This is a genomic window from Sulfoacidibacillus thermotolerans (genome assembly GCF_003144315.1).
Taxonomy (GTDB): Bacteria; Bacillota; Bacilli; order Alicyclobacillales; family SLC66; genus Sulfoacidibacillus; species Sulfoacidibacillus thermotolerans.
The window spans coordinates 1-57,671 of sequence record NZ_MPDK01000003.1; the positions used below are offsets into that span (position 1 = coordinate 1).

Genomic DNA, 57,671 nt, shown 5'->3' on the forward strand with positions numbered 1-57,671 from the left:
TGTGTTATCGGTTGGGTTTGTTTTTGTTGAGTGTGGGCGTATCACTCGGGTCTCATCCCTGCTAGTCGTGGGCAGCGGTAGAGTTGTATAAGAGACAGCTCCAAATGTGTCCTGGACTCTATGATCATCATTGTGGCATGGGGCGTCCAGGTGGATTTGTAGAACGTTTGTATGGAGGCACGTATATCGGCCATGTGATCGAACATGTGACACTCGAACTATTGACACGAGTCGGTTATAGGGCGAACTTTGGGAAGACGAGAAATGCAGGTCGACCCGGACTGTATGATGTGGTGATTGAATTTGAGACTGAGGAACCTGCGCGCTATTTGCTTGAAGAGGCGGTAAAGCTTGTTGATGCGTGTTGTAAAGGCCTTGATTTTCCGCTGCAGTCGGTTCTAGAAGAAGCGCAGCGACTGCGCGGCATCTACGACTTAGGACCGAGTACAGCAGCGATTGTGGAGGCAGCACAGCGGCGTAACATCCCAGTACGGCGCATTGCAGGAAGTTTGGTTCGTCTTGGAACGGGACGCTATCGGAAGTACGTTCAAGCGACGATGACGCATTCGACGTCAGGAATTGCAGTAGACATTGCGAGTGACAAAGCGTTGACAAAGCAGTTGTTACAGCAAGCGGGAATCCGCGTACCACGTGGTAGGGTAGTAAAGACGTTGGAAGAAGCACGGCACGCTTTTTCACAACTAAACACCACGGTTGTTGTCAAGCCATTTGACGGATGTCAAGGGCGTGGTGTGTCAACGCATATTGATACACTAGAACTGCTGGAAGATGCATTTGCATTTGCTGCATATGATTCTGCGCCCGTAATTATAGAGGAGTACGCGCCAGGTCGACAGTATCGTTTGCTTGTTGTGGGAGAACAATTCGTAGCGGCGGCAGAGCGAATTCCAGCGCATGTGATGGGTGATGGAGAGCATACGATTCGAGAACTCATTGACTTAGTCAATGCACAACCAGAGCGTGGGGATGATCATGAGAAGCCTTTGACGAAAATTGCGGTGGATGAAGTCGTTCAACGTTTTTTGCACTTGCAAAAGCGCACACTTGATGAAATTCCGGCACGTGGAGAAATGGTGTTATTACGTGATAGTGCGAACCTTAGCACAGGTGGAATTGCGGTGGATTGCACGGATCAAGTTCACCCTGTTTTCGCACAGATGGCGATCCGTGCTGCGCGAACGATTGGTTTAGACGTATGTGGAGTAGATCTGATTGTCCCGGATATTCAAAATCCGCGCGATGCGGATCATGCAGTCATTATCGAGGTGAATGCAGCTCCTGGCATTCGCATGCATCACTATCCAAGTCAGGGTGCTGCGCGTGATGTGGGGGCAGCAATTTTAGAATCAATGTACCCAAAAGGTACGACTGCTCGTGTGCCAATCATCAGTATTACAGGGACAAATGGCAAAACGACTACAACGCGAATGATTCGCCACATTTTACGCTATGCTGGTTATCATGTCGGAATGACATCTACAGAAGGTGTATATATCGGAGATGAACGAGTGCTATCAGGTGACACAACAGGTCCGCAAAGTGCCGAACTTGTTCTTTCAGATCCTACTGTAGATGTAGCAGTACTTGAAACCGCCCGCGGTGGCATCATACGTGGGGGTCTTGCTTATGACGTAGCAGATGTTGGCATTGTGACCAATGTGGCCATGGATCACATTGGTCAAGATGGGTTGCAAACGCTTGAAGATATTTTGCATGTGAAAGCATTAGTTGCTGAATGTGTGAAAAAGAGTGATGGAGCGGTAGTACTATCAGCGGATGATCCAGAATTAGTAAAATTAGCGCAACGACTCAAAAGCAAGGTGATATTTGTCAGTACAGCGAGTTCCAACCCGATGATCACTCGTCATTTGGCTTGTGGTGGACAGGCGTATTATGTTCGCGAGGGGTGGATGATTGAAGCTGCTGGTGCATTGGAATGGAAAATTGCGCGCATTCAAGATTTTCCAATTACGTTACAGGGGACGGCTTTATTCCATGTCGCCAATGCATTGTGTGCAATTGCCGCGGCGCGCCATCTGAACATTTCAAGAAAGCAGTGTGCACTTGCTCTCACGCAGTTTCGCTCAGATCTTCACAATCCTGGCCGCATCAACATTTTTCGCATGCCTTCGGGGAGATACGTCATTTCTGATTATGGGCACAATCCCGATGGAGTGCGCGTAATAGGGGAAATGACGAGTCGTTTAATGGGCAAAAAAGTTCCTGCTGTCATTGGATTTCCAGGAGACCGTGACGATGCGGTTTTAGCGGAAGCAGCGCGTATGGCAGTAAAATATTTTGGGCCCTTAGTGGTGAAAGAGGATTTAGATACCCGCGGACGTGAGCGCGGAGAAGTGGCGGCACTTCTAGTTTCTGAGATTCGCAAAGTTGCGCCAGAAATGCCTGTGCATGTAGAGTATGACGAACGCGAAGCGTTGCGAAAGATTCTTCAGCTCTATCCCGATGAACCACTTATACTCATGTTTCATGAGCACCTGCAAGGGATTCGAGACGTATTGTTAGAACAGGGTGGGCAGGAGGTCTATGCGCTTCCGGATTTAAAACCAGTTGCGGCAATCTCTGCGATGTAGTAGGTTAAACAGTGGTTTTGACTTGTATACAACGCCCTGCGGCCCACGCGGGGCATTTCATGTTATAGTATCTTAGGGGCGATTGTACGATGATATTTGAGAAGGCCCGCGCGAAAATCAATCTGACACTTGATGTTTTATATAAGCGTCCAGATGGGTATCACGAAGTTGAGATGGTCATGCAAACTGTGGATTTTTGTGACTATCTCTCACTTACTCCCCGGCAAGATCAGCAAATTGTGATTCGCTCCAGTGCGCCATATATACCGACGGATGAACGTAATTTAGCCTATAAGGCAGCTGAAGCGTTGAGAAATCACGTGGGGATTCGGCGTGGAGTCGAAATTGACATCGATAAGCGCATTCCCGTTGCGGCTGGATTAGCTGGGGGATCTGCTGACGCGGCCGCTGTGTTGCGTGGGTTGAATCACTTGTGGCAATTGCGATTAAATTTTGAGGAACTGAGTCGGATTGGTGAAGAAGTGGGCTCAGATGTACCTTTTTGCATTTATGGGGGGACAGCTGTCGTGCGCGGTCGCGGTGAGCGTGTTGAGCCAGTAGCGCTTCGTCCCGCTTTTTGGGTTGTTCTCGCGAAACCGCCAGTTGCAGTATCTACAGCGGAAATTTATCATGCTTTGGATGTTCAAGCGATTGCTCACCATCCACGCGCAAAAGAGATGATGGATGCGTTGCGAAGTGAAGACGTTGTAGCTGTTGCAAAGGCGGCGGGAAATGTGTTAGAGCCAGTCTGTTCAGCGCTTTATCCTGAAACGGCAAAAGTGAAAGAACAACTGATTCGGCTGGGTTCACAAGTCACACTGATGTCTGGTAGCGGTCCAACGGTGTTTGGTTTGTTTGAGCGCGAACAACGTGCGCGGCGCGCTTATAACACCATGCGCGCCACATTGAAAGAAGTATACTTGTGCCAAACTTGTTAATTGAGATGAATTGTATCGAATGGTTGCGAGTGCTTTTGCCGGAGTGCTATAGTCGATTCGATATGTAGAAAGATGGCTTTATGAGAATGAACAGGGGGAGAGCGGAGATGCGCAGAAGTGAAAGGATTGTGCGACTGACACGTACGCTCATGAATCACCCCGGAGAACCACTTTCTCTGACCGAAATGGCAGATCAGCTAGAGGCAGCAAAGTCCTCTCTAAGTGAAGACTTAGCGATCATTCGTGATGTCATGGAAGAAGATGGGGAAGGAACCTTGCGGACGCAAATGGGAGCGTCAGGCGGAGTTCTTTTTGAAGTGGATGTCGCATGGACAAAAGCGAGAGAATTTCTGGAGCGAGCGATTTTACGGTTGAGTCAAGGCGATCGCATTTTGCCTGGTGGATATCTGTATATGAGTGATGTGTTAGCAGAGCCAGATGTCTTGCGTATGGCAGGGAAGATGTTTGCGAAGATTTTTGCTCCTATGGCACCAGACCTTGTATTGACCGTTGAGACGAAAGGAATTCCACTGACGGTGATGACGGCGCAATATCTTCATCGGCCATTTGTTGTCGCGCGCAGGGACCACCGTGTGACAGAAGGGTCTTCTGTGAGCGTTAATTACGTGTCTGGTTCAGATCGTCGGATTCAGACGATGTCTTTATCGAAGCGATCGATTAAGCAGGGAGCTCGCGTGCTCATTATCGATGATTTTATGAAAGCTGGAGGAACTGTGAAGGCAATGACGGGTTTGATGAGCGAATTTGATGCGGTGGTTGTGGGAACTGGAGTGTTTATGGAAACCGCAGAGCCGGAAGAAAAGCTCGTGTCAAACTATATTTCGCTTTTAACCTTGACTGAGGTTGATGAAAGTAGACATCGCGTCGTGATTCAACCGGGGAGTTATTTACTTGGAAATCCTGAACGACTTGTACCTACAGTCGACGAAAAACCGCGAGATCAAACAGAGTTCAAATAATTTAAAAGGGGAAAGGTAACATGCAAAAGTTACAGGTGGTTCATTCTGATCAAGCACCGGCAGCGATTGGACCTTATGCGCAGGCCATCAAGGTAGGCAATATGATCTACACTTCGGGGCAGATTCCTCTGACTGCAACTGGGGAACTTGTGCAAGGGGACGCTGCAGTTCAAACTCGCCAAGTGTTTGCAAATTTGCGTGCTGTCCTTGCAGCAGCAGGCTCTTCTTTAGATCGCGTCGTAAAAACGACGGTATTTGTGAGCGACTTAAACGATTTTGGAGTTGTAAATGAGGTTTATGCAGAGGCATTCGGAACCCATCGGCCGGCTCGTTCAACGGTTCAAGTGGCACGTTTGCCGCGGGATGCTAAGGTGGAAATCGAGTTAATTGCCTTGGGCGAAGAATAGAAAAGTGAATGTCGTTGATAAATTCTAAACTTTTCGGTTGGTTAAGCAGGAATTAGACAAACCATGTGGAATAACTCTGTCAGATACAACGTGTGACGAAGCATCAGAGGGCGATATGTGCGTGCGCTGATCGGATGATTCACGAGAATTCTGCGGGGTGATAAGGATGCAGATTACAGACGTAAGAGTACGTAGGGTTTCTGCGGAAGGAAGAATGAAGGCCATCGCTTCTATCACCTTTGACGATGAGTTTGTCATTCACGACATCCGCGTCATCGATGGAAACGCGGGCATGTTTGTCGCAATGCCTAGCAAAAGGACGCCTGATGGAGATTTTCGGGATATTGCTCATCCGATCTCATCAGCTGTACGCCAACGAATTCAGGATGCTGTTTTAGATCAGTATTTTCGTTTAGAAGAACCGCATTCTGTAGCTGCTTCAGGCGATTGAGCAGTTGTTCCTAGAGGACGAAAAAAGCCGTTACTTCTGTTTAAAGAAGTGACGGTTTTTTTGCCGTCTGTACTTACTCGCACAATCTGGCGATTGAAAGCTTCTGTTGATTTCATGTATAGTGGATACGCATGAAGCGACGGGAGAGAGATTGATGACGGGAGGTTCACGTCATGAAAAAAATTGGGGTAGTATTGGCGGCTGGACTCGGAAAGCGAATGAATTCAAAACGTCATAAAGTGGTTCACTCTGTATGTGGAAAACCTATGATTGCGCATATTGTTGAACAGATGGAGGCGGTCGGATTTGACCGCTTATTCGTTGTCGTAGGGCGACTAGAAGAACAGGTTCGTGAAGTATTGCAAGATCGAGTGACCTATGTACAACAACGAGAACAGTTGGGGACAGGCCATGCGGTGCAACAGGTTGCTCCGTATCTTGATCCAGACAGCATCACTGTGGTGTTATACGGTGACTGCCCACTCTTGCGACATGAAGAAATTGAACGTCTAATCGGTGAAGCAGAAACGTCACATGCTACAACCGTGTTGACGGCAAAAGTGGAAGATCCATACGCATATGGACGGATTATTCGCGATGAACAAGGCGATGTGGTCCGCATTGTTGAAGAGAAAGACGCGACAGATGATGAAAAAAAAGTGCAGGAAGTAAATAGCGGGATTTATGCCTTTCAAACGCCTGACTTACTCATGGCACTTCGTGAATTGACTGCGAACAATGCACAAGGTGAGTATTTGTTGACGGATTGTATTCAACATATTCGTGCCCATCAGGGAACTGTGCGTCCGGTTGTCGTTTCTGATCCAGACGATATCGCTAATGTCAACGATCGCGTGCAGCTAGCTGCAGTTGAAGCGCGTATGCGACGAAGGCTGCTTTTGCGCCATATGCAAAATGGAGTGACCATCATAGACCCAGCGACAACGTATATAGGGGCTGATGTGTACATTGGCCGAGATACGACACTATTGCCAGGATGTATAGTGGAAGGAAACACCTATATAGGAGAAGACTGCATGATTGGACCTAATGTACGACTGGTCGACGCGAAGATAGCCGATGCCGTACACATTACGTCTTCGGTTATTCTGCAAAGTGAAGTGCAAGAGTCGGCTTCGATTGGTCCTTTTGCTTATATTCGACCAGGTAGTCAGATTGGTCCAGGTGTTAAAGTGGGAGATTTTGTGGAGATAAAAAACTCGATTCTAGGGTCTGGGACAAAAGTAAGTCATTTGGCCTATGTTGGTGACAGTGAAATTGGCGAGCGTGTGAATGTGGGTTGTGGAGTTGTCACGGTCAATTACGATGGTTATCAGAAACACAAGACGATGATTGGCAATGACAGTTTCATTGGTTCCAATGTCAATTTGATTGCACCGCTCATGCTTGGTGAAGGAGTTTATGTAGCGACCGGGTCAACGATTACAGATGATCTTGCGCAAGATGATTTTGCGATTGCACGCGAGCGTCAGACGACGAAAAAAGGATATGCCAGAGGTTTGCGCATGAAGTTACAACAAAAGAGTGCAGATTAAGCAATGACAATTGGATGGTGACAAGAGTGACAAATGGAGATTCAAAGTTAAAGCTGATCACAGGGAATGCAAACCCCGAATTAGCGAAAGAAATTGCCGCAGAAATAGGCATTGACCTTGGACATTGTCAAATCACACGCTTTCGCGATGGGGAGGTGCAGGTAAAACTTGGAGAAAGTGTTCGCGGATATCAGGTATACGTCGTCCAACCGACTTCAGCGCCAGTGAATGAACACTTGATGGAATTGTTGATTACGGTTGATGCACTAAAGCGAGCTTCCGCCCAGAGTATCAACGTAGTCATCCCTTATTATGGGTATGCCAGACAAGATCGTAAAGCCCGCGCGAGGGATCCAATCACAGCGAAACTCATTGCCGATTTAATTCAAACAGCCGGTGTTTCACGTGTGATTTGTATGGACTTACACGCTGGACAAATCCAAGGATTTTTTAATGTTCCACTCGATCATTTGTTTGGCATGCCAATTTTAGCAGATTACTTTCTTGAGAAAAATTTGCAAGATATTGTCGTCGTTTCTCCTGATTTGGGTGGAGTGACACGTGCGCGTCAGTTTGCTGAGCGCTTGGGGGCGAATATTGCGATTATTGATAAGCGGCGCCCTGAGCCAAATGTTGCAGAAGTAATGAATATTATCGGCGATATTCGCGGGCGTACGGCGATTTTGATCGATGACATGATTGATACTGCAGGGACGATTACGCTCGGTGCAGAAGCGCTGCTTTCACATGGTGCCAAAGAAGTATACGCATGTTGTACACACGCTGTGCTTTCAGATCCTGCAATTGAGCGACTTGCAGCTTCGCCGATTAAAGAGGTAGTTGTGACAAATACGATTGCACTTAAAGAAGAGAAAAAAATTGATAAACTGGTCGTGCTTTCTGTCGCTAAGATCATCGCGGAGGCAATTTTGCGCGTCCATGAAATGCGCTCGATTAGCGAACTTTTCGATTGAGGTGGAGCCAGTTGTCTAAATTGATTGTCGGCCTAGGCAACCCTGGGAAGGAATATGAAAAAACGAGGCATAATGTGGGGTTTATGGTGATTGATTCGCTTGCGCAATCACTAGGGATCGTGTCTGCAAAAGAAAAGTGGCGTTCACTGGTTGCTGAGAGTATGGTAGAAGGAGAACGCGTCTACTTAATGCGTCCACAAACATATATGAATGTAAGTGGTGAAGCGATCAGAGCGGCTGTGGATTATCTAAAGCTCGATCGTCTCAGTGAACAGTTGCTAGTCATTTACGATGATATGGATCTGCCAATAGGAAAAGTTCGTTTGCGCGAAAAGGGCAGTGCCGGTGGGCATAATGGTGTCAAATCAATCATTTGGCATCTTGGTACGGAGGAATTTCCGCGAATTCGCGTTGGGATCGGTCATCCTCCAGCGGATGTCGCGGTAGTCGATTACGTGTTATCTCGTTTTTCCAAAGTTGAACATGCGCAAATCGCTTTAGCAGTTGAATACAGCGCGAAGGCGGCGCTTGCGTTTTGCAATACGCCTTTTCCGATCGTAATGAACGCGTTTAATTAATGTGCGAACACCCCATAATACGGAGAGACGATGTAAATTGTGGGGTGTTCGCAGTGAAAATGGTTTATTATTGTAAATACTGCAATTCGGTTCTCGGGCAAATTGAAGCCAATCCCTCGGAGTTAGATCATCTGGGCTTTTGGATTTTGACGCCTGAAGAGCGAGCCGATATCATAAGTGTGAATGAAGTTTTGCACACGGCGTATGTCAAGACCGTGTGTGAGTACTGTGAAACGGCGCTGCGCGACAACCCTCAGTTGTTCTTGGCGCATACCCCGCTACAGTAAAGGTGGCTCAGTGAATTTGAATGGTTGGCGACGTTGGAAGTCCTCGATTGGACATAGAAAGTTGCGACAGAGTGTAAACCGATGCGTTGGATGACAGGCCTTTTGCTTGATGCAAAGGCCTTTTTGGCGATACAGAGAGAGGTTTGTAGATCCGGGGTGAGGTAATTTGCGGGAAATTGTACGATATTTCTCTACTATTGATGATATGGTTCAACTGCGAGAGCGGTTGAAGAAATCAGGCGCGCAACAAATTGTTGCGGGCCTTGCAGGGTCGGCGCGTCATTTGCTGTATGCGTCACTGGCAATGGCAGAAGATCCAATGGTCATTGTCACGCATTCTATGCAAACCGCCGAGGCGATCGTTACGGAATTGAGTGAGTGGCTAGGTGACTGGCCGATTTATCTATTTCCAGAGCGGGAATTGTCACACAGTGACCTGATTGCCTATAGTCCTGAACTTGCGGCGTTGCGAATGGAGGCACTTGTCGCTTTGCATCAAGGGCAGGCGAAGGTGGTTGTCACGACGATTCGCGGGCTGCGACAGTCGACCTTGCCTAAAGTAGCGCTTGCAAAACATGCACTTTCACTTGCGCGGGGGCAAGAATTTCCGCTGCAAGAAGTGGTTCGGAATTTAGGTACACTTGGTTATGAGCGGGCAGAGCTAGTAGATGCGCGAGGTCAATTCAGTGTTCGTGGGGGCATTGTCGATGTGTACCCGCTCTTTGGCTCAGCCTTGCGTTTTGAGTGGTTTGATGAGGAGATTGACTCGATTCGTTTATTTGATGTGGAGACGCAGCGTTCGAGCGATCAGATTGCACAGACTACAATATGGCCGGCGCGCGAGATGATCGCAGACCATGAACAAATGGTACTCGTGGCAGATCGAGTGGAAGAGGAATTACATCGTCATTTATCTAAACTTCAGTCTCCTGACGTCGCGGAAAACTTACGCCGTCATGTGGGGAATGACATTTTGCGCTTGCGTGAAGGGATTCACTTTCCGGGCCTTGTGCGCTATGTCAACCGTTTTTACCAGGATCATTATGTTTTTCAGGATTATATCGCGCACAATGCTCTGCTGGTTTATGATGAACCATCGCGGTTGCGCGAGACAATGGAGCGAGTGGCGCGCGAAGAAGCAGAATGGACGACCGCTGCACTTGAGCACGGAGAGATTTTGCCAGGGATGGTCGACGCTGTCCACGTAGAATCGATCTTTCATACAAATGCGCAGCGTCAGCTATTTGTCAATCTCTTTCCACGCCAAGTGGCAGGAGTCTCAGGAGCGCAGATCGCTAATTTTACAATGCGGACGATGCAACCTTTTCATGGTCAGCTTCCAATGTTAAAGACTGAACTGAATCGTTTTCAAAAAACACATCAGCATATTGTTTTTCTCGCTGCCAATGAGGAGCGCGCGGATCGTTTACTGCGTGTATTAGAAGATTTTTCAATTGAAGTAGAGCGTCGCAGTCAATTTGACCCAATGGCGGAACGACCTATGCTTATTCTTGGAAGCTTATCGAGCGGCTTTGAATTACCGATGGCTCACCTGGTTGTGATCACTGAAAATGAGGTGTTTGTGAATCGCAAGAGAGCGCGTAAAATCCGTTCGGATGCTTCTGAAGCGGCGCGCATTAAGAGCTATCAAGATTTACATGTTGGTGATTATGTTGTTCATGTGAGTCACGGAATTGGAAAGTACATGGGGATCGAAACACTCGAAATCGGTGGGGTGCATCGCGATTATCTTCATTTGCGCTATGCAGGCAACGATAAGTTATATGTGCCGGTAGATCAGATCCACTTGATTCAAAAATATTTAGGCAGTGAAGAGAAAGAGCCTCGTGTCCATCACCTAGGCGGATCTGATTGGGTGCGTACCAAAAATAAAGTACAAAAGTCAGTACGCGATATCGCGGAAGATTTGATTAAGTTATATGCAAAGAGAGAATCGACGCCAGGACATGCGTTTAAGCCAGATACGGAATGGCAACGTGACTTTGAGTCGATGTTCGCCTATGAGGAGACGCCAGATCAGTTGCGCGCAATTCAAGAAATTAAGCGTGATATGGAGCGATCGCGACCTATGGATCGCTTGTTGTGTGGGGATGTCGGATACGGAAAGACTGAGGTGGCAATTCGCGCTGCGTCGAAAGCGGTGTTTGATGGGAAACAGGTGGCTGTACTTGTGCCAACGACGATTTTGGCACAACAACATTTTGAAACGTTTCGCGAGCGATTTGCAGGGTTTCCAGTTACGATTGAGGTGCTAAGTCGCTTTCGCTCAAAAGCAGAGAGCGCTAAAATAGTCGAAGGACTTGCCAATGGGACGATTGATATTGTGATTGGCACTCATCGACTATTGCAAAAAAACATTAAGTTTAAAGATCTCGGATTGTTAGTGGTTGATGAAGAACAGCGTTTTGGCGTTACACATAAAGAAAAACTCAAACAATTGCGCGCGAATGTCGACTGCTTAACTTTGACTGCAACACCTATTCCGCGCACACTTCATATGTCGATGGTGGGCGTACGGGATCTGTCTGTCATCGAAACGCCACCTGAGAATCGTTTCCCCGTTCAGACGTATGTGGTAGAGTATAGTGATGGACTCCTGCGCGAGGCGATTGAACGAGAACTCGGGCGGGGAGGTCAGGTCTATGTTCTTTATAATCAAGTGAACAACATCCAAGCGATTGCTGATCGCGTGGTTCGCTTAGTACCTGAAGCACGAGTTGCGATTGGGCATGGACAAATGCCGGAAGATGAACTCGAGCGGGTCATGCTCGATTTTCTGCAAGGTGAAACGGATGTTCTCGTTTCTACGACGATCATTGAGACAGGGCTTGATATTCCCAATGTCAATACGTTGATTGTATTTCACGCGGATCGCATGGGGTTGTCGCAGTTATATCAGTTGCGAGGACGGGTAGGGCGATCCAATCGCATTGCGTATGCGTATTTCACCTATCAACCTGATAAAGCGCTGTCCGAGGTTGCAGAAAAGCGACTTCAGGCAATTAAGGAATTCACTGAGCTTGGGAGTGGATTTAAAATTGCCATGCGCGATCTTGCCATCCGCGGGGCGGGGAATATACTTGGCGCAGAGCAGCATGGTCATATTGGGTCTGTTGGCTTTGATATGTATACGGAAATGTTGGCGCAGGCTGTCCGCGAATTGCGTGGAGAGAAGGTCGAAGAAAAGGTTGATCCTACAGTAGAAATTACAGTGGATGCATTTTTGCCTGATACTTACGTACCTGAACCGGCTCAGAAAGTGGAATTGTATAAAAAATTTGTTGCCTGTCGTACACCTGAGGAAGTCGATGATCTGCGGGAAGAAATTGAAGATCGCTATGGGTCCTTACCGCTTCAAGTAGAGAATCTGGTTGCAGTCGCTCGAATTCGTGCGTATGCAATTCGCTATGAACTCGTTTCAATCGTGAAAAAAGGAACCGATGTCCATATTTCTTTGTCTGCCAATGCTCCTCGTGGTTTGACTGGAGCAGCGGTATATGAGCTCATTCAACTGTATCCAAAGCGCATGGGGATGCAATCAAATGATGGTCTCTACATTTTAGTCGTTGAAGGGCGTGGCATTAGCGATCAGGATTTACTGCAGATGATTTTGCGCATTTTAGAACAAATTGGGAAGTTGTTGAATAAACAGGAGGAATTACAAAATGTACAGTAAGAAAAACTCACGCGTTAAACGCGTGTTGCTTGCCTTTACTTCTGCAGCATTTGTCGTAACACTGGCTGGGTGCGGGACACAAACATCTGGAGCAGCGCCTAGCGGTTCGACTGTTGTTGCCACATACAATGGGGGGACGGTTACGGCTTCCCAATTGGACAAGCAAGTGAAAATTGAGGAATTGACAAATCCGAAATTAAGTATTACAAATGCGATCAAAACGCAAATTGTACAACAGTACGTGCTCTATTTTCGGTTGCTTGCACAAAAAGAAAAGCAAGCTGGCGTGAGCGTGCCACAAAGTCAAGTTGCACAGCAGTTATTAGCTGCCAAACAGTATTGGATTCAGTCGCAATACGGTGGATCGGCATCGGCATTTGATTCAAAAATGCAGCAATTGAATTTGACGGATGCAGATCTGGCGGAATTTATTAAGGCTGGACTCCTATTGGACAAGTATGCTGGAACACTTGTGAAAACAGTTCCGCTTTCTGAGCAACAGCAATACTACAATCAAAATCTCGAACAATTCACGACGGTGACCGTTCGTCACATTCTGGTAAAATCATTGCCGCTCGCACAAAAGATTGCGACGGAATTGCGAAATGGTGGCAGTTGGGATAAATTGGCTAAGGAATACTCGATCGATCCAGGATCGAAAAATGATGGGGGGCTCTACCAAAATCAGAGTCCGGCAAACTGGGTACCCTCCTTTGCTAAGCATGCAATGACGCAGCCGATCGGTGTGATTGGTGACCCGTTTAAATCGCGGTTTGGCTATCATGTGATGGAAGTGATCTCGCGAAAGACGGAACCGTTTAGTCAAGTGCAAGCTTCGATTTTACAGCAGTTAACCACTCAACAAGAGCAAAAATTACTGCCACCGCTTTTAACCGAGTTACAAAGCAAAGCAAATATCAAGGTCAACTTATAAATAACTCGCTGTATGTACTTGAAATGGGACTCTGCCCAAGGAAGTTGCAGAGTCCCATTTTCCATTAAATAACGGCGATTTGTTTGGTAAATATCCACCGAATCGGACAAGATAAGGTCAGGCGTCAGAAGTAACCGTCTTAACAGAAAGTGAGGCGTGTCAATGTGAAGGCCACGGGTATTGTGAGGAGGATTGACGACTTAGGAAGAGTTGTCATCCCAAAAGAAATTCGCAGGACGTTGCGGATTCGTGAGGGAGATCCATTAGAAATCTTTGTGGATCGAGATGGGGAAGTGATTTTAAAGAAATATTCACCCATCGGCGAATTGGGCGAATTTGCTAAAGAATATGCGGAATCGCTCAATGAAACGCTTGGACATATCACCATTATTACCGATCGCGATACAATTATCGCGACAGCAGGTCCCTCGAAGAAAGAGTATCTAGAAAAACCTGTGGGTCCTGATCTGGAAAAAGTCATGGAGGATCGCAAGACGAGCGTGTCTACCACTTCTGGTGATATTCAAATTGTAAGGGATAAGTGGGAGCATGTCGGTTCTCGAGTTATTGTCCCCATTATTTATAATGGCGATCCTATTGGCAGCATTGCATTGGTTGCCCGCGATGAAAACACAAAAATGGGCGAACTGGAACTCAAATTGGCCGAGACGGCAGCAGGATTCCTTTCAAAGCAAATGGATCAATAATCGGGTACATTAGGACTCATAGATAAGGGGCGCAATTTCTGTGCCCCTTGTTTGTTACTTTAAAACTCGTATAAGTCTCGTCCTGTCCCCGTATAATCGTCATATATCGGCACTTGGACAGGGGCGGATTTTTTGTGTCTTCAAGTAAAACGTTCTTGCGTGGAGCACTTGTATTAGGTATTGCTGCGATGATCTCTAAACTACTTGGATCCGTGTATACGGTGCTTTTGCAAAATGTAATTGGAGATCGCGGAATGGGTCTCTATCAAATGGCGTACCCCATTTATGCCACTTTGCTGATCGTGTCCACAGCAGGATTCCCAGTGGCGGTTTCAAAATACGTAAGTGAGTTTACTGCTCTTGGTGACTTGTCTTCTGCAAAAAAGATTTATCGCGTATCTTTTTCTGTGTTGGCGGTAGTCGGATTTTTATGTGCGGCTGGACTTTATGCGTCTGCGGGATTTTTCGCGCGGATATCAGGCGATCCTAAGGCTGTTTATGCGATTCAAGCAATCGCGCCCGCGCTCTTTATCGTTCCTGCGATGAGTACTATGCGTGGCTATTTTCAAGGATGGCAGATGATGAATCCGACCGCTGTCTCTCAAGTGGTAGAACAGTTGGTGCGTGTAGCGACTATCCTCATCGGAGCGTATGTTGTCTTGCACTATGGCTTTGGCGATGCTGTGGCCGCCGCTGCCGCCGCTTTTGGGGCTGCGAGTGGTGGGGTGGCTGGTTTTTTTGTGATGGTGTACTATTTTTGGCGGTATCGAAATTTAGGGGAAGGAAAAAATGCATCAGTCTCTTTTCCCTCCTCACAGACACATACGCGGTTAGGAACTTTACAGATATTGCGTCGGCTTCTCTATTATGCGATTCCTGTGAGTTTAGGAGCTTTAGTCATTCCCCTAACGAGTAATGTAGATGCGTTAACAGTGACGAATTTACTCAAGGAACATGGCGTGTCTCAGGTGGCGGCGACTCGTGATTTTGGTTTACTAGCAGGTCGCGCTTTCAAACTCATGATGTTGCCAGCTGCTCTGGCTAGCTCAATTGGGACGGCGCTGATGCCATCGGTTTCACAGGCGAACGCCTTACAGCAAGCCAATGACACTTCGACGCGTATTCTACTTGGCATGCGTGTGGCGATTCTCTTTTCCTTACCCGCTGCCGCTGGTTTGTTCATTCTCGGAAAGCCGATCGATATTGCTCTATTTCGCGATGCAGCTGGGTATCATACCATTCAAATTCTTGGTGCTGCGACTTTTTTTAGTAGTATACAAATTGCTATGGCAGCAAGTTTACAAGGTCTTGGTGCCGTGTATATTCCCTTGCGGAGCTTATTGATTGGCACGCTCTTAAAAATTGCATTAAACTTTGTTTTAGTTCCGCGGTTTGGCATAGACGGAGCAGCGATGGCAACTACGGTGAGTTATACTGTAGCTGCTGGCATGAACTTTATGAGTTTGCGCAGACGCATCGGCCACTCGCTTGCTCTGCGTAAAATTCTTTGGAAACCAGCAGTGGCTACGTTTGTGATGGGGGCGTTTACATACGCTTCTTATCGGCAGTGGCAGCAACTTGCTCTTCACTTGCCGCCGCGCATTGATGCTTTCTTTGCAATGGCAATTGGTGTAGGCGTAGGGATAGGCGTATATGGAATGATGCTTGTGGTAGTAGGCTCTGTAACCGCTGCGGAATTGAGCGCTATGCCAAAAATCGGGATTCCACTTGTCCGTATTTTTCGCCGTTTTCGATTGCTGACTGAAGAGTAAATCGTGGAATGAGGAACATGGGGGATTTTCATGGGAGTAATCGAGATTGTGGGGCTAGGGCCGGGTTCAGTAGCAGGTCTCCCCTATGGTACATTGCAGCGGATGCAGTCAGGCCATCCCGTCTATTTGCGTACAGCGCGTCATCCAGTGGTCTCATTTTTGGATCAGCAGGGAGTTGTCTATGAAGCGCTGGATCGATTTTATGAGCAGTCAGAAACATTTGCCAAGGTCTATGAGTCGATGGCAGAGTATCTCTTTGCTCAGGCAACGGAAAAAAGTCATCTGATTTACGCAGTGCCTGGTCATCCTGCGATTGCAGAACGCACAGTGGGTCTTTTGGCGAAGTCGGCAGAGTCGTTAGGACATACCCTTCTTTACGGATCAGGGCATAGTTTTCTGGACGATGTGTTGTTGCGCCTTGGCATAGATCCGATCGAAGGCCTTCTCTTTATCGATGCGAGTGATGTTACTCCTTCGCGTCTAAATCCGCGAATGCACACGGTCATTGTACAGATGTACAACCAAGAAAAGGCTGCAGATGTCAAAATCGGTTTATCTGAAGTATACACGGATGAATATCTTGTTACGGTTGTTCGTGCTGTAGGGCTAGAAGATGAGCGAGTGCTCCAAATTCCGCTCTATGAGCTCGATCGTGTTTCGTTTATTGATCATTTGACAACGGTCTATGTTCCGCCTGTCACGGAGCAACCAGAACGATTAGGGGAATGGTCAGTACTTCTAGAAATTGTAGAAAAACTTCGTTCACCAGAAGGTTGTCCTTGGGATATAGAACAAACACACGCGTCATTAGTCCCCTATGTCTTGGAAGAAGCGTATGAAGTGGTCGATGCAATTCATAGAGAAGATATGGAGGACTTGGTAGGGGAATTAGGAGACTTGTTGTTACAAGTCACTCTCCATAGTCAAATCGGTAGTGAAGAAGGGTATTTTAATGCGCGCGATGTTGTGCGTACGCTCTCAGAAAAGCTGATTCGGCGCCACCCTCACGTCTTTGGTGAGAGTACTGCTGCTGATGTGAAAGCGGTCATGGCAAATTGGGAACGAATAAAGCAAGAAGAGAAGGCGCGAGCAGGTGAGGGTGAAAAAGAAGAAGACCTGTCTATTTTAGCGCGTGTTAAGCGAACACAACCTCCTTTACGAGAGAGTGTCAAGCTGCAACAAAAAGCTGCTGAAGTTGGTTTTGATTGGCCTGATGTTCAGGGGGCGCTAGATAAAGTTCACGAAGAACTCAATGAGTTACGGCAAACAGAGTCTCCTGCAGAGCAGGAAAATGAGTTAGGGGATCTACTTTTTTCCGTCGTAAATGTTGCTAGACACTTAGGGATCGATCCGGAAAAAGCATTGCAATCTGCCAATGCAAAATTTCGCGACAGATTTTATGGCGTTGAACAGCAATTGCAAGCAAGAAAATGGTCATTTTCTGACGCAACCCTTGATATTCTCGAGGAATTTTGGCAAAATGCGAAAGAAAAGGTGTCGCTGCGGCAGGAGTTCCCTCATCCCTTCACGAATAGTGACCATTGAAAATAACGCCTTTGAAAGGGGCATGTGGTTTCATGAACAAGGTTGACCTCATCAATAAGGTCGTTGACAAAACGCAATTGCGGAAAAAAGATGTGGAAATTGCAATTAACGCCATGTTGGAGTCTATCTCGGAGGCGTTAGCAGAAGGGGACAAAGTACAATTGATTGGCTTTGGCACTTTTGAGACGCGCAAACGAGCTGCTCGCAGTGGTCGCAATCCGCAAACGGGTGAAGTGATTTCCATTCCAGAGTCCCTTGTACCTGCCTTTAAACCAGGGAATAAACTCAAAGACGTGACAAAGTAAATGCGAGTGGATAAGTTTCTTAAGGTCTCGCGGCTCATTAAACGCAGGACCTTAGCTAAAGAAATATGTGATAGTGGACGTGTAGAAGTCAATGGTCGAGTAGCGAAGGCAGGAACAGAGGTGAATGTGGGCGATACGCTCGTCATCCGTTTTGGGCAACGCATCTTGACCGTTCGCATCGATCAGATTGTTGAACAAATCCGTAAAGAAAATGTTCTTGAATTGTATACCGTTTTGCAAGATGAAAAGCGCCGATCTTCACGGGAAGATTCTGACGAAGAGGACGAGGACGATCTAGATGACTAGATCGTCCTTGTTCTATTTAGCGCACAAAAGCCATATGGTGTTGTATCAAGTGGTACAGGCTTTAACCTTTACGGGAGGTGGCAGCACCTTGCCAGACGAACGACAACGAAGAGAATTGGATAAGCATCAGATTTTGGTCATTAATCGCCAATACGCAGAAGTCACAGGGGTTCTCAATATCGAATCGTTTGATGTGCGGGAATTTGTCTTGCAAACAACGAGTGGTATGCTGGCGATTCGCGGTGACAACTTGCACATTAAAGCGCTTAGTCTTGAGAATGGATTAGTGTCCATTGAAGGAGCCATCTTCGATTTTGTTTATTTTGATGAAGGGTTTAGTGCTGCGCACAAGGCTAAGGGTTTTTTAGGCAAAATCTTTAAATAACCGGGGATGAGTATGGAACTTCAAGCTCAGTACGCCACTGCAATACTCATGAGCGCCGCAGGAGCGGCGCTTGGCGCAGTCTACGACATCTACCGCACTTGTATCAAAGAATGGCGCTTTCTGCGTATTTACTCAGCGCTCCTCGACTTTTTATTTTGGGTATTTGCGCTGATTTTTGTATTTACCCTACTGCTTGGCGCAAATGATGGGGATGTGCGGCTTGTGGTTTTTGTTTTACTAACTCTTGGATGGCTGATTTATTATAAAATTGCACATCCTCTTGTAGTGGCTAGTACACGTCTTGTCGTTCGCGTGGTCTATTCTATCGTGCGATTTATTTACCGCGTATTTGTCGCCGTTGTGGTGATGCCCTTTGTCTATCTTTTTAAAATCCTGATTACGCTGCTTCGCTTTTTCGATCAAGGGCTGCGTATTCTTGAAGTGATCATTGTTTGGCCGCTGGGGAAACTAGGGATGGTACTGAGGCTTAGTTTCCGTGGATTGAAAAAAATTGTGCGGCCATGGTGGAGAAAAGGGAAGGATAAGGCAAGGTCATTGGCGAATAAATATAAAAAACTCATCAGTAAATGGCTGCATGGAGCCACGTCGACTGATGAGGATGATGAAGACGAGACATAGGAGTAGTTGGTATGGAACAAGGCGTTTCAACGAAAGTTGTGCACATGGAGAAGCAGCGTGTAAGACATAAGTTTCCCTTTAAACTGCGCCATGTGATTGTTCTTGCCTTTGTGGTCTGGGGAGCTTATACTTACTTCTTCGTACAACGTCCGCTCTTGCTTCAGGAGGCGGCGATGAAAGCAAAAGTGACACAGCAAGTATACAGCGCCGATCAAGAATCTAAGCGGCTTACTGCGCAAATTCAGGCGTTGCATTCTTATCAGTACATCGCTCAGCTTGCAGAACGCAAGTATAACTTGATTCAACATGGCGACATTCTCTTTTCAACCACTCCGCCTCCGACGAATTGAGTTCTCCTTGACACATTTTTCAACGCTCCGCTATAATCTGTAATATAGATGTGATGTAAAGAGGGGGCTCTTTCGCTTTTATGTCGATTGAACTGGGCAGCAAATTGGAAGGTAAGGTGACAGGGATTACTCATTTTGGCGCCTTTGTATTATTGCCGGGTGGGGAAACTGGTCTCGTTCACATCTCAGAAATTGCGGATTCGTATGTGCGCGACATCAATGAACATTTGAAAGTCAACGATCCCGTGACGGTGAAAGTGATCAATGTTGACAATGGAAAGATCGGACTTTCTATTCGTCAAGCGATTGATAATCCTGCACCACAGCGGTCACATCGACCGCGTAACAATGAGCGCATGGGCGGTAGGCAGACTTTTGAAGATAAGATGTTGCGATTTATGAAAGACAGTGAAGACCGATTGCAAGCGCTTAAACGCAGCGAGTCAAAGCGTGGAGGTAGAGGCGGTCGGAGAAGTTAGTGCCCTAGAAGTGCTGAGTAACTGGCCCAGTTTGATGGACCTGCGAAAGAGCTTTAGGACTATATTCCATTTTATGTGATATTAGCATGAAGAAGCGCCGACTAGTTATCGGCGCTTCTTCATATTGCATTTGATCAAGTAGGGTCATTCTGCGTGGTGCGCCGATATTTATAATACACACGGTTTAACATGAGCACAGAACGCTTATCTCCATCGCGAAACGCCCGCAGGAGTTGGTTTTTAAGCCAATTCGGCATAATGAGCATCCCCTTGTGAAACATGGATACTTTACTATACGCCGTGATCAGATAAATGCCCCAAGTGGACAAGGGTTACGTTGGCTTGTGCAAATAATTCAAGCGCATAGGGATCGACGTGGTACTCTTCCCCGTAAATCACTTTTGCAATGCCCGCTTGAATGATCTGTTTTGTGCATTGTAAACAGGGGAAATGCGTGACGTAAAGCTCTGCACCACGTGTGCTAACGCCAAATTTCGCGCATTGCAAAATGGCGTTACTCTCTGCGTGCACAGTTCGGATGCAGTGACCATCAACTACTTTACAGCCGACGTCGAGACAGTGCACATCTCCAGAAACACTGCCATTGTATCCAGAAGAAATGATTCGCTTCTCACGTACAATCATTGCACCTACTTGTTTGCGATTGCAAGTACTGCGCATCGCAACGAGCTTTGCCATCTCCATAAAATACTCATCCCACGGTTTTCTCATGAGCTCTCCCTTTACTTCGTAAATTCAATGAATGTCGATTCTTAGTATCCCTAAAAACGCGAAAGCTCGCAATGGGAAACTGTTATTCACGCGATTTCTGGCTTTTTCTTGCGAAACGATGGTCATTTTGTCGGTAAATTTATAGGTACGAAGAACAGGCTTTGACAAACTTCGCTGCTCGGTCCATCTACAATAAAGCTATTCTATTATCCTATGACCGGGTGGTGCGAATTTATGCATTCAAAGAGTAAACAAAAACGTCGGATGGGATACGGACATCGTCCTTCCATTCATTTGGTGTCTGCAACGTCGGATTCGCGTTCGCATGGAATGCCTCCACAGGTTGATTTCTCACAATCAACACCCAGTTCATTTGGACAATTTCTGCTTCGGGCGAGGTATTTATTGCTTGCCCTTGTGGGGGGGTATTTGATGGGACGGGCGGTGATTCTCAATACGTTAACGCCATTTGCACTGGCTGGCTACGCAGTGTCTCTCCACATGCGCAAGGGGACTTCATGGTCTGTCGGGATCGGGTTGTTATTAGGTTCGTTATCTGCGATGTCGGCAGGGGCGAATCCCATCTTGCTTCTCGCGATGCTGGTAAGTTATCGCTTCCTGATGTACTTTTTCACACGCTGGGATCGAGTGGATGTTCATGCAATTCCGTTTCTCGTATTTGCAGTCGATGCGGGATTTCGCATTGGTTTTGTGTTGCCGACCTCTCATCTCGATCTATTCTCTGTTGGGATGGCAATTGTGGATGGAGTATTGGCATTCCTCTTGACTCTTATGTTCCTTCAACTCCCCCCTTTATTAACTGCTGCACGGGCAAAAAAACAGTGGCAGACTGATGAGGTAATCGGGCTAGTCATTTTACTGGCCTCATTGATGACCGGATTACAAGGAGTTGAAATTCATGGAATTTCATTGGAAGGGCTGTTTGCGCGTTATCTAGTGGTGCTTTTCGCGGCAGTAGGTGGAGCTGGCATTGGGGGTACTGTTGGAATTGTTACAGGGGTGATCCTTTCGCTTGGGACCTTAACCATGAGTCCCTTGATCGGAGTGCTTGGTTTCGCTGGTGTATTAGCAGGCTTGTTGCGTGAGGGCAAGCGATTTTTCAGTGGGGTAGGTTTTCTTGTTGGATCTGCTGTACTAGCGCTCTATTCTGCACATCCAGCGCAAGCTTGGCAGAGTATATGGTTGTCTGCTTTCGCGGTCTTATTGTTTTATCTTACGCCAAAATCGTTATTTGCAGCTCTAGCTCGTGTTACACCTGGAACTGCCGATCATACGTTGCGTCAACAGGAGCATGTGCGTCGCATTAAGGCCATGATGACGAGTCGCATCGAGGAGGTGGCTACAGTTTTTTCAGAACTAGGCGCCTCTTTTGCAAGTGCGATTGAAACTCCCAAACATCTTGAGGATAAATCAGAACATGCCATTGAATTGAGCAAAAATGAAATCTGCATGTCTTGTCGACGCTTTGAACGATGCTGGCAAAGGGAGCCTGATCACACGCTTGCCGAATTTAGAGAGGCACTGCAGCAGTTGGAGAAAGACGGTGATCTAAGTTTGCAAAATGTCCCGAAACCCTTTTATAGTCGCTGCATCAAACTAGATCGCATCTTACCGGCTTTAAAGCGCGCAGAGATCATGGCGGCCAGAGAACATGTACTGCTGCGTCAGGTGCGTGAAAGTAGGCAATTAGTAGCATCACAACTCGTTGGAGTCGGAGCGATTATGCGTGATTTAGCTCAAGAAATTAAACGCGAAGAAGGGACGAGTCGCAAACAAGAAGCACAGATTATGGCGACATTAGAGAAGCTAGGACTAGAGGTACAAGGAGTAGATATTATCTCGTTGGAAGAAGGAAAGGTGGAGATTGAAGTCTTGCAGATGCACCCATCAGGACACGATGAGTGTGGAAAACTGATTGCACCCCTACTGTCTGAAGTACTCGGCGAGACGATTACAGTGAAAAAGACAGACCCTTCTCCTGATGGTTCTTATCAAGTTGTAACATTAGCTTCAGCCAAACGGTTTCAAGTCAGTTCTGGGTATGCCAGCGCAGCAAAAGATGGGACACTCCAGAGTGGAGATTTCTTTAATGTGGTCGACGTAGGCAACGGGCGTTTCGCGCTTGCTCTTAGTGATGGAATGGGCAATGGTGAGCGAGCGCATAGTGAATCAAGTGCAGCGGTATCTATCGTCCAGCAGGTGCTAAAAGCGGGTTTTGATGAAACTCTAGCGATTAAAACCGTGAATTCGGCACTGCTCTTACGCACAGATCAAGAAATGTATGCCACCCTTGATTTAGCGATCGTAGATCTATTTACAGCGCAAACTGAATTCTTAAAAGTGGGTTCTGTGCCGAGCTATATCAAGCAGGGCAAACGTGTGCAGGTTCTACATGGGCAAAGCATTCCGATTGGAATTCTTACAGATATTGAGGTTCAAACGCAACATGTGTCTCTCGCTGAGGGAGATATCGTGATTTTCATGTCGGATGGGGTAGTAGAGGCTGTCTCGCATTTACAAGATCCAGATGGATGGATTCAGAGACAATTGGAACGTTTTGATTCTGAAGATCCGCAAATTGTGGCTGATCTCTTGTTAGAGTCGAGTGTTCGGGCGGCAGGAGGTGTGATTAAGGACGATATGACTATTCTTTGTGCGAAAATTGAAAAATTTAGACCAGAATGGTCTACGATTCGTTTGCCAGATTTACCTACGATACGAAGTAAAAAGGATCGTAATCGACCAAAGTCTTCTGAACGACACCGACAACTCGTTCAGGTTTAGAGAATAGAGTTCTCGCAAAAAGGGAATACTAGCCGTTAACCCGTTTTGCGAGGAGTGATCGCGCGTGTGGACAGAAGTTACGTTAAAGCAAATTTTACTTATTACAGATGGATGTTCTAATGTCGGTACGGATCCTGTCTATGTGGCGCAAACCGCTCGTGAACAGGGCGTCACAGTCAGCGTCATCGGCATTTTAGACGATGGTGCACTTGGTGAACAGGGGCAGCGAGAAGCAGAAAACATCGCACAGGCGGGAGGTGGGATGTGTCGAATTATTCGAGCGGCAGATTTATCGCACACGATGCAAATGGTGACACAACGGACGATGCAGTTGACCCTACAACAGGTTGTAAACAAAGAATTGCGACAGATTATGGGTCAAGATCAAACGGCATTACCCCCTGACCTACGGACAAAAGTTGCGCGGATGGTTGAGACTGGTACTGAAGAGGTGGAACTCCAGATCGCCTTAGTTGTCGATGTCTCTGCGAGCATGACAAGTAAGATGGCCTCGGTCAGAGAAGCGATTCGCGATTTGGAATTTGGACTTGCTGCACGCGGAGGAAGTCATCGGCTTGTAGTAGTGACTTATCCTGGGGTGTCAGGGGAAGATGCGCAGATGCTTCGCATGGAGGGTGAGAGTGTTGCGGATGCGGTGGGTGCGATGCGAACAGCGGGGAACACGCCAACTGGTCCTGCACTGCAACTGGCTGTTCGTGCACTTCGCGAGTTATCAGGGAATACGTCTACAACGTCGGCGGTAAGAAAGGCTGATGATGAAGAAGGACGTATGCGCCACTATGTCGTTTAATTTGCGAACGCAAGCGGCCTTCCCCGATCTGGCACCAGGGATGACCTTGCATGGTCAGTGGGGAGGCCGTACTTATCGCATCATTCGATTGCTTGGGAGCGGTGCGAACGGGAAAGTTTATCTGGTTTGGCGAGGGCAGGAACGAGTGGCTTTAAAGATTGGGGAAGACCCAACGTCACTTGCTTTAGAGTATGAGCATCTGCGAGAAGTGACCGAAAAAATCCGCGCGTCAGGCATTGTTCCTCAGCTTTTTGAGTTAGAAGATGTCTGCATAGGGGAACGAACTTATCCTGTTTTACTTATGGAATGGATTGACGGGGTGGATCTTACACAGTTTGTCTCGCAGCGTGGCGAGCAGTGGATTGTGGTCTGTCTATGGAAAATGTTGCGTCTCATCGCTGTTTTGCATCAGCAAGGCTATGCGTTTTGTGACGTAAAACCTGCTAATTTACTATTCGATTGGCAAAGCGCAAGTCCACGATTGGTCGACTTTGGCGGAGTGACACCGATTGGTCAGGCAGTACGAGAATACACGGAGCTCTATGACCGCGCTTGGTGGGGCCGCGGTACGCGCAAGGCGGATGAAGCGTATGACGCATTTGCATGTGCGATGCTTGGGCTGCAGTTGGCCCACCCCATTGCGAAGGGAGAGTTGGATCGCTTGCAAAAGAAAAGTCCAGCAGAGCGCAGTGCCTTTTTAGATCAACAATTGCGAGGCCCATGGCGAAATGAAGGACTGCGGAGAGCACTCTATGAACCACTTCAAGGAGGAATGAAATTAGAATCACTCTATGTAGCTCTTTTACCACTCTTACATCGCACAAACCCAGATCATGCGAGTAAAGCACAGTTGCCGATGCGCCGCAAGCAGCGCCGACACCGCAAGTTTGACGCGACAGACTGGGGGTTGCTCATCTCTGTCATCGCATTTACGCTCGCTATGTGTACATTGTGGTGGATTGGCACTTTATAATCTAGATCATTTATAATGGTCTGCATATGAAAGAGTCATCAGGGAGCGGGGGATGGGTCGTGGACGAAGAGCGCGTGCTCCGACTCTGTATGCAGACAGGGTTGCTCTTGTTGCGTTATGGGGGTGAAACATCGCGCGTAGAAGAGACGATGGCGCATATGGCGATGGGGGCGGGTGCGCCGCCTGATAGCGTGCAAAGTTTTGTAACCCCAACAGGAATTTTTATATCGATGACTACAGATAATGGAACACTAACCCATTTAACACGCGTAACAGGACCGGCCACGATGAATTTGGAGAAAGTGACATTGCTTAATGATTTATCGCGCCGCTTACAACGTGGCAATTGTACGGTTGACGAGGCATTCGCAGAACTTGATCGAATTGAGCAGGCACCGTTTATCTATCCTCGCTGGATGCAAATGGTGGCTTCGGCGCTTTCAAGTGGAAGTTTTACTATCATTCTTGGAGGCGCTGGCTCCGACTTTCTGTGGGGGGCTGTAGGGGGGCTAATTGCTCAGGAGACGACACGCTGGCTGACGCGGTATGCGCCGCGGTTTTTTTCTGTTTTGCTCGCCTCGCTGCTTGGGGCCTTGCTTGCGGTTTTAAGTAGTGCAATTGGCTATACGCATGATGAAGGCGCCATAATTATAGGCGCCATCTTGCCGTTACTCCCAGGACTTGCAGTCACGAATGCGATTCGTGATTTGCTAGCGGGGGATCTTTTAGCTGGTGTTGCACGTGGCGCAGAAGCCTTATTTACTTCTGTCGCAATTGCCATTGCAGTAGCAGTCGCGATTGGAATTAGTCCGCGACTAACTTAACTGTACATACCAGGAAAGATCCGGAGAGGGGGAAAGCGGTGAACGTTTTTTTAAGTATGGTTGCAACAGTTGCTTTTGCGGTCCTATACCAAATTCCGCGAAAGGCAATTCTTCCTGTGGGTTTGCTCGGCATCGTAGCTGAATTGTTTTTGATTGCTGCCTCTGAGGAACATGTGGGACTTGTAGCCGTGAGTTTTGCAGCGAGCCTCACGATTTCATTGCTTGGGGAAGGCTTTGCTCGTACTTTGCGAATGCCAGTTACAATTTTCTCAGTGCCAGGAATTATTGTACTCGTGCCAGGAATGAACGCCTATCAGACGATGAAAGATTTTGTGACACATCAATTTATGCAAGGGATTGCTATGGGTACAGAGACGGCGTTGATTGCGGGTGCAATTGCTTCGGGGCTCGTGATGGCGGGCGTCCTCGCTCGATCGGTATGGAGGCCACGCAAAAATGTCGATTGAAGAAAAGGTGGCTGCTGTGCTTGCTCCATGGGTACACGTCGCAAAACAGGCGGATGTGGTGGTGCTCATTGGCGTGAGTGGCGGTGTAGATTCGATGGTGTTATTTGATGTATTAGAACACTTGCGTCACACACTTGTTTTTCGATTAGTGGCATGCCATGTACACCATGGCTTACGTGGGACAGAGGCTGATCGCGATGCACGCGCAGTCCAAAATTTTGCCTTGCAACGCCACGTGGAATTTCGGATGATGCATGTGGATGTGCTTCAGAATCGACTACCAGGTGAATCGGAAGAGATGGCAGCACGGCGCTTGCGTTATGAGGCACTGAAAAATGTGGCAGATGAGTATGAAAGCTGTATCCTGGTCACAGCGCATCATGCCAATGATCAAGTAGAAACGATGTTAGATCGAATTTTGCGCGGGACAGGTCCGTCCGGATTGCGCGCAATGCGAGAAGTGCGGCCGATTGGTAGGCATATCTTAGTGCGCCCTTTGCTTACACTATATAAGAACGATCTAATACAGTATGCACGTACGCGCAATCTCCCTTTTGTCGAGGACTCTAGTAATGCAGATCTGCGGTATCGAAGAAACCGGATAAGAAGGGAACTTCTCCCGTATCTTCGCACATCCTTTAATCCCAAAGTTGATCATGCATTACTGCAATTAGGTCGGATTGTTGCAGACGAGGATCAGTATTTAACAGGCGTTGCACGCGAACATATGTTGGCATGCACTCGTCGGACACACGATGGCACTTTGATTGCACGAGAGGATCTCTTGCGATTACCCATCGCTTTACAACGGCGTGTCATTAAATTAGTATTAGAGGGTATAGATGAAAGTGTCACATGGCAATATGCGGAGATTGAGAACCTTCTCGAGTTGGTTCGAAGCGAAAAAACACGCCGTATGATGTTACCACACGACTGGATGGTATTTACCACAGTTGACTTTTTACATATTGGGCGATTTGCGTCCCGAGGTGATTCGGAAGAATTTCCATGGAACCCATTCCCGCTGGATTGGTCCTCTTTTTTTTCTTTCCTTCGGTTTCATTGGCAAGTTGAAGCGAAGGTGGTCAAGCGTCCGATCGCGTATCCAACGTCCCATTTTGAGGCTTTTTTTGCGCGGTCGCGGGAAGAGTGTTTTATTTTTCGCCCATGGCGAGTAGGGGATCGAATTGAGCCACTTGGCATGAAAGGGAGTAAACTCGTGTCTGACCTTTTTACAGAAGGCAAAGTGGAGCGCGTTTTGCGACCTTACTACCCATTGCTAACCCTTGGGGATGAAATTTTATGGGTGCCAGGTTTATGCCGTAGTCGCAGCCATTTGGTGGATAGCAAGACGGAGTTTGTTCAACAGATTGTATTTCGCGTATAGTGATCTTTCATTGCATTCAGATGTAGCGTATGGTAAGGAGTTAGGGAGGAAGGATATTGAGGGAAGATCTTCAGGAGTTGCTATTTTCCGAAGAGCAGATTCAAACACGGGTAAAGCAAATGGCAAAGCAAGTTGCGCGGGACTATCAAGAGAAGAATCCGGTTGTCGTATGCGTACTAAAGGGCGCTGTGCTGTTTATGGCGGATTTGATCCGCTACATGGAGATCCCGTTAGAGACGGATTTTATCGCCATCTCAAGTTATGGGGCATCGACGAAGTCATCGGGCGTTGTGCGAATTCTAAAAGACTTGGATCGCCCAATTGAAGATCGCGATGTGCTGATCGTTGAAGACATTGTAGACAGCGGATTAACGCTCAGCTATTTGCGCGATTCGCTCTTGCGTCGAAATGCCCGGTCAGTGAAGATTGCAGCGGCTTTTGATAAGCCTGACGGTCGAACGGTGGATATAACACCGGACTATAGCGGCTTTACGGTACCTAACCGCTTTATTGTAGGATACGGGCTCGATTATGCGGAACGATACCGAAATCTCCCGTATGTGGGCGTATTAAAGCCTTCGGTCTATGAAAAGGAAAAGTGCTGAAGCAAAATTCGTGTCAGAGCTTTGACTGATGTGACATGTACGTGTTTTTTTGGCAGTGAGTATGTTACAATATTCCCGCCTTAACCGAGAGGAGGTTAGGAATGAGACGCTTTTATCAAAGCGCAATCTTCTATGTGCTCATCCTGCTAGTCATTATTGGCGTTTTGCAATACATCATGTCGGGGACGCAGCAGAAGACACAATTGACGTGGAGTCAGTTTGTCTCAGATATGCAGAACCATGAAATACGCAGCCTGTATGTGACGGCGGATGGCGCCACGCTGCAGTTGGATGGCACGTTGACAGACAACACCCAGTTTACCTCTCGGGCGTTATATAGTGATCAAATCGTGTCGCAAATTAGCCAGTTGCCGAATGTGACGATTAGCGCGCCGCCAAAGGAATCTTCTTGGCTCAGTTTCTTAAGTACCATCGTTCCTTTTTTGTTAGTGTTCGTGTTGATTTTCTTCTTGTTTAACCAAGGTCAAGGCGGCGGAAACCGCGTGATGAACTTTGGCAAAAGTCGTGCGCGGCTTTACTCGGAAGAAAAGAAGCGCGTGACATTTAACGATGTGGCGGGTGCAGACGAAGAAAAGGCGGAACTTGTTGAAGTTGTCGACTTTTTGCGCGATCCGCGGAAATTCACAGCAGTTGGGGCACGCATTCCGAAGGGTGTATTGCTAGTTGGCCCTCCGGGAACAGGGAAAACACTATTGGCCCGTGCAGTAGCGGGTGAAGCTGGGGTGCCATTTTTTAGTATAAGTGGTTCTGATTTTGTGGAGATGTTTGTCGGCGTCGGCGCTTCGCGTGTGCGAGACTTATTTGAGACTGCGAAGAAAAACGCGCCTTGCATTATTTTTATTGATGAAATCGATGCCGTCGGACGTCAACGTGGAGCAGGACTCGGGGGCGGGCACGATGAGCGAGAACAGACACTCAATCAGTTGCTGGTTGAAATGGATGGTTTTGCAGGCAATGAAGGGATTATCATGATTGCTGCGACAAACCGGCCAGATATTCTGGATCCTGCGCTGTTGCGGCCAGGGCGTTTTGATCGGCAAATTACGGTAGATCGACCTGATGTACGAGGGCGCGAACAGATTCTCAAAGTTCATGCGCGGAACAAACCGCTTGCAAAGGATGTCGCTCTAGATATAATTGCCAAAAGAACTCCTGGTTTTACTGGGGCGGATCTCGAAAACGTCTTGAATGAAGCGGCGTTGCTTACGGCTCGTAAAGACAAGACGGTGGTCGAGATGGTTGAAATTGACGAGGCGATTGATCGGGTGATTGCAGGACCTGAGAAGCGCAGCAAGGTGATCAGTGACAAAGAAAAACGTTTAGTGGCTTTTCACGAAAGTGGACACGCTGTGGCTGGGTATTTCTTGAAATCCGGCAATCAAGTTCATAAAGTTACGATTATACCTCGCGGCATGGCGGGTGGATATACAGTATCGCTGCCGAAGGAAGATCGCAGCTTCATGACACGTGAAGACATTCTCGACCAAGTAGTCGAATTGCTCGGTGGGCGAGTTGCCGAAGAGATTGTTTTGGGAGAGATCAGCACAGGAGCATCGAATGATCTGGAACGCGTTACTGGCATTGTACGTCGGATGATTACTGAGTTTGGCATGAGTTCGAAACTTGGCCCTATGCAGTTTGGTCACCGCCAAGGTCAAGTCTTTCTAGGAAGAGACATTGCAACTGAGCAAAATTACAGCGATGCCATCGCATTTGAAATTGATCAAGAGATGCGGCGCGTGATTGACGAATGCTATGAGCGTACGCGGGCACTGCTTACGGAGCATCGCGCACAGTTGGATCTCTTGGCGCAGACTCTGCTTGAGATGGAGACGCTTGATGGTGAGCAGATTCGCCAGTTGATGGAATATGGCCGCTTGGTAGAAGATGGAGAAGACGGAGGACCAAAAATCAAAATTGGCGGTCGGGGGTTTGGGGACGATCCTTCACCAAGTTTGTCTTAGATGTGAAGAGCTGTAAAACATCTACTAGGTATACGGGATGATTTTCTTCCTGTATACCTATCTCCATATTGTCAGACTTACTCAATGGAACAGATTTGAAAGGGTGAAATGAAGGGCTTGTCAAATGTTCAGGATTATGTCATTGTAGCGACGGGCAGAGAAGGAAGAGTGCTCGCTTATGCAGCAGTTACACGCTCTCTTGTAGATGAATTGCAGCGACGACATGATACTTGGCCGGTCGTGACAGCGGCACTTGGTCGTGTTGCAACGATGGGTGCATTATTTACGCCGACACTGAAACATGAACATCATCAAGTTACGCTTCAGATTCAAGGCAATGGGCCAGCAGGTAAAATTGTAGTGGTCGCGACAGGGGAGGGGACTGTACGTGGATATGTTGAGCATCCACATATCGATCTGCCGCTTAACTCAGCGGGGAAGCTCGATGTAGGCGGGGCCGTAGGCCATGAAGGTGCCCTTTACGTTGTAAAGGATTTAGGGTTGCGTGAACCTTATCGTGGTCATGTGCCGCTAGTCTCCGGGGAGATAGGGGAAGATTTCGCTTATTACTTTGCTGCATCAGAGCAAGTTCCTTCGGCTGTCGCTGTTGGAGTACTGGTTGCTCCAGATCTGTCTGTGTTAGCAGCAGGGGGATTTGTTATTCAAATGCTTCCTGAGGCGACTCCGAGTGACATTGCATATGTGGAGGAACAGGTTGCACAATTGCCGCAAGTTACTTCACTACTGCATGAGGGAGACAAGCCGGAAGATTTGTTGCGTCGTGTACTTGGCGATGACATGAAGGTACTTGCGCGTCGACCGCTTATTTTTGCTTGCACTTGTAGTAAAGAACGTTTAGGTCGAGTGTTGTTGTCGCTTGGGAAGCAAGAACTGACGGAGATTCTAGAAGAGCAAGGGCAGGCAGAACTGATTTGTCATTTTTGCAATGCGAAATACTTGTTCGATCACGAGGAACTCATGCATTTGCGCGATGAAGCAAAATAGGTAATCAATCTATGCAAAGGGGGTTGTGGGATGCGGGTGACAGAAGACATTCTAGAATTAATCGGCAATACTCCCATAGTAAAATTGCGGAATTTGGTAGATCATTCATATGCTGATGTCTATGTGAAGTTAGAATGGTTTAACCCAGGGGGGAGTGTAAAGGATCGCGTGGCTCTCCACATGGTGGAAGCAGCAGAGCGAGAGGGTGTACTTAAACCTGGCATGGTAATCGTAGAACCGACTAGTGGAAATACAGGAATTGGATTGGCGCTTGTCGGAGCTGCCAAAGGGTATAAAGTGATGCTTGTCATGCCTGAGACGATGAGTGTTGAACGGCGCAGTTTATTGCGCGCATACGGGGCAGATTTGATCCTCACTCCTGGAATCGAAGGTATGCGCGGGGCAATTGCAAAAGCTGCAGAAATTGCAACGAGTGATCCCAAACAGTATTATATGCCGCAACAATTTGACAATCCAGCAAATGTTGCAGCACATCGAGAGACGACAGCGAAAGAAATTGTCGCGCAGATGGAAGGGGAGCTAGATGCTTTCGTTGCCACAGTAGGCACTGGTGGGACATTGACGGGAGTGGGTGAGGTGTTGCGCGATCAAATACCCAATTGCAAACTGATTGCAGTTGAACCAGCGGGTTCTCCAGTGTTGTCAGGTGGGCAGGCTGGCCCCCATAAAATTCAGGGCATTGGTGCAGGGTTTGTACCTTCAATTTTAAATCGTGATCTCATCGATCAAATCCTCCAGGTTTCCGATGAGCAGGCGTTTGCAATGGCGAGGAGAATGGCGCGCGAGGAAGGACTGTTAGTCGGAATTAGTTCTGGAGCTGCCGTGAGTGCTGCGTTAAAAGTAGCAAAAGAGCTGGGTGAAGGGCATAAAGTGTTGACGATATCTGCTTCAAACGGTGAACGCTATCTCAGCACACCGTTATTCCAAGAAGTGTGAGTTGGTGATCGGGAAAATGACGCAAGTTTTACAACGTAAAAAGCGAATTCCTGAGGTTGATTCTGTTATTGCAAACCTTGGGAAACGAACACTTGTGATGGGAATTCTAAACGTAACCCCAGACTCATTTTCTGATGGTGGTAAGTACAATCAGGTGGATCGAGGGTTAGCGCATGCTCATTCTATGGTTGAGTCGGGTGCAGATCTGATCGATGTGGGGGCTGAATCGACTCGTCCGGATCATTTACCAGTATCGGCACAAGACGAGTGGGAGCGGCTAGATGCTTTACTTCCAGCTTTGCGTGCTGAGATCCCAATCCCACTCTCGATTGACACATATAAAGCTGAAGTGGCGTGGCGCGCAGTTGCATCTGGAGTAGATATCATCAATGACGTCTGGGGCGGAGTGTATGATCCCGAGATGTTTGACATCGTTGCCCAGACGGGCGTGCCGTATATCTTGATGCACAATACGATGGGATTACCACAAATTGAAGAGGATATCGTAGATGCGGTTTATCGATTTTTTACAGAACAAATGAATAAGGCAATCAAGGCAGGTGTAAAGAGACAACAGATCATTCTCGATCCGGGAGTAGGTTTTGGGAAAACTGTCCTGCAAAATCTACAACTGATCAATCGTTTAGATGCATTTCTTTCTCTTGGTCAACCGCTTTTGATTGGGACATCAAGAAAGTCTGTCATTGGCTCAGTGTTGAATCTTCCGGTGAGTGAACGGATAGAAGGAACGGCTGCGACAGTTGCGATTGCAATTGCGCGCGGTGCTGATATCGTACGTGTGCACGACGTAAAAGAGATCGTGCGAGTAGTAAAAATGACAGATTCGATGGTGCGCTAGAATGGAGTCACACACTTGTTTTCTCTCGCTTGGGTCAAATCTTGGGGATCGAGCACTGCACTTACAAGCTGCTTACTGTGAACTCGCACACATTGAACAGACGCAGATTGTAGCGCAATCGCGGATTTATGAAACGGACCCTGTGGATTTTACAGATCAAGCGCCGTTTTTTAATGCAGTCGTTATGTTAAAGTCATTCCTTGCACCGGAACAACTGCTTGCCGCTTGTTTAGAGATTGAACAGCGTTTGGGGCGTGTTAGAACGGTACGGTATGGACCGCGTGTCATTGATCTAGATGTGCTGTTTTACGATGACTGGGTAATGAATCAGGAAAAACTTCAAGTCCCGCATGCGCGTCTGCACGAGCGGGCGTTTGTGCTTGTTCCGATGATGGAGCTCGCTCCTTTGTGGCTACATCCAACTTTACAGCTCACAATCGCCCAATTATATGAACGCGTAGATGGAAAAGAGGGTGTGAGACTTTGTCCGAGCTATTTGCGAAGCGATTGCGCGCATACCGAAAGTTAAAGCAAATGACGCAAATCGAGTTTGCACATGCGCTGGGCGTATCAGTAGCAATTGTTGGCGGATTAGAGCGTGGGACGCGAACACCTGAGCCACAATTGATGAAGAAGATTGAAGAAATCTTGCAAGTCACAAGCTCAGACTTAGGATTAGAATAATTTATTACATTATAGAAGAAATGAAATAGGTATGGAGGGATTGGCATTTGGGTCAAGTGAAGATGGAAATTCCTGCCTTGTCAATTGGCCATGTACAAATTGATCATCCGGTTGTACTGGCGCCGATGGCAGGTGTTTGTAATCCTCCTTTTCGTAAATTAGCAAAACGTCTTGGGGCGGGAATGGTCTGTGCGGAGATGGTAAGTGATAAAGCACTTGTACATCATAATGAGCGAACGAAGCACATGCTGCAAATCGTACCTGATGAACATCCCGTAAGTTTGCAAATTGTTGGTTACGATAAGGAAACCATGGTACAGGCTGCGGAGATGGTGGCCCAAGGAACCAATGCAGACATTATTGATATTAACATGGGGTGCCCGGTCTTGAAAATCTATAAAAATGGCTCGGGTGCAGCACTTGCACGCAATCCAGAGTATGCAGCGGAGATTGTGGAGGCAGTTGTAAAACGCGTTGATCGACCAGTTACAGTAAAATTCAGAAAAGGGTGGGATGATGGCCATGTAAACGCGGTAGAGGTGGCCAAAGCAGTAGCGTCGGCTGGTGCGAAAGCTGTGACTGTACATGGACGAACGGCGCGACAGATGTATTCAGGAAAGGCAGATTGGTCAATTATTCGTGAGGTTAAGGAAGCTGTATCCATTCCAGTGATTGGCAATGGAGATGTTACTTCGCCTGAAGATGCGCTCGAATTACTTCAACAAACAGGGTGCGATGGAGTAATGATCGGCCGAGGAGCACTTGGGAATCCGTGGATTTTCAAACAAGTGGTGCATTATCTTGAGACGGGTGAAGAGTTGCCACCTCCAAGTGTACGTGAACGGATGGAAATAGCAATTGAGCATCTCCACTTGCTCGTGGAAGAAAAGGGAGAGTATATTGGCGTTCGTGAAATGCGCAAACATGCGGGGTGGTATGTAAAGGGAATTCCGCATTCAGCGCAGCTGCGCGACTTGATCAATACGCAGGAAAGTGCAGTAGAGTTTGAGAAGCTACTTCGTTCTATCGAGGTCTAGAACGCATATTATACATGGGAAAGAGCAAACTACGGTGGCTGAATTTGGTGAGGGGATCTGATCTGAGGAAAAAGGTTTCTTCACTACAGCTTAGGCTTTCTTCATAATAGTAGGAATACGTTGACACTCGAAAAGGGATGCCCTATAATTACCGCAGATTCCGAGTCTACGGATTTGATGCGACACTGTTGGGACATCTCCTGACAGTGCTTTTGACCTAGTCTCTATAGAAGGTAGTTTGCGGACAGAGTTTAAAGGAGCGAATCACATGTCTGAAAAAGAAGTTCTCCTCACACCAGCTGGTCTGAAAAAGTTGGAGGAGGAATTAGAAAACCTAAAGTCTGTCAAGCGCCGAGAAGTTGCCGAGCGGATTAAAACCGCGATTGGCTATGGGGACATTAGCGAGAACTCTGAATACGAAGATGCTAAAAATGAACAAGCGTTTGTTGAAGGTCGCATTATCACACTAGAAAAGATGTTGCGTAACGCCCGCATTATCAATGAAGAAGAAGTGGATACGGGTGTTGTTAGCATTGGATCGACGGTGCGCGTACGCGATGTTGAATTTAAGGACGAGATGGAATATTTGATTGTCGGTTCAGCTGAGTCTGATCCTTCGGATAATAAAATCTCCAATGAATCTCCAGTTGGCAGAGCATTATTAGGAAAATCTGTTGGATCAACGGTAGAAGTAAACGTTCCGGCAGGTACAATTCGATATGAAGTGTTAGAGATTAGAAAATAGGGAAGAATGCGCATCGCTTTAAGCGCAAGTTGTAACGAGGAGTTAGGGGAATGGAACATACAGAATCAGACACGCAAATGCAAGAAGAAAATATGGAAGATCTTTTTGCCGCGCGCCGGGCAAAACTGAATTTTTGGCGGGAGCGCGGCATTGATCCATTTGGCGGAAAGTTTGAGATCACACATCGTTCATCCGATATTATCCGCAAAGTTGAATCGATGTCGCGGGAAGAACTGGATGAACATAAGATTTATGTGAAAATTGCAGGGCGACTCATGTCCCGCAGAGGACATGGGAAAGCTGCATTTGGCCATATTCTCGATTCGGATGGCATGATACAGATCTATGCTCGCATTGATACTCTCGGCGAAGACCATTATCAAGAGTTTAAGGCATTAGATATTGGAGATATCATCGGAGTTGAAGGTTTTGTCTTCAAATCAAACCATGGAGAAGTCACTGTACACGTAGAGCACCTCACATTGTTGGCGAAATCTCTGCTCCCACTTCCTGAAAAATGGCATGGATTACGGGATGTAGAGACTCGCTACCGACGTCGCTATGTTGATCTGATCATGAATACAGACGTGCGAGAAACGTTCATTATGCGTAGCCGCATCATCCAATCGATGCGCAGGCATTTAGAGGCGCAAGGATTTCTCGAAGTGGAGACGCCAACCCTGCATTCAATTGCAGGAGGAGCTGCAGCACGCCCTTTTCGCACACACCACAATGCGTTGGACATGCCTTTAGTGATGCGAATTGCACTTGAGCTACATTTAAAACGCTTGATCGTAGGTGGATTAGAGCGCGTGTATGAAATAGGACGCGTGTATCGCAATGAGGGAGTCTCAACTCGTCATAATCCGGAATTTACCATGATGGAGCTGTATGCAGCATATATGGATTTTCAGGACATGATGAAGTTGACAGAGGAACTGATTGAGCAAATCGCCCTCGATGTGCGTGGCACAACCGAGATTTCTTATGGGGAGCGACAGATCAGTTTGCGGACGCCATGGCGTAGAGTGCATATGGTAGATCTTATCGCTGAATTGACGGGTGTAAACTTTTTTACAGTACAGACGACGGAAGAAGCGAGAAAACTTGCGATAAGTCACGGCGTGGCGATTACTGATACGATGGAGTTCGGTCATATTGTCAATGAATTTTTTGAACAGAAAGTAGAAGATACGATCGTTGATCCGACGTTTATCTATGGACATCCGGTGGAAATTTCACCATTAGCTAAGAAAAATGCAGAAGACCCACGTTTTACCGATCGATTTGAACTGTTTATTGCGGGACGTGAGTATGCGAATGCTTTTAGTGAACTGAACGATCCGATTGATCAACGCGAACGATTTGAGGCACAATTACGCGAACGCGAATTAGGGAACGATGAGGCACATGAAATGGATGAAGATTTTATCATGGCTTTAGAGTATGGGATGCCACCGACGGGTGGGCTTGGCATTGGTGTCGATCGATTAGTCATGCTACTGACAAATCAACCATCGATTCGCGATGTCCTCTTATTTCCTCTGATGCGATCAGTAGAGTAATCTTGACTCGCCTCAATGGCTCGATGTGATGAATACGGATTGTGAGCCATCAGACAGAGCGAAAGTTGGGGCGAGTGTGAATTGTTTGATAAAAATCCCAGCTTTGAACTTTTATGACTTGAGGGCTTGCATTTTTTCATCGCACCCTATATAATATAAAATGTCTTGCGGAAGTGGCTCAGGGGTAGAGCATCGCCTTGCCAAGGCGAGGGTCGCGGGTTCGAATCCCGTCTTCCGCTCCATAGTAAGAAGGAATATCATGCCGAGGTGGCGGAATAGGCAGACGCAGCGGACTTAAAATCCGCCGGGCATTGCGCCCGTACCGGTTCGAGTCCGGTCCCCGGCACTCAACTCTATCGATGGCAATTGGTGAATTGAAGTTCACCAATTGCCATTTTCCATGAAAAACACGTGTGAACGTTTCGCTTTTAATACTGGATCAACGAATCGAGGTGTTCGTGATGAGTGATCGTGAATTTTTAGAAAGCAAAACGAGAATTACTTTACAAGCAGAAGCAAATTTCTCTTTGAGTGCGCAAGAATTACAAGAACGACTGCAAAAAGATCAATATTTTGTAAGCGAAGAAGTTTGCAGAAAAATCGTTCATTATCTCTCGCAAAACAAGCCAATTGGCCTGCGTGGTGAACCGGGGGTTGGCAAGTCGGAGTTACCTGAACGCATGGCGCAATTGCTTCAAGCAGAGTTAATTGACATTGAATGCCATAGTGAGCTTGAGGCGACAGATATTGGTGTATCTTGGAACTCGTTTCGTCAACTCATGGATGCGCAGATCGTAAAGGTGGATTTTGAACCTTTTTCCTTGCCGTATTTAAATCAGACTCCATTGTTGCAAAGTCTTTTATCTACAAAGCCAGTTGTTGTTAGAGTGGATGAGGTGGACAAACTAAACGAAACTACCTCGAATTTCTTTTTGCGTTATCTTGATAAACGTGAACTGATTGTGCATGACTTGGCTGCTGCTGAGAAATCCATTCGCCCGCATGCCCCGATTTATGTCTTTTTGACTAGCAATGACTATCGCGAACTCGATCCTGCTCTTATGCGGCGCATTGCTTGGATTCACTTGTCGTTTCCAAATGAAGATCAACTGACAGAAATTTTAACTGCAAAAACAGGCGCGCCATTGAAAATGGCACGACGTGTAAGCTATCTCGTCCGCCGGTTGCGCGAGCTTTCTCTCATTAAGAAACCTTCAATTGGTGAAGCGATTGAGTGGACGAGGGCTTTGTTGTTGGAGAGTGATGGAAATCTGACGCTCGATGCGTTACATGTGACACTTGGTTTTGTGTTGAAATATCGAGAAGATGAGCGTAAGGGGTGGGAGGCGATGCAGTCATGGTTTCTAGGCGAGCAGGCCGGCCTTTAAAGATTCGCAAAATATTTGATGATTGGAAACGACACCGTGTCTATAAGCGATCTTTGAATCGGCAAATCGATGCCTGGATAGCTGCGCAAGTTCTTCGCGCACAAGATGGACAAGAAACTTCTGTGAAATTGCAGGCAAATGGAATGGAGGCACCTGCGTATCTCGCTTCGGAAGCCGCAGAACGTCAGAAAAGTGGTGTATTTTATAAATCTCATGAAGCGGGTGAAAACTGGGGCGGGGAGTATGTGAGTGATATAGATGCACCGGCATCAAGTGAAGGTAAGGCGGCAAATATGAAGTCTGAAGAGTCTGTACGGAAATCCCCTGCTTCTTCGTTGGATGCTGAGCAAGCGTTCGTTTCAGAATCATTGGAAACTGCGGAAATGCTGCATATCGAAAAGTGGTTTGAGGAGATGGGACGTGATTTTGAGCGGCAAGTGCTTAAACGGGATCAAATCATCCAAAACACAGGGAGCACTCCTATAACGAAGGAGTTTGACGCTTTAAACCAGTCGACGCTCTCGATGCCGATCATGGAGCAAGGGCTTGATCAATTAAGTGAAACAGCGATTGAAAATATCCGGCAACTGATGCTGCGTTATACATTGTCGTGGAAGCGCGATGAGGTGATGAAAATCGTCGGGGTGCAGCATAAGCAAAGGCATAAAGTAATCGATTCAAAACGAACGATTCGCAAATACTTAACTGCACCTTCTGGGATGATCACACGTTTTGCGTATCGTGAAAGTCGCTCAAAGATGCTACAGCGCGGATTACCGATGCAATTTTTAGTGATTGGTGATGTCTCTGGATCTATGGGGCGCTATGTGGGTGTTGCTCTTTATCTGCTCTCGAGTTTGCGCTCTCTTGCGCTTGTTGATAGCTATGTGTTCTCTGATGCGGTTACACATGCAAGCCCACTCTTAACCGCACAGACTTTTCGAGAACAATTTAACGAACTGAAAACGCATGCAGTTTCATGGGAATATGGGACACGCTTAGGCACTGCACTAGAAACGATTCTTGAGCAAGCATCACTTACGAAACAGACGATGGTTGTGCTTTTTACTGATGGGGGATTTAGTTTAGAACCGGATGAGTGGGGAAAAACGGTCGTGGGCATCCAGGATCTCTGCAAGCGAGTTCATCATTTGATCCTGGCGACACCCAACGATCATCTATATCGCGAGGGGTTAGCGTGTGCCGGGAAGTTATGGGATGTACAGGGAAATCCGCAGAAAGCCCCTGATAGAAAAGATCCAATTGAACAAAAAATTGCGCGCTTTGGTTTGCTTGCGCGCTACAGTAAAGAGGTGGTTCTTTGTCAATCCCCCGCTGACGTTGTGATTTTGGTGCGACGTCTTATTCAATCTGCACTGATGTCGTAAAGCTTACTGAATGGCCATTTCAAACCAATTAAGCAGAGCATCTTCGAGTTTTTGCTCAATACTGTGTGCATCAAAATCTTGTGCATAGACTTCGGTCGGTGTCATTTGCGGATCTTTCATCACTAATAATTGGACATGTTGACCTAGTGCAAGGCAGTGTAAAGCAAGTATATGGTGATTCACAAAGAGTAATGCGCCTGAAAGAGTCGCGCTTTCTGGGTGAAATACTTTGATGCGCGCATCAGCGTTCGCAAAATCTTGAATCACGTGCGCAACGACTGCATTCACTTTGTGTAAGGTTTCGTCGGACAGGCTCCAATATTCATAAGCTGTCGAATCTAGTTCAGACTTCTTTTGGGCATTTTTAGTTGCCGCATTTTGTACTTTTTCAGCGATTGCGTTCATTTGATCACCATTTTCTTTATCTCAGTTGGAATATCCCCCTCTTTGCGTAAAAATATACGTCCCTATTCATCCTTTACGCGAGAATCCAGGAGTCGCACGTCTCCTGGATTTGAATGGATTATCTTGGTTTTAAAATGCTGCTACCAACAGGGACCACGACGCGATTCGCGTTCGTGTTCACGATCCCGGCAAAGGAAGTATATAAGGCTAATATGCCAGTGAGTAAACCAGTCCATCCACCAATAGAGGGGCTAGAACCACTGAAATTAGCGATTGCGAGTAAAAAGAACGTAATAGTAAGAAAAAGAAAAACGAGAAATAACGCACGGTTAAGATACAAGGTTCCGATAAACATGTATAGTGTGAAGATGCCCCACATGAGTAAAAACATCCCGACACCTGCACCAGTAGCGGATCCGAGGCTTGATATATGTGTAACTAAAAGATAAAAGGCGATCCAAAAGGCACCGTATGACGTGAAGGCTGTTGCACCAAAAGTGTTGCCTTTGCGAAATTCCCACATACCTGCTAGAAGTTGCGAGGTGCCGCCATATGTCAAAGCGAGAGGCAGCACAACACCAATATCTGCTCCGGGTAAGAGACCGGCGTTGATCGAACTTAAGACGCAAGTTGTAAGTCCGAATCCGGCTAATCCTAGAGGACCTGGATCGGCGATGGCATCAGGTTTCTTTTCACTCATAGAGTCAGCTCCGTTCTTATAGAATTCTTATTTGTATCCGTTTACATCAAGAACAATAATGTAATCTTGGAAAGTTGTCAATAGTAATTCAATTATGATCTTTTGGTGTGGAAAGTAGTTTCCAAAGAATGCGTAGTAATAAAATAGCCCCAAACGCAGCGATCAGTAAAAGAAGGCTAGATCGTAATGGATGAAGAGAGAAATTTAACCAATGCATGATGATTGGACTTGCTTGAATTAAATTGCTAAGGACAGAGAGAGGCAACAAAATAAATGAAATATACGTAACGAGTTGCGTTTTTTTTGCCTCTTGACGCAATTCGCGTTCTTTTGTTTCTAGTTCGCGCTCTTTGGCGACCTGTTCTAAGTATCCATCGATGTCATGCACTTCTTCTTTCAACTCGTTATACATCTGTACAATGTGAAAAGCGCGTTGCCAACGTCTGTATAATTGATCGCGTTCTTCGCTAAAAGATGCTTGGCTAAAGTAACAGCGTGCAGTAAAGTCGTAGATTTGCTCTCGTAGCTGGCGCAACTGTTTCGCGTGATCAGGCACAGTAGATGCTTCTGCCGCCTTCATCGCATAGCGTAAAATGCTCATGCGTTGATGAAGTGCGAGCAACATCATATAGAAATAGTTTGTGCGAAAAGATTGCATTGCAGCGGAGTTACGACCTCTAAAATGCTGCACATTTGTATCATAAGCAAGGACAAATCCACCTTCGAGTGACTGTGTGTGGATGACATTATGATAGGGCATGTAGTTGTATTGAGAATCTTCAAATGTTTGTCTGGCAAAGCGACTGCCGTTATTTGACGGAAGTGTTTTGCGTAGGACAATCAAATGTGAAAGAGCAAATTCTCGAAAACTAGCATCCCATTTATTGGGCTCTTCAGAAGAAAGGGATTCCGTGCGGCGTAACAACAAGGCACCATAGATAGGCAAAAATGTGTCGCACATGGGTTGCCAACAACCTGTACCAAGTCGTTCTGCCAGTGGTGATAAGAGGTGGTGAATCCACTCCCGCATCGTGCCAGGTTGACCACACATGAGTGGGAGCAAGGCGCCACTCGAACAAACGGATGAGAGATCGTATTTTGGATGGCGTTGGCGCATCGGTTTACAACGAGCAAGTGAAGCCAAGTCAGCGTTGATATTTTCAATCCATTCTACGGAAATCTCGTCGGCTCGGGACCAGTTAGGGGCGATCTCAATTGTGAGAAATCCTACACCATTGAAAAACAGGTACAATTCGATCGAACTCATTTGGAAGCCAGGGCTTGACGCTTCCATACTCGTTGTTTGCATATCGTCAAATAGCGGCAAAATGTCCTCATGAATTCGAAAGCGGCGCTGATTTTGCGGTAATCGCATATATCGCTTTACGTAAGGCAACATGTTGTCTAGCTCTGAAGTTTGAAATTGGCATTCAACCCATAATGGGATTTTGTGTTCTTCATCAGGAAAAGGAATGAAAAAGCGAGCGATTTTTTCGGCTGCTTGTTCAAATGTGAAGTCTTCATCAAAATCAATCCAAAAAGGGTATACGAATTTGGTAAACGTGTCTTGTACGGTCCACACTTCCGTATGCCCCTTTCGCTAGTCTCTATAGATTCAATACTTTAGCTTACCGTGAAAAGGCAAGCTTAACAAGAGGCTTATCCTTGGCAATGGCTTGTCCTTGGCACTGACAGTTGAAGGTAGGGTTTTTCCCGATAGAAAAGCTTTTCATAAGCGCTATGATAATTTAGCAGGAAGCGATGAAACTCCCGATCCCATAGCGTTGAGATGTGTTGCCATACAATTTGGTAACCTGAGGAGGCTCGTCGCTTGGATAAAGCGCAACGAGAGGAAGGGAATGTGAATGGGTCAAGACAGGCACTACACGGTCGTTATCGTCGGTGGTGGGAGCGGCGGTATTTCAGTGGCTTCTCGCCTAGTTCGCGCAGCGAAATCGCTCCGCCACCGCGTTTTAGTCATTGATCCGGCGGATAAGCACTATTATCAACCGCTGTGGACACTCGTAGGTGGCGGGGCTGCACCCAAAGAAGTAACTGAACGCGCGGAAGCGTCGGTGATCCCAGAGGGTGTACAGTGGTTACAAGATGCGGTAACTGAATTTTTTCCACAAGACAACTATTTAGTAACAAAAGGCGGCAGTAAGGTTCATTATGACTACCTTGTTGTAGCGGCAGGTATTCAAATTAATTGGGATGAAATCAAAGGATTGAAAGACGCCATCGGCAAAGATGGTGTATGTAGTAATTATTCTTATGATTATGTTGAAAGCACGTGGGAAAGCATTCGCAATTTTAAAGGCGGCAGAGCTATTTTCACCTACCCGAATACCCCGATCAAGTGCGGAGGGGCTCCACAAAAAATCATGTATTTGGCTGAAGAGCATTTTCAAAAAGCGGGTGTTCGCGATCAAGCAGAGATTGTCTTTGCTTCTGCTGGAGCGAGCATTTTCTCTGTCAAAAAGTATGCAGATGTACTAGATAAAGTGATTGAGCGAAAAGGAATTAAGACGGCCTATAAACGAAATCTCATTGAAATTCGTGCTGATAAAAAAGAAGCGGTCTTTGAAAACCTCGACACGAAACAACAGGAAGTCATGAAGTACGATATGATTCATGTGGTTCCACCAATGAGTGCGCCAGCGTTTATTAAAAACAGTCCACTTGCAGATGCAAACGGGTGGGTAGACGTTGATAAACACACACTGCAGCATAAAAAATACCCGAATGTATTTGGTTTAGGAGATAGTTCGAATCTGCCCACTTCAAAGACGGGAGCAGCTATTCGCAAGCAAGCGCCGACAGTGGAAAAGAATTTGCTAGCACTTATGCGTAACCAACCTCTTCTTAAAAAATACAACGGATATACCTCTTGCCCGCTGGTTACAGGTTATGGCAGCTTGGTGCTCGCTGAATTCGACTATGACCTCTGTCCGATGGAGACATTTCCGTTTGATCAGGGGGTCGAGCGATTTAGTATGTACGTTTTGAAAAAAGAGCTTCTGCCGATTGTGTACTGGGATGGCATGTTAAAAGGCCTGATGTAAACTTTTCCTTTGCAAAACTTCAGGTCGATCGTGCAAATTCATGGGGGAAAGCGGGGACAGAGTATGGAAGATGTGCAAACAGGGACGACTTCAGCGGTTGACGATGCGCTCCTTCTCACCCTCTCTGATGCTGATGTTCAAGAATCATTAGTTGCGGCACTGCAAAAGTTGCCAAAATTAATGGAGTTACTGGATACGGCAGAACGTTCTTTAGAATTTGTTCAAGCTGTGTTACAGGATAAAGAGAGTATGAAGGGATTACTCGCAGGACTTGATGAAGAGCTTGGCGGGGTCAACATCGACAAGTCAACAGTAATTGGACTTGTCACACTGATCGACAAACTTCCTAAATTGGTGAGGTTTGTATCCCTCTTCGAGCAAGTCGCTGATATTACAGAGGCGATCGTTACAGACCAGGAGTCGCTCGCACAAATCACAAGCAGCGTCGCACAGTGGACAGATCCCGTCCGCTCGAAGGTACAGGATGGGATGTCGATTGTAAATGAAGCGAAACAACGAGCGGCTAAAGATCGTACAACTGTTTCGCTGTTTGGAGCATTAAAATTATTGAAAGATCCAACCGTGCAACGCGGTTTGCGATTTGTCAATGCAGCACTCGCTGTGATTAACGAACGCAATCGTGACAGTGGATCTCGTCCTGCACAAATGCGTGCGACGGCAAACACAAATGGAGTTACATTTAATTCTTAATGGAGGGAAAAGCGGATGTTATTACGTTACTTTTACGATGAGAAATTAGCGCAAGCTTCTTATTTGGTGGGTTGCCAAGCGACAGGCGAAGCAATTGTGATAGACCCTGCACGAGATGTGACTCCTTACTTAGAGGCGGCTAAAAAAGAAGGGGTAAAGATTGTTGCAGCGACAGAAACGCATATTCATGCAGACTTTACTTCCGGTGCCCGCGAACTTGGCGTAGTCCATGGGGCAACGCTGTACCTTTCCGATGAAGGCGGACCAGAATGGCGACATCATTATCTGGATGAAGTCAATCATGTGTTGATAAAAGATGGCGATCGGTTTAAAATCGGGAATCTTTATTTTCAAGTTATGCATACGCCTGGGCATACGCCAGAAAGCGTATCGTTTTTGCTCGAGGATCACGGAGGAAATCAGCAACGTGGGGCCATGGGGATCTTTTCTGGCGACTTTGTTTTTGTCGGCGATGTAGGGCGGCCTGATTTACTTGAAAAAGCAGTTGGCGTGAGAGGCTCTTCAGAAGCTGGGGCTCGTCAGATGTTTCAATCGCTGCAGCGGTTTAAGGAACTGCCGGATTATCTGCAGTTGTGGCCAGCGCACGGTGCAGGGAGTGCATGCGGGAAGGCGCTTGGCGCGATTCCGTCGAGTACAGTTGGCTATGAAAAGCAGTTTAACTGGGCACTTGCACATACCAATGAAGATGAGTTTGTCGCAGCGCTTTTGGCAGGACAACCGGAGCCGCCAGCGTATTTTGCGATGATGAAAAAGTTTAATGTAGAAGGTCCGGCGTTGCTGCGAGATGCGATGGTGCCAAAAGAAATGCCGGCGGGTGAATTGACAGCTCTGATTGAATCTGGGGCACTTGTGATTGATACGCGACCGGCGGCAGAGTTTCGCAAAGGGCACGTGCCAGGTACGATTAACATTCCGCATAACAAATCTTTTGTCAATTGGGCAGGATGGCTGATTGATTACAATCAACCCGTGTATTTAGTCACCGATCGCAATCAAGTGGAGCAAGTCTTGCATGATCTCCATTCGATAGGCATTGATCAGGTTCCAGGATTCTTTGATTTAGAAGCAGTTGCTTACCTGGAGAAAGAGGGCGTGGAACTTCATACTTATGAAGAGACAACCCCTTCTGACATTGCAGAAAAGGTATTGGCGGGCGAAGTGCTGGTGATTGATGTGCGCAATCAAGCGGAGTGGGACGAAGGCCATATCCCAGGGGCGCAACACATCATGCTTGGGAAATTAAGCAGCCGTTTGCACGAGATTCCGCGCGATCAAGAGATTGTATTGCAATGCCAGTCGGGAGCGCGCTCGGCGATTGCGACCAGTATTTTACGGGCCAATGGATTTACGCAAATTCGCAATCTAGCGGGTGGATTTTCACAGTGGCATAAAGATGGGTTGGTTGTTGAAAACTAGGAGGAAATGTGCGCGTTTGAGATGAAGGAAAGCAAGTGGCTGGCAGCGAATCAGCTCGATCAAGGGAGACCTTGTATGGGCTGTGCTGCCAGCCTATTTTGTCGGGTTAGGCTTCTTTGATGCGAGGAGTTAGCAGCAAATAGCCGCCAAAAGTTACACACCATCCTACGACCATCGTCCACCAGAATAAGCTTGGCATACCTAATCGAGCTGCAGTCCCAGCGGCAGAAATAATTGCAATTCCGATTGCCAGCGTGAGATTGCCAAATAAAAAACGTGCTCTTTTGCGCCGTCGCAGAGTTGAGTAGACAGACCATAAAGCGACTAGAAAAACGGCAAGCGCCCCCAAAGAGTTCATAAGGATGAGAAAAGGTAACCATAGGCCTGGCTGAATTACATAAATTCCAGGCCCACCGTGAATCGTCGCTAAGGCGTTCCATGAAATGGGCGCTTGCAATAAAAGCACGCTTCCGATCAGTCCGATCACCGCGAGTAATGCCGCAACAGAGTTCACTGTGCGCCTGCGCCAAACGAGTCCAAGACTACCTAACCCCATCAGTGAGGGCATCCATAATCCACCAAGCAGATAATAAGTGCGAAACCATGCTCCACTGTGCGGATGTGAAGCAATGCTGATACAGTAGGCCAAAGCAGCTCCAAATGAGAAGAGTAAAGAGATTAACCAAAATTGCTCGCTTACTTTATGTGAATGGATCCATTTACGCCAGACGGAAATCGCAAAAATAAGGGATAAAAGTGCTACAAATGCAGGAGCAATGATCATGAGTACGAGATCCTTTCTGATTTTACATCGCTGATCATTTGATTATATAACAATCAAAAAATGAAGAGCAAAATGTACGTATTAAACATTCTGGAATTTTGAATCGCAGAAAAAGGCGCAAGAGCGCCATCCGATCTGACTGAGGATCACGCGTCCTCTTGTACGATTTGGAGGCACTACTTGCGCAACTTGTAAAGCTTTCCTGAGCAAATGTTAATGAGGCTCACTTGTATGTGTAGCAACGTATTTTGCATCGATGATAAAAAGTCGTCGAAACCAAAGCAGTGCAGGCGTCATCACCAGCAACCCAACGATTAAAACAAGTAAAGTGGCACGAAACATAGAAGAGTTTGAAGCTGCTTTCGTAAATGTGAGATACGGGTACAGAATATAAGGTGCATGGCTTAGTGCATACCCAAACTGTGCTGTCACAATCTGCCCAATTGTAAGTAGGAGGATCCAAAGTGAAGTTCTATTTGCTTTTGGTTTCCGCCGGCGAAACAGTAAAAGACTATAGCTGATAATGAAGGCTGCAAGGGACAGTGCCATCGCCACGCGCCATAATAGACTGATACTACTCGGAGCAAGAAGTGAAAGTCCGTCTGGGGTTGGCGTTGAAAAAGCAAAAATACCTAAAACAAGGCTGATTGGTCCAGTCCATAGTGCTCCTTTGCGAAAGCGTTGGTAGGCAGTCCCCAGTCCGCCTAAGTCAGCATAACGGGCGAGAAAGAGGGCCGATAAATAGAGAGAGAGAAAGATTCCAAACGCCATAAAAAGATAAACAACGGGACTTGTGAAAAAAGCACCTATCAAAAGTTGATAATTTGCATTCACATGCGTGATATATCCGCCTTGCGATAGGGGCAGTAAACTGATAAAGACACCAGGCAGTAAAAGTCCAGTTATGCCTGCGATATAGATGGTTTGTTTGCGAAATCGTTCAGATGCGTAACCAAATTGCAAATATCCACCGCGCAAGGCAAGTAAAATGAGCAAAAGTGTTGCAGGTAAGGCAAGAACGGTGCCATAAGCGAGTGCTGCTTGTGGAAATAACCCAACAAGTGCGACAGGAATCACGACTAAAAAGGAGTTGATTAATTCCCATGTTGGGGAAACATAGGTTAAGGCAACTGACTCAGCGCGCCAATTGCCGCGCAAGTGAAAATGCCAGCGCCAATAACTAGATCCAAAATCAATTGCGCCGAAAATTGAATAGACAAAGACGAGGAGCCAAATAAATGCTGCACCTGTAGCGCTTAGGTTCATGCGATTACCCCCGAAGAATCCGTTTTGGTCCCAGTAATATCCGCAGTATCATCATCTTCACGAAGTGGATGATTCTTGAAATAATGGCGCAAAGCCCACACTGTGGCGATCAGCAATACAGTAAAGAGCACCATGAAACCGCCAAACATAAGCCCTACGTCAGGTGTTGTCGTAACCGCTTGGGCTACGGTCATCAATCCATAAATGATCCACGGTTGGCGCGCTTCTTCTGCAAAGATCCAGCCATCTTCAATGGCGAGCATCGAAAGAATGCCAGTTATAAAAATGGTCCAGAGTAACCAACGCGGAGTTTCTTTTGTCCGAGCTTTAAAGCGATACAAGAAATAGACAAAAGCGACGGCAATTGCAAAAGTACCGATGCCAACCATCGTGTCAAACATGAGGTGAACAGGAATTAAAGGAGGCCAAGTCCACTTTGGAAACGTATCAAGGCCACGCACGGTACCATCAAAGTGGAATGTTGCCAGCCAACTTAACAGTCCTGGGACGGGAATGCCTCCGACAATTTTTTGTTGAGCGGTGTTTACGATTCCGCCAATGACTAGGGGTGCATACCGTGTTGTGTGAAATAGACCTTCCGCTGCAGCCAGTTTTTCGGGTTGGTAGACTGCAAGCATTTTCCCTGCAGCATCACCTAAAAAGGCTGTGCAAACTGCTGCGATCCCGCCAACTGCCACAGTGAGAGTCAAGTTTTGTTTATGGTAGCGCCGTTCAAACTCAGATAAATGTGGCTTTAGCAGATTTTTTGCAGCGACTGCGGCAAAAACGAAAGCAACTGCCATATAGGCGGATGCGAGAACATGAGCAAGTTCAGTGGGCATAGAAGGATTGAACATCGCCGCCCAGGGATTTGCATTTTCCACTTGTCCATTTGCCCAGGTAAGACCTGTTGGTGTATTCATAAAGGCGTTCACATCTGTAACTAGGAGTGCTGAGAGTCCTGATCCGATAGAAACAAAAAGCGAGCTAAAAATGCGCGCTTTTTCACTTAATCGGTCACCGCCATAGACATAGATCGCGAGGAAAAGCGATTCCATCATAAAGGCGAATACTTCGAGTTCAAAAGGAAGATTAATAATTTGGCCCACGACTTCCATAAATTTCGGCCATAAAACGGATAGCATTACAGCGACAGTAGTGCCTGTCACAATACCTACCCCGACTAGTAAAATCGCTACGCGCGTCAATCGTTTGGCAAACACACGATAGAGTGGATTCTGCGTGCGAAAACTCATGATTTCCGCTAAGAAAATGAGAAAAGGCGTTCCCACCCCGAGTGTTGCATACGTGATATGATATCCTAACGTAATGCCAAACAACGCGCGCGCCATTACTTCTTCTGACATGCTTGGTGACCTCCTTGTAAAAACAATATCATGGCGTTTTCATCTTACATTCGCAGAGATTAGGGAGGGGTCGGGTAAAACCCGATTAGGGGAAAACCCTTGTTTTCGAGTTTGTCATGTTTCCTCTACACTTAAGACGAATACACGACAAGGTGATTTCCTGATATTTCCGTTCGTCACGGATTTGCCAAGTATACATGAGTTTTAGGTACAATACATGAACGCTTTCTTGAATATTTCATGAACAGTTCTAAAGCGCTGTGCGGTTTGAAATCTTTGTGACGAGGTGAGATCGTGGGCATTGAGAAAGTTCGTTTGCCACGAAGAGTAATCCGGTTACGCAGCACAGCTTTCAGCTGTAATTCACAGCGATTAAAGGAATATCTGCGGTTGCGGCAATTATTTTTTATGCTTAGTGACGGCATTATTGTCATGGATCCACAACGCACGATCGTTTTTGTTAATCCGGCGGCTGTGCGTCTTACGGGGTGGCAAATCGGGGATAAAGTACCTTATTGCCTGTTTTGTCAAAATCGCAAAGTTGCATCAGGGGATGAACGCTGCTTGCTCGCTGCAGATCCGACGCGCCATTATTTTGAATCTGAAATGCCGACAAAGATGGGGCGACCTGTTCCTGTTGGCATGAGTAGAACTTTTTTAACTGCAGAGGAAGGTGCGTTTCGTCGCGATATGGTGATTACCGTTCGGGATGTAACGGTTGAGCGGCAGGAAGAAGAGCTTGAACTTAGTCGTCGACTTACGCATCACACGCTAAAAGTACAAGAAGAAGAGCGAAAGCGCTTATCTCAAGAATTGCACGATGGGATTTCTCAGACACTTTATGGAATTAGCCTTGGAATGGAACATTTACAGCGACACATTAAAGATCAGATTTTATCAGATAAATTAAACCATCTACAGGATCGACTGCGTTCTTGTATGCAAGAGGTTAGAGTATTATCGCGCAGCCTGTATCCGGCAGTGCTCTACGATATTGGCTTATTAGCTGCACTGCGCTCTCTCGCAGATGAGTTGACCACGGAACAGTGTCAGGTGCAATTTGCGACAGATTTAACGGAAGAGGATGGGATTAGTGCGGCAGTGGCTGTGCAGGTCTATCGGATCGCGCAAGAGGCTATCCGCAATGCTTTGCAGCATAGTCATGCAAGTTATGTGAGCACCGTGTTGCTTGGTTCGGATGAAGAGGGTGATTGGTTATTGCAGATTGAAGATGATGGCAGTGGATTTACGTTAACAGATGGCGAGACAGGAAATTCTGGCTACGGCTTACGCAATATGCAAGAGCGTGCACGTGCCATTGCAGGGTCGTTTGAATTAAAGACGGCTTTGCGGCAGGGGACGACGATTCGCATTAAGTTTCCCAAAAGCGGGGTAAGGGAGTGAGAGAGATGAAAGAGATCCGCATTATTTTGGTGGATGATCATGCGTTAGTTAGACAAGGAGTGCGGACACTGCTCGAGGAAGAGCCTGGATTTCACGTAGTGGCGGAAGCGGAGACAGGTGATGATGCAATTCCGCTCGCCGTGCGCGAACAACCTGATGTCATGTTGCTAGATGTTCACATGCCACGTGGAGTAGATGGTGTGACGGCTGCGCGCAGAATTAAAGAAGCTGTGCCTAGTACGCGGATCTTCATGCTCACGATGTTTGACGATGAGGTGCATTTGGAGCGAATGTTGCTTGCGGGTGTAGATGGGATCTTATTTAAACACGATTCGAGTCAAGAGATTATCAGCGCGATTCGCTCAGGAAAAGGGGTGCCGTATCTGCCACCGCGAATTCGCCCAGAAGTGCGACAGAGGCTTTTAGACCTGTTAAAGGCGCCGGCAAAATCCCAAGGAGTGACTGTACTCACTCCGCGCGAAACAGAAATATTAGCTTTTATTGCGCAAGGGTATACAAATCGCGAAATTGCGGAGCGGTTACACATCAGTGTAAAGACGGTAGAAGCTCATCGCGCACGCATTGTCGAGCGCATTGGGGCAGAATCGCGAGTGGATCTGATTCAGTACGCACTTCAGCACGGATTGATCGCTAAGCCGATCCAGTGAATAGGTCATAACAAGCAACTGCATGAGTTAAAAAAGTATGAACTTCGTCTGGTCTAAGTACATCGATGTAGCTCAAACCTCTTCTTGTATGCTATTATACCCCCTATGGTAATTTGTTTGCCAGGTGTCTTTGCGCTTCTATTTTTTGTAAATCTCATGAACGAATTGGCACAACTTCCTATCAAGCATAACGGGTAGGGAAATACCCGATCAAAAATTGCAACAGAGAACGCTACGATAGGGAGGAACAATGAATTTTGGAGATGGAGGAACAACCGGACAAAGCGACTGCAGTTTGCAGTTTCGCATCGAGGGGGAAATCTGGATGAAGCGCAACTAATCGTGTGAAACGGTTCGTAAAAGCGCAATCTAGACACACAGGATTTCACGGCGACAAGCGATTTTTAATTTTTATCAATTGGTTTAGGGTACATGAAAGAGGGGGAAGAGCGATGTCGATGGATTTGACACCCTTGCAGGTTGTGCTCGCTATCCTCTCAGGTGGCGTAGTGGGCTTCGCATTAGGGCTAATTGGCGGGGGCGGATCTATTCTTGCCGTTCCTTTGTTATTATACGTCGTGGGTTTACACAATGCTCACTTGGTGATTGGAACTACCGCACTGGCGGTTGCTGTAAACGCTTATCTGAATTTAATACCACACGCACGTGTGGGAAATGTTCGCTGGAAAGCGGCGATTGCGTTTGCGATTCCAGGTGCGATTGGTGCTTATATCGGATCAACGCTTGGAAAGGATATGGATGGGAAAGCACTTTTGTTTTTGTTTGCAATTTTAATGTTGGTAGTTGCTGTCTTGATGCTTAAACCAAAGAAAAATACTGATTCCAGCGACATAGAACAGCAGATTCAGGTTAAAATGGGAAAAGTGATTCCCGCTGGGCTCATTGTTGGGATTGTCTCTGGATTCTTTGGAATCGGTGGTGGATTCCTGATTGTTCCTGGACTTTTGTTTTCAACAGGAATGCCGATGATCTGGGCGATCGGCAGTTCTTTGTTTTCAGTTGGCACGTTTGGATTGACGACGGCAGTAAACTATGCGATGAGTGGGCTTGTTGATTGGCTTGTCGTACTTGAATATGTCGGCGGCGGTATCGTCGGGGGCGTTCTTGGCGCGATGCTTGCCACGCGCTTAAGCAAAAGTAAACGTTTATTGAATTACGTGTTTTCGTCGATCATCATCGTCGTTGCAATTTACATGTTGTATGTGAATTTTAGCGCATTCCATCATCTATAAACTCTCTGGTAGGAAAAGGGTTGCGCGATTGCGATGCGCGGGGAAAGGGGGGATCTAGATGAATATCTTTTTTGAACGGGACTGGTCACAGTTAACGGCTTTCACTGCTTGCGCAGGGTGAGCAGCAAAACTAGGTCCGGGGGACCTCGCAGCGATAATGGAACCACTTTTGCAGTCCCAGCGAGTCGATGAGCGGTTGTTAATCGGACTTGATCGACCGGATGATGCGGCGGTTTATCAAGTGCATGAAGACCTTGCGCTCGTTTTTACGGCAGACTTTATCACGCCAGTTGTTGATGACGCATATACGTATGGAGCGATTGCGGCGATCAATTCGCTAAGTGATGTTTATGCGATGGGCGGGCGGCCGGTCCTCGCATTAAACCTTGTAGGGTTCCCCAAAGACATGCCAAAGCAAATCGCAACTGAAATTATGCGTGGCGGTTTTGAGCGTGTACAAGAAGCGGGTGCGCTCGTTGTGGGAGGCCATACGGTTGAAGATGAGGAGCCAAAATTCGGGCTTGCAGTCGTTGGATTTGTTCATCCAAAGCATATTTTGCGTAAAGGGGCAGCTATGCCGGGTGATGTGATTTTATTGACCAAGTCGATTGGTACAGGGCTTTTAGCGAAGTGTGGTAAGCATGCGGTGATTGCAAAAGAGCATCTGGAGACTGCCTCGCGCAGTATGAGTAAAAGCAATCGCGTCGCTTCAGAAATAGCTGTACGACATGGTGTGCTAGCTGCCACAGATGTGACGGGTTTTGCATTACTCGGACATTTGATGGAAATGGCGACACTTGCCCAAGTGGGAATTGAACTTTCCTACAAATCCATCCCCATATTACCAGGTGCATTGGCGCAAGCGCGTGATGGAAGCTATTGGCCGACAAAGACATGGGAAAACATGGAGCATTTTGGTGAGTCTATCGAGTTTGCCTCCTCTTTAGCAGCATATCAACAGAGTTTGCTTTTTTCACCAGAAACTTCTGGGGGACTCATCTTAACGGTGCCGTCAGAAAAAGTAGATGCGATCATGGCAGATTTTAAAGCACAGGGAGAATCTGCACAGGTGATTGGACGTGTAGTCAGTGGGCGCGGGTTTGTCGTTACAGAATGAGTTTTAAAAGGATCATAGGAAGAGAAAATCGCGGGAGATCAGTGACAATCTGATCTCCCGCGATTTAGTTAGGATCTTTTTAGCGCATCAGTATAAGCGCGCTCATCAAATCCGACGAGGATTTGCTCATGAATGACAGTCACAGGGACGGTCATTGCATCTGTCAATTGCCTCATTTCTTGTCGGTACTTGTTGTTAAAAAGAATGTTGCGCTCCTCAAAGGGGACTCCTTTCGCCGAAAGGAACCGTTTTGCACGGGCGCAGTGTGGTCACAGAGGAACCACATACATAATGACTGCATCCATCATTAAGCCATCACTTTCTCAGCAAATTGGCGCATGCGTTCCACAACTTGCGCAAAGGCTGCATCTGGCAACGGTTTTTCGCCACCGATCAAGCGCGCATTGAGGATTAACTCTGCTGCTTCATCCAGTGTAGTCACTATTTGTGCAGTGTCAAGGGGTGTTTTCCCGAAAGCAAGTAAACCGTGATTGGCTAACATCAAGGCTGGGAGATGCGGATGAGATTTTACGATTTCAATAATTCCGCCGACTGACTCAGCGGATCCGCGTGGTGCCCATGGAACGACAGGAATCGGTTCGGTAATACCAAATCGTAACAGGGGTTCATAAACAACAGGGATCGGTTGGTGTGCAATCGCAAAGGTTGTGACATGTGGCGCATGATTGTGAATCACACCGCCTACAGACGGGCGTTCTCGATAGACAGCCGCATGCATTTCAATCACTTCTGCGAGGACTGGCTCTACATGGCCTTCGACAACGGTTCCGTCAAGATTGACAATCGCAAAGTCCTCTTTTTCTAATTTGGCAATACTGCCGCCACGCGTAATAACCATCTGATCTTCGCCAAGTCGAGCAGAAAGGTTGGCGTGTTCCCCTTTAAACATCACACCAGCTTGAAATAATTTGTGAGCGACTTGGACAAGCTCTTCGCGCAATTGATCAGCTGTTTGCTTCCTCATTTGCAATGTCCTCCTTTAGAGTGAGTTACATAATGATAGGGGTAAACCCTTGTTTGATATACTCTGCGATACTTGGATGACCATTGATTGCGTGGAGCGCTGTGATTCCAGACTGCAATACAGGGTCAGCAACGCCCATTGCGGTCGTGCAATATTCACAAACGCCAGTAATGACTCCTGCTTCTTTTAGTTGTTGGTACAATTTGTGAGTTGGACGATCAGTGTTTGTGATAAATCCTGCAAGCGATTTTACGCCAGCACCGTCAAAGATCATTTGTACTTGAATGCCAGCGTCATGCAGTTCTTTTCCATACATGAGTGCGTGCGCAGCTTTTGCACCTTCTGTGTCAGAGGCGTGAACGATAATGATAAATTTTTGATTCAAAATTCTCATCCTTTCGTAGATCATGATGATAAAATCATTGTACTGATAATAACAGTATATGTCAAGCAAGATTCCGAGAACTCATTTACAGTATGAAGGATTCGATACAAACTATCCAGGAAGAGATTTTCTGGAAAACTATTTTTTTCAGGAGGAAAATATCAGCAAAATAGCGAATAAAACGAATCAGAGAAGAAGCATGGCTTTTTTAAAATAGGAAAAGGGGTGTTGATTTGAAAAGTCAAAAAAAGTCTAGTGTTGTCTTGCTGAGTCTGCTGTTTACTTTGCTTACTGCGCCAGTAGCAATGGCGCAATCCACTGTGCCTTCTCAGTCATCGCAACCTATGCTTGTAGCGCTCGGTGATTCCATCACCTTTGGATATAACCTTGGCAATAATAAAGCACCTTCTAAAGAAGCGTTCCCGTATTTAATAGGAAAAGCAAAAGGGTATCGTGTCACTGACCTAGGAGTACCGGGGTTTACATCCGAAGATCTGCTCAAAGCATTAAATTCTCCACAGTATACAAAACAGATTCAAAAAGCGAGTGTGATTACACTCGATATTGGCAGCAATGACATTTTACAGCCAGCCATCAAGGATGGATTACTTACTACAGGTAATTCTAATGGATCACTTACAATTGCACAAAAAATTCAATTTGCAAATGCAATTACATTGTTTGGGCAAAATCTTCATTCGATTCTTTTGAGAATTCATTCGTTGAATCCACATGCACGGTTGGTCTTGTATAACATTTATGATCCGATCCCGCTTGCTTTGCACCCGTTGCGTAGGACGAGTGAAAAACTAATTCAAGCAGAAAATGTAGTGATCAGCGCAGAAGCTAAACAAGAGGGAATTTCTGTAGCAAATGCGTATCAGGCGTTCAATTTGCATTTGGCGACGTATGTAAAGCCTGGCCATGTACATCCGACTCTTGCTGGCCAAGAGGAACTCGCAAACTTAGGCTTAACAATCTTATCAAGGCCTATTCCGGTTCCAGATTATCAAGACAAGGTGAATTTCGTCTTTGATTTTCTAGCGTTGCTAGGAGAAAGTCCTGATGCTACAGGACACTCCCCATTTAAAGATGTTCCTACGCATTCTTACTTTTGGGGATATGTGCATAAAGCCTTAGATCTGCACTTGCTTTCCCCACAATCAGCCACAATCTTTGGAGCTGCTTCCGATGTGACGCGCAGTGAAGCGGCTGACATCGCGGTGCGTTTTCTTCACATCCATCTGCAAAAAGGTGAAAGTGCATTGACGTGGGCGAATCGCACTGGATTATTTGCGGATTTAGGCGATTTACCAGATATGACCTTGCGCGATGAAGTATTTTTTACGGGCAGAGTCGCTGCTCTTGAAACGCACACAGAACAAGTTTTGCCTGCTACTTGGCATATGACAACAGCTGCGGCAGATATCTTGCGCGAAGCCCTGGCCAAGAGTTCAACGGCTCCCTATATGCAAATGAATGCAAGTTTGATTTTAAAGTTTGGCGTTACATTGACCCAAGCAGGAAAACAGGATCAAGCGATACAAAGTGTCGTACAGGATATGCAGAATCTTGTTCACATGAACATTCAAACGGAAAAAGGATTTGTGGATGGGAAAAAAGCACTCCATGTCGTGGTTACGGTGCTTCCAAGTGCTCCTGCTGATTCAACGGCCATGCCTGCGATCAATCAAGTGGAAGAGTATCTAATAAATGGAAAACTGTATTTAAACGCAGGCTCTGGGTGGGAAGTTGTTCCTGGATTGCAGAACATGCAGAAATTACTATCCGAACAAATGGGGGGCGCAGCGTTTGCGACGGGAATGCTCAAAGATATGAACGCGTTGCAGATTGCAGATGGCTATCAATTTGCTGGAAGTTTAAATACAAAACAGCTAGATCAAATGCTAAAAGGTATTCTGTCAACTTTTCCCTTCCAAGTTGATCAAACAGGAGGAGCATCTTCCTCTGCAACAGAACAATGGCTGTCTACAGTATTGAAAGA

At 46.7% G+C, this 57,671-nt stretch carries 54 protein-coding genes, 2 tRNA genes and 3 pseudogenes (1 of these 59 running past the window's edge); 48 read left to right on the forward strand and 11 right to left on the reverse strand.

Annotation, left to right across the window (positions count from 1 at the left end):
- Positions 1 to 83: 83 nt before the first annotated feature.
- The 20 genes from cphA to BM613_RS02715 all read left to right on the forward strand — a co-directional run bounded on the left by cphA (position 84) and on the right by BM613_RS02715 (position 19,902).
- The gene (gene cphA / locus BM613_RS02620; protein WP_109429625.1) at positions 84 to 2,612 is read left to right on the forward strand and encodes a cyanophycin synthetase; all 2,529 of its coding nucleotides are present in this window, start codon (positions 84 to 86) and stop codon (positions 2,610 to 2,612) included.
- A gap of 89 nt (positions 2,613 to 2,701) precedes the next feature.
- Positions 2,702 to 3,550: a 4-(cytidine 5'-diphospho)-2-C-methyl-D-erythritol kinase gene (gene ispE / locus BM613_RS02625; RefSeq protein ID WP_109429626.1), complete on the forward strand. Its 849-nt coding sequence runs from the start codon at positions 2,702 to 2,704 to the stop codon at positions 3,548 to 3,550.
- Between the two features lie 107 nt (positions 3,551 to 3,657).
- The gene (purR, locus tag BM613_RS02630) at positions 3,658 to 4,530 is read left to right on the forward strand and encodes a pur operon repressor (protein WP_109429627.1); all 873 of its coding nucleotides are present in this window, start codon (positions 3,658 to 3,660) and stop codon (positions 4,528 to 4,530) included.
- A gap of 20 nt (positions 4,531 to 4,550) precedes the next feature.
- Complete coding sequence (locus tag BM613_RS02635) at positions 4,551 to 4,937, forward strand: RidA family protein (protein ID WP_109429628.1); 387 nt, start codon at positions 4,551 to 4,553, stop codon at positions 4,935 to 4,937.
- A gap of 166 nt (positions 4,938 to 5,103) precedes the next feature.
- Complete coding sequence (gene spoVG / locus BM613_RS02640; RefSeq protein ID WP_109429629.1) at positions 5,104 to 5,388, forward strand: septation regulator SpoVG; 285 nt, start codon at positions 5,104 to 5,106, stop codon at positions 5,386 to 5,388.
- A 173-nt stretch (positions 5,389 to 5,561) separates the two neighbouring features.
- A complete protein-coding gene (gene glmU / locus BM613_RS02645; protein ID WP_109429630.1) occupies positions 5,562 to 6,944 on the forward strand; it encodes a bifunctional UDP-N-acetylglucosamine diphosphorylase/glucosamine-1-phosphate N-acetyltransferase GlmU in 1,383 nt (460 codons plus the stop codon).
- 26 nt (positions 6,945 to 6,970) lie between these two features.
- Positions 6,971 to 7,918 (forward strand): ribose-phosphate diphosphokinase, encoded by a 948-nt coding sequence (locus BM613_RS02650; RefSeq protein WP_425450679.1) that lies wholly within the window; start codon positions 6,971 to 6,973, stop codon positions 7,916 to 7,918.
- 11 nt (positions 7,919 to 7,929) lie between these two features.
- The gene (gene pth / locus BM613_RS02655; protein WP_245926215.1) at positions 7,930 to 8,496 is read left to right on the forward strand and encodes an aminoacyl-tRNA hydrolase; all 567 of its coding nucleotides are present in this window, start codon (positions 7,930 to 7,932) and stop codon (positions 8,494 to 8,496) included.
- A gap of 59 nt (positions 8,497 to 8,555) precedes the next feature.
- Positions 8,556 to 8,783 carry an anti-sigma-F factor Fin gene (locus BM613_RS02660; RefSeq protein ID WP_245926223.1) on the forward strand — a complete coding sequence of 76 codons (228 nt, stop codon included), beginning with the start codon at positions 8,556 to 8,558 and terminating at the stop codon, positions 8,781 to 8,783.
- Positions 8,784 to 8,949: 166 nt separating this feature from the next.
- On the forward strand, positions 8,950 to 12,480 hold the full coding sequence (mfd, locus tag BM613_RS02665) for a transcription-repair coupling factor (protein WP_245926216.1): 3,531 nt from the start codon (positions 8,950 to 8,952) through the stop codon (positions 12,478 to 12,480).
- Positions 12,470 to 13,414: a peptidylprolyl isomerase gene (locus BM613_RS02670; RefSeq protein WP_109429634.1), complete on the forward strand. Its 945-nt coding sequence runs from the start codon at positions 12,470 to 12,472 to the stop codon at positions 13,412 to 13,414. The genes mfd and BM613_RS02670 overlap by 11 nt, the downstream gene beginning before the upstream one ends.
- A 164-nt stretch (positions 13,415 to 13,578) precedes the next feature.
- Positions 13,579 to 14,121 (forward strand): stage V sporulation protein T, encoded by a 543-nt coding sequence (gene spoVT / locus BM613_RS02675; RefSeq protein ID WP_109429635.1) that lies wholly within the window; start codon positions 13,579 to 13,581, stop codon positions 14,119 to 14,121.
- A 134-nt stretch (positions 14,122 to 14,255) separates the two neighbouring features.
- A complete protein-coding gene (locus BM613_RS02680) occupies positions 14,256 to 15,893 on the forward strand; it encodes a putative polysaccharide biosynthesis protein (RefSeq protein WP_109429636.1) in 1,638 nt (545 codons plus the stop codon).
- A gap of 30 nt (positions 15,894 to 15,923) precedes the next feature.
- Positions 15,924 to 17,438, forward strand: a complete 1,515-nt coding sequence (gene yabN, locus BM613_RS02685) for a bifunctional methyltransferase/pyrophosphohydrolase YabN (protein ID WP_109429637.1) — start codon at positions 15,924 to 15,926, stop codon at positions 17,436 to 17,438.
- 32 nt (positions 17,439 to 17,470) lie between these two features.
- Positions 17,471 to 17,743 carry an HU family DNA-binding protein gene (locus BM613_RS02690; RefSeq protein ID WP_109429638.1) on the forward strand — a complete coding sequence of 91 codons (273 nt, stop codon included), beginning with the start codon at positions 17,471 to 17,473 and terminating at the stop codon, positions 17,741 to 17,743.
- Positions 17,744 to 18,049: an RNA-binding S4 domain-containing protein gene (locus BM613_RS02695; RefSeq protein WP_109429639.1), complete on the forward strand. Its 306-nt coding sequence runs from the start codon at positions 17,744 to 17,746 to the stop codon at positions 18,047 to 18,049.
- The gene (yabP, locus tag BM613_RS02700; protein ID WP_342767150.1) at positions 18,042 to 18,434 is read left to right on the forward strand and encodes a sporulation protein YabP; all 393 of its coding nucleotides are present in this window, start codon (positions 18,042 to 18,044) and stop codon (positions 18,432 to 18,434) included. The genes BM613_RS02695 and yabP overlap by 8 nt, the downstream gene beginning before the upstream one ends.
- A 12-nt stretch (positions 18,435 to 18,446) precedes the next feature.
- Positions 18,447 to 19,073: a spore cortex biosynthesis protein YabQ gene (gene yabQ, locus BM613_RS02705; RefSeq protein WP_219930617.1), complete on the forward strand. Its 627-nt coding sequence runs from the start codon at positions 18,447 to 18,449 to the stop codon at positions 19,071 to 19,073.
- 11 nt (positions 19,074 to 19,084) lie between these two features.
- A complete protein-coding gene (locus BM613_RS02710; protein WP_109429641.1) occupies positions 19,085 to 19,423 on the forward strand; it encodes an FtsB family cell division protein in 339 nt (112 codons plus the stop codon).
- An 80-nt stretch (positions 19,424 to 19,503) separates the two neighbouring features.
- Positions 19,504 to 19,902 (forward strand): S1 domain-containing RNA-binding protein, encoded by a 399-nt coding sequence (locus tag BM613_RS02715; RefSeq protein ID WP_109429642.1) that lies wholly within the window; start codon positions 19,504 to 19,506, stop codon positions 19,900 to 19,902.
- A 134-nt stretch (positions 19,903 to 20,036) separates the two neighbouring features.
- On the opposite strand, the gene cmpA is transcribed toward BM613_RS02715, so the two are convergent.
- Complete coding sequence (gene cmpA, locus BM613_RS02720) at positions 20,037 to 20,159, reverse strand: cortex morphogenetic protein CmpA (RefSeq protein WP_109429643.1); 123 nt, start codon at positions 20,157 to 20,159, stop codon at positions 20,037 to 20,039.
- Positions 20,160 to 20,193: 34 nt separating this feature from the next.
- Positions 20,194 to 20,634: a ComE operon protein 2 gene (locus BM613_RS02725; RefSeq protein ID WP_109429644.1), complete on the reverse strand. Its 441-nt coding sequence runs from the start codon at positions 20,632 to 20,634 to the stop codon at positions 20,194 to 20,196.
- A 234-nt stretch (positions 20,635 to 20,868) separates the two neighbouring features.
- On the opposite strand from BM613_RS02725, the gene spoIIE reads away from it, so the two are divergent.
- From spoIIE to BM613_RS02825, 20 genes and pseudogenes are all read left to right on the forward strand, one after another.
- Positions 20,869 to 23,439: a stage II sporulation protein E gene (spoIIE, locus tag BM613_RS02730; protein ID WP_181362848.1), complete on the forward strand. Its 2,571-nt coding sequence runs from the start codon at positions 20,869 to 20,871 to the stop codon at positions 23,437 to 23,439.
- A gap of 64 nt (positions 23,440 to 23,503) precedes the next feature.
- Entirely contained in the window at positions 23,504 to 24,250 is a 747-nt protein-coding gene (locus tag BM613_RS02735; protein ID WP_109429646.1) for a VWA domain-containing protein, read from the forward strand.
- Positions 24,240 to 25,223, forward strand: a complete 984-nt coding sequence (locus tag BM613_RS02740) for a protein kinase domain-containing protein (protein WP_181362849.1) — start codon at positions 24,240 to 24,242, stop codon at positions 25,221 to 25,223. The genes BM613_RS02735 and BM613_RS02740 overlap by 11 nt, the downstream gene beginning before the upstream one ends.
- Positions 25,224 to 25,282: 59 nt before the next feature.
- The gene (locus BM613_RS02745) at positions 25,283 to 26,047 is read left to right on the forward strand and encodes a threonine/serine exporter family protein (RefSeq protein ID WP_181362850.1); all 765 of its coding nucleotides are present in this window, start codon (positions 25,283 to 25,285) and stop codon (positions 26,045 to 26,047) included.
- Between the two features lie 23 nt (positions 26,048 to 26,070).
- A pseudogene (locus tag BM613_RS02750) lies at positions 26,071 to 26,514 on the forward strand (threonine/serine exporter family protein); the annotation flags it as partial.
- Entirely contained in the window at positions 26,504 to 27,901 is a 1,398-nt protein-coding gene (gene tilS / locus BM613_RS02755) for a tRNA lysidine(34) synthetase TilS (RefSeq protein WP_109429650.1), read from the forward strand. The pseudogene BM613_RS02750 and the gene tilS, both read left to right, overlap by 11 nt.
- A gap of 56 nt (positions 27,902 to 27,957) precedes the next feature.
- A complete protein-coding gene (gene hpt / locus BM613_RS02760; protein WP_109429651.1) occupies positions 27,958 to 28,506 on the forward strand; it encodes a hypoxanthine phosphoribosyltransferase in 549 nt (182 codons plus the stop codon).
- A gap of 101 nt (positions 28,507 to 28,607) precedes the next feature.
- Positions 28,608 to 30,491: an ATP-dependent zinc metalloprotease FtsH gene (ftsH, locus tag BM613_RS02765; RefSeq protein WP_109429652.1), complete on the forward strand. Its 1,884-nt coding sequence runs from the start codon at positions 28,608 to 28,610 to the stop codon at positions 30,489 to 30,491.
- Positions 30,492 to 30,608: 117 nt separating this feature from the next.
- Positions 30,609 to 31,496, forward strand: a complete 888-nt coding sequence (gene hslO / locus BM613_RS02770; RefSeq protein ID WP_109429653.1) for an Hsp33 family molecular chaperone HslO — start codon at positions 30,609 to 30,611, stop codon at positions 31,494 to 31,496.
- A gap of 30 nt (positions 31,497 to 31,526) precedes the next feature.
- Positions 31,527 to 32,453, forward strand: coding sequence for a cysteine synthase A (cysK, locus tag BM613_RS02775; protein ID WP_109429654.1), 927 nt, complete (start codon positions 31,527 to 31,529; stop codon positions 32,451 to 32,453).
- A 16-nt stretch (positions 32,454 to 32,469) separates the two neighbouring features.
- The gene (folP, locus tag BM613_RS02780; RefSeq protein WP_109429770.1) at positions 32,470 to 33,312 is read left to right on the forward strand and encodes a dihydropteroate synthase; all 843 of its coding nucleotides are present in this window, start codon (positions 32,470 to 32,472) and stop codon (positions 33,310 to 33,312) included.
- Position 33,313: 1 nt separating this feature from the next.
- Positions 33,314 to 33,841: a 2-amino-4-hydroxy-6-hydroxymethyldihydropteridine diphosphokinase gene (gene folK / locus BM613_RS02785; RefSeq protein ID WP_109429655.1), complete on the forward strand. Its 528-nt coding sequence runs from the start codon at positions 33,314 to 33,316 to the stop codon at positions 33,839 to 33,841.
- A 5-nt stretch (positions 33,842 to 33,846) separates the two neighbouring features.
- Positions 33,847 to 33,996 carry a helix-turn-helix domain-containing protein gene (locus tag BM613_RS02790; protein ID WP_181362851.1) on the forward strand — a complete coding sequence of 50 codons (150 nt, stop codon included), beginning with the start codon at positions 33,847 to 33,849 and terminating at the stop codon, positions 33,994 to 33,996.
- Positions 33,997 to 34,058: 62 nt separating this feature from the next.
- Positions 34,059 to 35,033, forward strand: coding sequence for a tRNA dihydrouridine synthase DusB (gene dusB / locus BM613_RS02795; RefSeq protein WP_109429771.1), 975 nt, complete (start codon positions 34,059 to 34,061; stop codon positions 35,031 to 35,033).
- Positions 35,034 to 35,301: 268 nt separating this feature from the next.
- Positions 35,302 to 35,778, forward strand: a complete 477-nt coding sequence (gene greA, locus BM613_RS02800; RefSeq protein WP_109429657.1) for a transcription elongation factor GreA — start codon at positions 35,302 to 35,304, stop codon at positions 35,776 to 35,778.
- Positions 35,779 to 35,855: 77 nt separating this feature from the next.
- Positions 35,856 to 37,343 (forward strand): lysine--tRNA ligase, encoded by a 1,488-nt coding sequence (gene lysS / locus BM613_RS02805; RefSeq protein ID WP_109429772.1) that lies wholly within the window; start codon positions 35,856 to 35,858, stop codon positions 37,341 to 37,343.
- A gap of 167 nt (positions 37,344 to 37,510) precedes the next feature.
- Positions 37,511 to 37,585: transfer RNA gene (locus tag BM613_RS02810), tRNA-Gly, on the forward strand.
- 19 nt (positions 37,586 to 37,604) lie between these two features.
- Positions 37,605 to 37,689, forward strand: a tRNA-Leu gene (locus BM613_RS02815).
- A gap of 115 nt (positions 37,690 to 37,804) precedes the next feature.
- Positions 37,805 to 38,731, forward strand: coding sequence for an AAA family ATPase (locus tag BM613_RS02820; RefSeq protein ID WP_109429658.1), 927 nt, complete (start codon positions 37,805 to 37,807; stop codon positions 38,729 to 38,731).
- Positions 38,701 to 40,119, forward strand: a complete 1,419-nt coding sequence (locus tag BM613_RS02825) for a VWA domain-containing protein (RefSeq protein ID WP_109429659.1) — start codon at positions 38,701 to 38,703, stop codon at positions 40,117 to 40,119. Before BM613_RS02820 ends, BM613_RS02825 begins: the two co-directional genes overlap by 31 nt.
- Before the next feature lie 3 nt (positions 40,120 to 40,122).
- Here the strand turns inward: BM613_RS02825 and BM613_RS02830 are convergent, their stop codons facing one another.
- From BM613_RS02830 to BM613_RS02840, 3 genes are all read right to left on the reverse strand, one after another.
- Positions 40,123 to 40,524, reverse strand: coding sequence for a hypothetical protein (locus BM613_RS02830; RefSeq protein WP_109429660.1), 402 nt, complete (start codon positions 40,522 to 40,524; stop codon positions 40,123 to 40,125).
- Positions 40,525 to 40,642: 118 nt separating this feature from the next.
- Entirely contained in the window at positions 40,643 to 41,224 is a 582-nt protein-coding gene (locus BM613_RS02835) for an acetate uptake transporter (protein WP_109429661.1), read from the reverse strand.
- A gap of 88 nt (positions 41,225 to 41,312) precedes the next feature.
- Complete coding sequence (locus BM613_RS02840; protein ID WP_109429662.1) at positions 41,313 to 42,806, reverse strand: hypothetical protein; 1,494 nt, start codon at positions 42,804 to 42,806, stop codon at positions 41,313 to 41,315.
- Between the two features lie 283 nt (positions 42,807 to 43,089).
- On the opposite strand from BM613_RS02840, the gene BM613_RS02850 reads away from it, so the two are divergent.
- From BM613_RS02850 to BM613_RS02860, 3 genes are all read left to right on the forward strand, one after another.
- Entirely contained in the window at positions 43,090 to 44,289 is a 1,200-nt protein-coding gene (locus tag BM613_RS02850) for an NAD(P)/FAD-dependent oxidoreductase (RefSeq protein WP_109429664.1), read from the forward strand.
- A gap of 63 nt (positions 44,290 to 44,352) precedes the next feature.
- Positions 44,353 to 45,000, forward strand: a complete 648-nt coding sequence (locus BM613_RS02855) for a helical membrane plugin domain-containing protein (protein ID WP_109429665.1) — start codon at positions 44,353 to 44,355, stop codon at positions 44,998 to 45,000.
- A gap of 15 nt (positions 45,001 to 45,015) precedes the next feature.
- On the forward strand, positions 45,016 to 46,437 hold the full coding sequence (locus BM613_RS02860) for an MBL fold metallo-hydrolase (protein ID WP_109429666.1): 1,422 nt from the start codon (positions 45,016 to 45,018) through the stop codon (positions 46,435 to 46,437).
- Positions 46,438 to 46,543: 106 nt separating this feature from the next.
- Here the strand turns inward: BM613_RS02860 and BM613_RS02865 are convergent, their stop codons facing one another.
- The 3 genes from BM613_RS02865 to BM613_RS02875 form a co-directional block, all read right to left on the reverse strand.
- Positions 46,544 to 47,221: a hypothetical protein gene (locus tag BM613_RS02865; protein WP_109429667.1), complete on the reverse strand. Its 678-nt coding sequence runs from the start codon at positions 47,219 to 47,221 to the stop codon at positions 46,544 to 46,546.
- Between the two features lie 213 nt (positions 47,222 to 47,434).
- On the reverse strand, positions 47,435 to 48,487 hold the full coding sequence (locus BM613_RS02870) for a cytochrome d ubiquinol oxidase subunit II (RefSeq protein ID WP_109429668.1): 1,053 nt from the start codon (positions 48,485 to 48,487) through the stop codon (positions 47,435 to 47,437).
- A complete protein-coding gene (locus BM613_RS02875; RefSeq protein WP_109429669.1) occupies positions 48,484 to 49,854 on the reverse strand; it encodes a cytochrome ubiquinol oxidase subunit I in 1,371 nt (456 codons plus the stop codon). The genes BM613_RS02870 and BM613_RS02875 overlap by 4 nt, the downstream gene beginning before the upstream one ends.
- A gap of 294 nt (positions 49,855 to 50,148) precedes the next feature.
- On the opposite strand from BM613_RS02875, the gene BM613_RS02880 reads away from it, so the two are divergent.
- The 4 genes and pseudogenes from BM613_RS02880 to selD all read left to right on the forward strand — a co-directional run.
- On the forward strand, positions 50,149 to 51,258 hold the full coding sequence (locus BM613_RS02880) for a PAS domain-containing sensor histidine kinase (RefSeq protein WP_245926218.1): 1,110 nt from the start codon (positions 50,149 to 50,151) through the stop codon (positions 51,256 to 51,258).
- A 5-nt stretch (positions 51,259 to 51,263) separates the two neighbouring features.
- On the forward strand, positions 51,264 to 51,926 hold the full coding sequence (locus BM613_RS02885) for a response regulator (protein ID WP_109429670.1): 663 nt from the start codon (positions 51,264 to 51,266) through the stop codon (positions 51,924 to 51,926).
- A gap of 452 nt (positions 51,927 to 52,378) precedes the next feature.
- A complete protein-coding gene (locus BM613_RS02890; protein ID WP_109429671.1) occupies positions 52,379 to 53,179 on the forward strand; it encodes a sulfite exporter TauE/SafE family protein in 801 nt (266 codons plus the stop codon).
- Between the two features lie 133 nt (positions 53,180 to 53,312).
- Positions 53,313 to 54,296: pseudogene (selD, locus tag BM613_RS02895) on the forward strand (selenide, water dikinase SelD); the annotation flags it as partial.
- Positions 54,297 to 54,364: 68 nt separating this feature from the next.
- Here the strand turns inward: selD and BM613_RS15635 are convergent.
- The 3 genes and pseudogenes from BM613_RS15635 to BM613_RS02910 all read right to left on the reverse strand — a co-directional run.
- Positions 54,365 to 54,553 (reverse strand): annotated as a pseudogene (locus BM613_RS15635) (glutaredoxin family protein); the annotation flags it as partial.
- A 50-nt stretch (positions 54,554 to 54,603) separates the two neighbouring features.
- Positions 54,604 to 55,281: a class II aldolase/adducin family protein gene (locus BM613_RS02905; protein WP_109429674.1), complete on the reverse strand. Its 678-nt coding sequence runs from the start codon at positions 55,279 to 55,281 to the stop codon at positions 54,604 to 54,606.
- A 25-nt stretch (positions 55,282 to 55,306) separates the two neighbouring features.
- Positions 55,307 to 55,666 carry a DsrE family protein gene (locus tag BM613_RS02910; RefSeq protein WP_181362852.1) on the reverse strand — a complete coding sequence of 120 codons (360 nt, stop codon included), beginning with the start codon at positions 55,664 to 55,666 and terminating at the stop codon, positions 55,307 to 55,309.
- A 233-nt stretch (positions 55,667 to 55,899) separates the two neighbouring features.
- Between BM613_RS02910 and BM613_RS02915 the strand changes: the two genes are divergently transcribed.
- Positions 55,900 to 57,671, forward strand: the 5' portion of a protein-coding gene (locus BM613_RS02915; RefSeq protein ID WP_109429676.1) for a GDSL-type esterase/lipase family protein. Its footprint extends 244 nt past the window's final position; only the first 1,772 of its 2,016 coding nucleotides appear in the window; it begins with the start codon at positions 55,900 to 55,902; the stop codon falls past the right edge of the window.

What these genes read in the sequence shown, in the direction of transcription:
- ispE (WP_109429626.1), top strand. Translation starts at nt 2,702, where the DNA reads ATGATATTTGAGAAGGCCCGCGCGAAAATCAATCTGACACTTGATGTT.
- purR (WP_109429627.1), top strand. Translation starts at nt 3,658, where the DNA reads ATGCGCAGAAGTGAAAGGATTGTGCGACTGACACGTACGCTCATGAAT.
- BM613_RS02635 (WP_109429628.1), top strand. Translation starts at nt 4,551, where the DNA reads ATGCAAAAGTTACAGGTGGTTCATTCTGATCAAGCACCGGCAGCGATT.
- spoVG (WP_109429629.1), top strand. Translation starts at nt 5,104, where the DNA reads ATGCAGATTACAGACGTAAGAGTACGTAGGGTTTCTGCGGAAGGAAGA.
- glmU (WP_109429630.1), top strand. Translation starts at nt 5,562, where the DNA reads ATGAAAAAAATTGGGGTAGTATTGGCGGCTGGACTCGGAAAGCGAATG.
- BM613_RS02660 (WP_245926223.1), top strand. Translation starts at nt 8,556, where the DNA reads ATGGTTTATTATTGTAAATACTGCAATTCGGTTCTCGGGCAAATTGAA.
- BM613_RS02670 (WP_109429634.1), top strand. Translation starts at nt 12,470, where the DNA reads ATGTACAGTAAGAAAAACTCACGCGTTAAACGCGTGTTGCTTGCCTTT.
- yabN (WP_109429637.1), top strand. Translation starts at nt 15,924, where the DNA reads ATGGGAGTAATCGAGATTGTGGGGCTAGGGCCGGGTTCAGTAGCAGGT.
- BM613_RS02690 (WP_109429638.1), top strand. Translation starts at nt 17,471, where the DNA reads ATGAACAAGGTTGACCTCATCAATAAGGTCGTTGACAAAACGCAATTG.
- BM613_RS02695 (WP_109429639.1), top strand. Translation starts at nt 17,744, where the DNA reads ATGCGAGTGGATAAGTTTCTTAAGGTCTCGCGGCTCATTAAACGCAGG.
- yabP (WP_342767150.1), top strand. Translation starts at nt 18,042, where the DNA reads ATGACTAGATCGTCCTTGTTCTATTTAGCGCACAAAAGCCATATGGTG.
- yabQ (WP_219930617.1), top strand. Translation starts at nt 18,447, where the DNA reads ATGGAACTTCAAGCTCAGTACGCCACTGCAATACTCATGAGCGCCGCA.
- BM613_RS02710 (WP_109429641.1), top strand. Translation starts at nt 19,085, where the DNA reads ATGGAACAAGGCGTTTCAACGAAAGTTGTGCACATGGAGAAGCAGCGT.
- BM613_RS02715 (WP_109429642.1), top strand. Translation starts at nt 19,504, where the DNA reads ATGTCGATTGAACTGGGCAGCAAATTGGAAGGTAAGGTGACAGGGATT.
- cmpA (WP_109429643.1), bottom strand. Translation starts at nt 20,159, where the DNA reads ATGCCGAATTGGCTTAAAAACCAACTCCTGCGGGCGTTTCGCGATGGA.
- BM613_RS02725 (WP_109429644.1), bottom strand. Translation starts at nt 20,634, where the DNA reads ATGAGAAAACCGTGGGATGAGTATTTTATGGAGATGGCAAAGCTCGTT.
- spoIIE (WP_181362848.1), top strand. Translation starts at nt 20,869, where the DNA reads ATGCATTCAAAGAGTAAACAAAAACGTCGGATGGGATACGGACATCGT.
- BM613_RS02740 (WP_181362849.1), top strand. Translation starts at nt 24,240, where the DNA reads ATGTCGTTTAATTTGCGAACGCAAGCGGCCTTCCCCGATCTGGCACCA.
- tilS (WP_109429650.1), top strand. Translation starts at nt 26,504, where the DNA reads ATGTCGATTGAAGAAAAGGTGGCTGCTGTGCTTGCTCCATGGGTACAC.
- ftsH (WP_109429652.1), top strand. Translation starts at nt 28,608, where the DNA reads ATGAGACGCTTTTATCAAAGCGCAATCTTCTATGTGCTCATCCTGCTA.
- cysK (WP_109429654.1), top strand. Translation starts at nt 31,527, where the DNA reads ATGCGGGTGACAGAAGACATTCTAGAATTAATCGGCAATACTCCCATA.
- folP (WP_109429770.1), top strand. Translation starts at nt 32,470, where the DNA reads ATGACGCAAGTTTTACAACGTAAAAAGCGAATTCCTGAGGTTGATTCT.
- folK (WP_109429655.1), top strand. Translation starts at nt 33,314, where the DNA reads ATGGAGTCACACACTTGTTTTCTCTCGCTTGGGTCAAATCTTGGGGAT.
- BM613_RS02790 (WP_181362851.1), top strand. Translation starts at nt 33,847, where the DNA reads ATGACGCAAATCGAGTTTGCACATGCGCTGGGCGTATCAGTAGCAATT.
- dusB (WP_109429771.1), top strand. Translation starts at nt 34,059, where the DNA reads ATGGAAATTCCTGCCTTGTCAATTGGCCATGTACAAATTGATCATCCG.
- greA (WP_109429657.1), top strand. Translation starts at nt 35,302, where the DNA reads ATGTCTGAAAAAGAAGTTCTCCTCACACCAGCTGGTCTGAAAAAGTTG.
- lysS (WP_109429772.1), top strand. Translation starts at nt 35,856, where the DNA reads ATGCAAGAAGAAAATATGGAAGATCTTTTTGCCGCGCGCCGGGCAAAA.
- BM613_RS02820 (WP_109429658.1), top strand. Translation starts at nt 37,805, where the DNA reads ATGAGTGATCGTGAATTTTTAGAAAGCAAAACGAGAATTACTTTACAA.
- BM613_RS02825 (WP_109429659.1), top strand. Translation starts at nt 38,701, where the DNA reads ATGGTTTCTAGGCGAGCAGGCCGGCCTTTAAAGATTCGCAAAATATTT.
- BM613_RS02830 (WP_109429660.1), bottom strand. Translation starts at nt 40,524, where the DNA reads ATGAACGCAATCGCTGAAAAAGTACAAAATGCGGCAACTAAAAATGCC.
- BM613_RS02835 (WP_109429661.1), bottom strand. Translation starts at nt 41,224, where the DNA reads ATGAGTGAAAAGAAACCTGATGCCATCGCCGATCCAGGTCCTCTAGGA.
- BM613_RS02850 (WP_109429664.1), top strand. Translation starts at nt 43,090, where the DNA reads ATGGGTCAAGACAGGCACTACACGGTCGTTATCGTCGGTGGTGGGAGC.
- BM613_RS02855 (WP_109429665.1), top strand. Translation starts at nt 44,353, where the DNA reads ATGGAAGATGTGCAAACAGGGACGACTTCAGCGGTTGACGATGCGCTC.
- BM613_RS02860 (WP_109429666.1), top strand. Translation starts at nt 45,016, where the DNA reads ATGTTATTACGTTACTTTTACGATGAGAAATTAGCGCAAGCTTCTTAT.
- BM613_RS02865 (WP_109429667.1), bottom strand. Translation starts at nt 47,221, where the DNA reads ATGATCATTGCTCCTGCATTTGTAGCACTTTTATCCCTTATTTTTGCG.
- BM613_RS02870 (WP_109429668.1), bottom strand. Translation starts at nt 48,487, where the DNA reads ATGAACCTAAGCGCTACAGGTGCAGCATTTATTTGGCTCCTCGTCTTT.
- BM613_RS02875 (WP_109429669.1), bottom strand. Translation starts at nt 49,854, where the DNA reads ATGTCAGAAGAAGTAATGGCGCGCGCGTTGTTTGGCATTACGTTAGGA.
- BM613_RS02885 (WP_109429670.1), top strand. Translation starts at nt 51,264, where the DNA reads ATGAAAGAGATCCGCATTATTTTGGTGGATGATCATGCGTTAGTTAGA.
- BM613_RS02890 (WP_109429671.1), top strand. Translation starts at nt 52,379, where the DNA reads ATGTCGATGGATTTGACACCCTTGCAGGTTGTGCTCGCTATCCTCTCA.
- BM613_RS02905 (WP_109429674.1), bottom strand. Translation starts at nt 55,281, where the DNA reads ATGAGGAAGCAAACAGCTGATCAATTGCGCGAAGAGCTTGTCCAAGTC.